This is a genomic window from Pseudomonas sp. TWP3-1 (assembly GCF_049896625.1).
GTDB lineage: Bacteria > Pseudomonadota > Gammaproteobacteria > Pseudomonadales > Pseudomonadaceae > Aquipseudomonas.
On sequence record NZ_JAFCUQ010000030.1, the window covers coordinates 1 to 48969 of the forward strand.

General features: G+C 58.1%; 56 protein-coding genes, 1 tRNA gene and 2 pseudogenes. 17 read left to right on the plus strand and 42 right to left on the minus strand.

The window, feature by feature from the left end:
* The 4 genes from ACP7BN_RS26525 to ACP7BN_RS26540 form a co-directional block, all read left to right on the plus strand.
* Nucleotides 1-182, plus strand: a 182-nt coding sequence (locus ACP7BN_RS26525) for a hypothetical protein (RefSeq protein ID WP_426206748.1), incomplete at its 5' end; no start/stop codon positions are given.
* Between the two features lie 595 nt (nt 183-777).
* Complete coding sequence (locus tag ACP7BN_RS26530; protein WP_426206749.1) at nt 778-1197, plus strand: hypothetical protein; 420 nt, start codon at nt 778-780, stop codon at nt 1195-1197.
* Nucleotides 1198-1512: 315 nt separating this feature from the next.
* Nucleotides 1513-2718 (plus strand): S-type pyocin domain-containing protein, encoded by a 1206-nt coding sequence (locus ACP7BN_RS26535; protein ID WP_426206750.1) that lies wholly within the window; start codon nt 1513-1515, stop codon nt 2716-2718.
* Between the two features lie 10 nt (nt 2719-2728).
* Nucleotides 2729-3085, plus strand: a complete 357-nt coding sequence (locus tag ACP7BN_RS26540) for a DUF6572 domain-containing protein (protein ID WP_426206751.1) — start codon at nt 2729-2731, stop codon at nt 3083-3085.
* Nucleotides 3086-3449: 364 nt separating this feature from the next.
* Here the strand turns inward: ACP7BN_RS26540 and ACP7BN_RS26545 are convergent, their stop codons facing one another.
* Complete coding sequence (locus ACP7BN_RS26545; protein WP_426206752.1) at nt 3450-4562, minus strand: acyltransferase family protein; 1113 nt, start codon at nt 4560-4562, stop codon at nt 3450-3452.
* 188 nt (nt 4563-4750) lie between these two features.
* Between ACP7BN_RS26545 and ACP7BN_RS26550 the strand changes: the two are divergent.
* Nucleotides 4751-5220, plus strand: a pseudogene (locus ACP7BN_RS26550) (SOS response-associated peptidase family protein); the annotation flags it as partial.
* Between the two features lie 679 nt (nt 5221-5899).
* Here the strand turns inward: ACP7BN_RS26550 and ACP7BN_RS26555 are convergent.
* The 34 genes and pseudogenes from ACP7BN_RS26555 to ACP7BN_RS26720 all read right to left on the minus strand — a co-directional run bounded on the left by ACP7BN_RS26555 (nt 5900) and on the right by ACP7BN_RS26720 (nt 33226).
* Complete coding sequence (locus ACP7BN_RS26555; RefSeq protein WP_426206754.1) at nt 5900-6694, minus strand: DNA adenine methylase; 795 nt, start codon at nt 6692-6694, stop codon at nt 5900-5902.
* A 150-nt stretch (nt 6695-6844) separates the two neighbouring features.
* Complete coding sequence (locus tag ACP7BN_RS26560; RefSeq protein ID WP_426206756.1) at nt 6845-7387, minus strand: lysis protein; 543 nt, start codon at nt 7385-7387, stop codon at nt 6845-6847.
* Complete coding sequence (locus ACP7BN_RS26565) at nt 7369-7932, minus strand: glycoside hydrolase family 19 protein (RefSeq protein WP_426206757.1); 564 nt, start codon at nt 7930-7932, stop codon at nt 7369-7371. The genes ACP7BN_RS26560 and ACP7BN_RS26565 overlap by 19 nt, the downstream gene beginning before the upstream one ends.
* Nucleotides 7933-7983: 51 nt before the next feature.
* The gene (locus ACP7BN_RS26570; protein WP_426206759.1) at nt 7984-9033 is read right to left on the minus strand and encodes a phage late control D family protein; all 1050 of its coding nucleotides are present in this window, start codon (nt 9031-9033) and stop codon (nt 7984-7986) included.
* Nucleotides 9034-9131: 98 nt separating this feature from the next.
* Nucleotides 9132-9338 (minus strand): tail protein X, encoded by a 207-nt coding sequence (locus ACP7BN_RS26575; protein WP_426206761.1) that lies wholly within the window; start codon nt 9336-9338, stop codon nt 9132-9134.
* Nucleotides 9313-10158: a phage tail protein gene (locus tag ACP7BN_RS26580; protein WP_426206762.1), complete on the minus strand. Its 846-nt coding sequence runs from the start codon at nt 10156-10158 to the stop codon at nt 9313-9315. The genes ACP7BN_RS26575 and ACP7BN_RS26580 overlap by 26 nt, the downstream gene beginning before the upstream one ends.
* A 9-nt stretch (nt 10159-10167) precedes the next feature.
* A complete protein-coding gene (locus ACP7BN_RS26585) occupies nt 10168-13011 on the minus strand; it encodes a phage tail tape measure protein (RefSeq protein ID WP_426206763.1) in 2844 nt (947 codons plus the stop codon).
* A gap of 150 nt (nt 13012-13161) precedes the next feature.
* On the minus strand, nt 13162-13446 hold the full coding sequence (locus ACP7BN_RS26590) for a phage tail assembly protein (RefSeq protein WP_426206810.1): 285 nt from the start codon (nt 13444-13446) through the stop codon (nt 13162-13164).
* Between the two features lie 24 nt (nt 13447-13470).
* Nucleotides 13471-13761: pseudogene (locus ACP7BN_RS26595) on the minus strand (phage tail assembly protein); the annotation flags it as partial.
* Between the two features lie 13 nt (nt 13762-13774).
* A complete protein-coding gene (locus tag ACP7BN_RS26600; protein WP_426206765.1) occupies nt 13775-14278 on the minus strand; it encodes a phage major tail tube protein in 504 nt (167 codons plus the stop codon).
* Nucleotides 14279-14291: 13 nt separating this feature from the next.
* Nucleotides 14292-15458, minus strand: coding sequence for a phage tail sheath subtilisin-like domain-containing protein (locus ACP7BN_RS26605; protein ID WP_426206766.1), 1167 nt, complete (start codon nt 15456-15458; stop codon nt 14292-14294).
* A 104-nt stretch (nt 15459-15562) separates the two neighbouring features.
* Entirely contained in the window at nt 15563-15997 is a 435-nt protein-coding gene (locus ACP7BN_RS26610) for a hypothetical protein (RefSeq protein WP_426206767.1), read from the minus strand.
* A gap of 7 nt (nt 15998-16004) precedes the next feature.
* Nucleotides 16005-17303 carry a phage tail protein gene (locus ACP7BN_RS26615; RefSeq protein ID WP_426206768.1) on the minus strand — a complete coding sequence of 433 codons (1299 nt, stop codon included), beginning with the start codon at nt 17301-17303 and terminating at the stop codon, nt 16005-16007.
* Complete coding sequence (locus ACP7BN_RS26620) at nt 17296-17907, minus strand: phage tail protein I (RefSeq protein ID WP_426206769.1); 612 nt, start codon at nt 17905-17907, stop codon at nt 17296-17298. Before ACP7BN_RS26620 ends, ACP7BN_RS26615 begins: the two co-directional genes overlap by 8 nt.
* A 1-nt stretch (nt 17908) precedes the next feature.
* Nucleotides 17909-18790 (minus strand): baseplate assembly protein, encoded by an 882-nt coding sequence (locus ACP7BN_RS26625; protein ID WP_426206770.1) that lies wholly within the window; start codon nt 18788-18790, stop codon nt 17909-17911.
* Nucleotides 18787-19113 carry a GPW/gp25 family protein gene (locus ACP7BN_RS26630; protein WP_426206771.1) on the minus strand — a complete coding sequence of 109 codons (327 nt, stop codon included), beginning with the start codon at nt 19111-19113 and terminating at the stop codon, nt 18787-18789. Before ACP7BN_RS26630 ends, ACP7BN_RS26625 begins: the two co-directional genes overlap by 4 nt.
* Nucleotides 19114-19118: 5 nt before the next feature.
* Entirely contained in the window at nt 19119-19370 is a 252-nt protein-coding gene (locus ACP7BN_RS26635; RefSeq protein ID WP_426206773.1) for a hypothetical protein, read from the minus strand.
* Between the two features lie 55 nt (nt 19371-19425).
* Nucleotides 19426-20010, minus strand: coding sequence for a phage baseplate assembly protein V (locus ACP7BN_RS26640; protein WP_426206774.1), 585 nt, complete (start codon nt 20008-20010; stop codon nt 19426-19428).
* Nucleotides 20007-20519: a hypothetical protein gene (locus tag ACP7BN_RS26645; protein ID WP_426206775.1), complete on the minus strand. Its 513-nt coding sequence runs from the start codon at nt 20517-20519 to the stop codon at nt 20007-20009. The genes ACP7BN_RS26640 and ACP7BN_RS26645 overlap by 4 nt, the downstream gene beginning before the upstream one ends.
* Nucleotides 20512-21177, minus strand: coding sequence for a hypothetical protein (locus ACP7BN_RS26650; protein ID WP_426206776.1), 666 nt, complete (start codon nt 21175-21177; stop codon nt 20512-20514). The genes ACP7BN_RS26645 and ACP7BN_RS26650 overlap by 8 nt, the downstream gene beginning before the upstream one ends.
* A complete protein-coding gene (locus ACP7BN_RS26655; protein ID WP_426206777.1) occupies nt 21174-21494 on the minus strand; it encodes a head-tail joining protein in 321 nt (106 codons plus the stop codon). Before ACP7BN_RS26655 ends, ACP7BN_RS26650 begins: the two co-directional genes overlap by 4 nt.
* A 2-nt stretch (nt 21495-21496) precedes the next feature.
* Complete coding sequence (locus ACP7BN_RS26660) at nt 21497-22492, minus strand: major capsid protein (RefSeq protein ID WP_426206778.1); 996 nt, start codon at nt 22490-22492, stop codon at nt 21497-21499.
* Between the two features lie 63 nt (nt 22493-22555).
* Nucleotides 22556-22900 (minus strand): head decoration protein, encoded by a 345-nt coding sequence (locus tag ACP7BN_RS26665; protein WP_426206779.1) that lies wholly within the window; start codon nt 22898-22900, stop codon nt 22556-22558.
* On the minus strand, nt 22897-24051 hold the full coding sequence (locus tag ACP7BN_RS26670) for a head maturation protease, ClpP-related (protein ID WP_426206780.1): 1155 nt from the start codon (nt 24049-24051) through the stop codon (nt 22897-22899). The genes ACP7BN_RS26665 and ACP7BN_RS26670 overlap by 4 nt, the downstream gene beginning before the upstream one ends.
* The gene (locus ACP7BN_RS26675) at nt 24048-25529 is read right to left on the minus strand and encodes a phage portal protein (RefSeq protein ID WP_426206781.1); all 1482 of its coding nucleotides are present in this window, start codon (nt 25527-25529) and stop codon (nt 24048-24050) included. Before ACP7BN_RS26675 ends, ACP7BN_RS26670 begins: the two co-directional genes overlap by 4 nt.
* Nucleotides 25529-25735, minus strand: coding sequence for a phage head-tail joining protein (locus ACP7BN_RS26680; RefSeq protein ID WP_426206782.1), 207 nt, complete (start codon nt 25733-25735; stop codon nt 25529-25531). Before ACP7BN_RS26680 ends, ACP7BN_RS26675 begins: the two co-directional genes overlap by 1 nt.
* A gap of 1 nt (nt 25736) precedes the next feature.
* Entirely contained in the window at nt 25737-27758 is a 2022-nt protein-coding gene (locus ACP7BN_RS26685) for a phage terminase large subunit family protein (RefSeq protein WP_426206783.1), read from the minus strand.
* A 4-nt stretch (nt 27759-27762) separates the two neighbouring features.
* Nucleotides 27763-28365, minus strand: coding sequence for a terminase small subunit (locus tag ACP7BN_RS26690; RefSeq protein ID WP_426206784.1), 603 nt, complete (start codon nt 28363-28365; stop codon nt 27763-27765).
* 144 nt (nt 28366-28509) lie between these two features.
* The gene (locus ACP7BN_RS26695) at nt 28510-28854 is read right to left on the minus strand and encodes a phage holin family protein (RefSeq protein ID WP_426206785.1); all 345 of its coding nucleotides are present in this window, start codon (nt 28852-28854) and stop codon (nt 28510-28512) included.
* 525 nt (nt 28855-29379) lie between these two features.
* Entirely contained in the window at nt 29380-29739 is a 360-nt protein-coding gene (locus ACP7BN_RS26700; RefSeq protein WP_426206787.1) for a hypothetical protein, read from the minus strand.
* Nucleotides 29732-31948 carry a VapE domain-containing protein gene (locus tag ACP7BN_RS26705; protein ID WP_426206789.1) on the minus strand — a complete coding sequence of 739 codons (2217 nt, stop codon included), beginning with the start codon at nt 31946-31948 and terminating at the stop codon, nt 29732-29734. Before ACP7BN_RS26705 ends, ACP7BN_RS26700 begins: the two co-directional genes overlap by 8 nt.
* Nucleotides 31938-32165 carry a TraR/DksA family transcriptional regulator gene (locus tag ACP7BN_RS26710; RefSeq protein WP_426206790.1) on the minus strand — a complete coding sequence of 76 codons (228 nt, stop codon included), beginning with the start codon at nt 32163-32165 and terminating at the stop codon, nt 31938-31940. The genes ACP7BN_RS26705 and ACP7BN_RS26710 overlap by 11 nt, the downstream gene beginning before the upstream one ends.
* Nucleotides 32158-32676 carry a phage regulatory CII family protein gene (locus tag ACP7BN_RS26715; RefSeq protein WP_426206791.1) on the minus strand — a complete coding sequence of 173 codons (519 nt, stop codon included), beginning with the start codon at nt 32674-32676 and terminating at the stop codon, nt 32158-32160. Before ACP7BN_RS26715 ends, ACP7BN_RS26710 begins: the two co-directional genes overlap by 8 nt.
* A gap of 325 nt (nt 32677-33001) precedes the next feature.
* The gene (locus ACP7BN_RS26720; protein WP_426206793.1) at nt 33002-33226 is read right to left on the minus strand and encodes a helix-turn-helix transcriptional regulator; all 225 of its coding nucleotides are present in this window, start codon (nt 33224-33226) and stop codon (nt 33002-33004) included.
* 103 nt (nt 33227-33329) lie between these two features.
* Here ACP7BN_RS26720 and ACP7BN_RS26725 point away from each other — a divergent pair, with 103 nt between their 5' ends.
* From ACP7BN_RS26725 to ACP7BN_RS26765, 9 genes are all read left to right on the plus strand, one after another.
* Nucleotides 33330-34064, plus strand: coding sequence for an XRE family transcriptional regulator (locus tag ACP7BN_RS26725; protein WP_426206795.1), 735 nt, complete (start codon nt 33330-33332; stop codon nt 34062-34064).
* A 250-nt stretch (nt 34065-34314) separates the two neighbouring features.
* The gene (locus tag ACP7BN_RS26730; protein WP_426206796.1) at nt 34315-34905 is read left to right on the plus strand and encodes a hypothetical protein; all 591 of its coding nucleotides are present in this window, start codon (nt 34315-34317) and stop codon (nt 34903-34905) included.
* A gap of 9 nt (nt 34906-34914) precedes the next feature.
* Complete coding sequence (locus tag ACP7BN_RS26735; RefSeq protein ID WP_426206797.1) at nt 34915-35196, plus strand: phage antirepressor KilAC domain-containing protein; 282 nt, start codon at nt 34915-34917, stop codon at nt 35194-35196.
* 158 nt (nt 35197-35354) lie between these two features.
* On the plus strand, nt 35355-35672 hold the full coding sequence (locus ACP7BN_RS26740) for a pyocin activator PrtN family protein (RefSeq protein WP_426206799.1): 318 nt from the start codon (nt 35355-35357) through the stop codon (nt 35670-35672).
* Between the two features lie 61 nt (nt 35673-35733).
* A complete protein-coding gene (locus tag ACP7BN_RS26745) occupies nt 35734-36213 on the plus strand; it encodes a hypothetical protein (protein WP_426206800.1) in 480 nt (159 codons plus the stop codon).
* Nucleotides 36210-36650 carry a hypothetical protein gene (locus ACP7BN_RS26750; RefSeq protein ID WP_426206801.1) on the plus strand — a complete coding sequence of 147 codons (441 nt, stop codon included), beginning with the start codon at nt 36210-36212 and terminating at the stop codon, nt 36648-36650. Before ACP7BN_RS26745 ends, ACP7BN_RS26750 begins: the two co-directional genes overlap by 4 nt.
* Complete coding sequence (locus ACP7BN_RS26755; RefSeq protein ID WP_426206803.1) at nt 36643-38445, plus strand: DNA cytosine methyltransferase; 1803 nt, start codon at nt 36643-36645, stop codon at nt 38443-38445. The genes ACP7BN_RS26750 and ACP7BN_RS26755 overlap by 8 nt, the downstream gene beginning before the upstream one ends.
* The gene (gene xisR / locus ACP7BN_RS26760; RefSeq protein ID WP_095049224.1) at nt 38442-38657 is read left to right on the plus strand and encodes an excisionase family protein; all 216 of its coding nucleotides are present in this window, start codon (nt 38442-38444) and stop codon (nt 38655-38657) included. The genes ACP7BN_RS26755 and xisR overlap by 4 nt, the downstream gene beginning before the upstream one ends.
* On the plus strand, nt 38654-39868 hold the full coding sequence (locus tag ACP7BN_RS26765; protein WP_426206804.1) for an Arm DNA-binding domain-containing protein: 1215 nt from the start codon (nt 38654-38656) through the stop codon (nt 39866-39868). The genes xisR and ACP7BN_RS26765 overlap by 4 nt, the downstream gene beginning before the upstream one ends.
* 92 nt (nt 39869-39960) lie before the next feature.
* Here the strand turns inward: ACP7BN_RS26765 and ACP7BN_RS26770 are convergent, their stop codons facing one another.
* From ACP7BN_RS26770 to dapA, 6 genes are all read right to left on the minus strand, one after another.
* Complete coding sequence (locus tag ACP7BN_RS26770; protein ID WP_426206805.1) at nt 39961-41721, minus strand: SIR2 family protein; 1761 nt, start codon at nt 41719-41721, stop codon at nt 39961-39963.
* A 239-nt stretch (nt 41722-41960) separates the two neighbouring features.
* A tRNA-Ser gene (locus ACP7BN_RS26775) sits at nt 41961-42050 on the minus strand.
* Nucleotides 42051-42134: 84 nt separating this feature from the next.
* Nucleotides 42135-42848 (minus strand): phosphoribosylaminoimidazolesuccinocarboxamide synthase, encoded by a 714-nt coding sequence (gene purC, locus ACP7BN_RS26780; protein WP_426206806.1) that lies wholly within the window; start codon nt 42846-42848, stop codon nt 42135-42137.
* A gap of 28 nt (nt 42849-42876) precedes the next feature.
* Nucleotides 42877-43635 carry an MBL fold metallo-hydrolase gene (locus ACP7BN_RS26785; RefSeq protein ID WP_420648102.1) on the minus strand — a complete coding sequence of 253 codons (759 nt, stop codon included), beginning with the start codon at nt 43633-43635 and terminating at the stop codon, nt 42877-42879.
* A gap of 4 nt (nt 43636-43639) precedes the next feature.
* Entirely contained in the window at nt 43640-44755 is a 1116-nt protein-coding gene (gene bamC, locus ACP7BN_RS26790; RefSeq protein WP_420648103.1) for an outer membrane protein assembly factor BamC, read from the minus strand.
* A gap of 17 nt (nt 44756-44772) precedes the next feature.
* Complete coding sequence (gene dapA, locus ACP7BN_RS26795) at nt 44773-45651, minus strand: 4-hydroxy-tetrahydrodipicolinate synthase (protein ID WP_420648104.1); 879 nt, start codon at nt 45649-45651, stop codon at nt 44773-44775.
* Nucleotides 45652-45989: 338 nt separating this feature from the next.
* On the opposite strand from dapA, the gene ACP7BN_RS26800 reads away from it, so the two are divergent.
* Both ACP7BN_RS26800 and ACP7BN_RS26805 read left to right on the plus strand, forming a co-directional pair.
* Nucleotides 45990-46550, plus strand: coding sequence for a glycine cleavage system protein R (locus tag ACP7BN_RS26800; RefSeq protein WP_420648105.1), 561 nt, complete (start codon nt 45990-45992; stop codon nt 46548-46550).
* Nucleotides 46551-46560: 10 nt separating this feature from the next.
* The gene (locus ACP7BN_RS26805; protein WP_420648106.1) at nt 46561-47034 is read left to right on the plus strand and encodes a peroxiredoxin; all 474 of its coding nucleotides are present in this window, start codon (nt 46561-46563) and stop codon (nt 47032-47034) included.
* A 37-nt stretch (nt 47035-47071) separates the two neighbouring features.
* On the opposite strand, the gene ACP7BN_RS26810 is transcribed toward ACP7BN_RS26805, so the two are convergent.
* Entirely contained in the window at nt 47072-47311 is a 240-nt protein-coding gene (locus ACP7BN_RS26810; RefSeq protein ID WP_426206808.1) for a sulfurtransferase TusA family protein, read from the minus strand.
* 96 nt (nt 47312-47407) lie between these two features.
* Between ACP7BN_RS26810 and ACP7BN_RS26815 the strand changes: the two genes are divergently transcribed.
* Nucleotides 47408-48841, plus strand: coding sequence for a M48 family metalloprotease (locus ACP7BN_RS26815; protein ID WP_420648108.1), 1434 nt, complete (start codon nt 47408-47410; stop codon nt 48839-48841).
* The last annotated feature ends 128 nt before the right edge of the window (nt 48842-48969 follow it).

Below are 48969 nucleotides of genomic sequence, written 5' to 3' on the forward strand. Positions count from 1 at the left end.
TGATTATTTTCAGAAGTTTTCGAAGAATTCTTCAACAACTTCAACCACTTGCGCTTCCGATCTCTCGTCAGCGGGAGGCGAATTCTACAGCGTTACACGCTGCTGTCAACACCTCTTTTCAGCTACTTCCCAACTTCGACGAACTGAAGCCCTGCACTGCCGAAACCTACGCAACTCATTGAATCTCAAGGAGTTTTCCGTTTCGACTGCGCCGGAAGTGGGGCGAATTATAGACTTCCAGAATCTGCCGTCAACCGCTATTTTCATATTTCTGTCACAAAGGTCAAAACCCCCTGAGTTGGCGCCCCACCTTCCCTTCTACTTATAAGAAAGGAGAAAAGCACTACGAAGCTTCGTGGCGCAAAAGTTGCGACCAGCGCCGAATGATCGCCCGATACTATATAGAAGCGTGCCCGCCCCAGCCTTCTGATACGCAGCCTCCAAACAAAACACCAAGAACGAAAAAGCCCCCGTAATCAGTAACGATTACGGGGGCTTAGTCTTATTCAATAATGGCGGAGAGATAGGGATTCGAACCCCTTCTTGCGTCCCTCCATACCGCTTAAGGCCGGATAATACGGCGCTTTCGCGCTTTGCTCATGGCACCTTGCGGTCTAAGGCGGCCTTGAATCTGCCCTAATTTTGCCCCAAACCTCTTCACCTCTTCCGCTCTTCCGCTGCTATGCTTGGTTTTTTTCGAAAGGAAGATGCGAGCCACGAAAGCCCTGGCGTGTACGCCATGGCCGAGGACCGTCAGGCCTTCGTTGGGAGTCCGTTATGCCGTGGAGTGTTTGGATACCTCTTTTGGTCGCTGTCTGTGCAGCAGTAATGGCGTTCAGCTTCGGCATTGTGAGTGAACGTAGCAAGCGAAGAAACACGCTTCGGACAGAGGCCTACGCGGAGTACCTTTCAGCAGTTGCCCGTTCAGTAACGCAGGAAGATCGGCGAAAAGTCCTAGCCGATGCTGCATTAGCAAAATGCAAAATTGTGATCCACGGCTCCGCTGAGGTCATCAATGCGTTGTGCGAGTTTGAGCAAGCAGGTGCAGTCGCAACAACAGATCGAGGGGGAGAATGCCTAATCAGTCTTGTACTCGCCATGCGTGGTGACTCAAAGGTAAGTCGTGAGGAAATAACCGCGCTTCTTTTGGGCCAGGCTCAGTCGAAGGTCCGAGAAGGAAAAGTGTCGCATGAATGATCCGATAGCATTAGCCGTCTCAGTTGTTGCCCTATCCATCTCGGTAGTCACCGCATGGCTTACACTTTTCCAGCGCGGTACGGTCCTAAGTCCAGCCCACGATACTAACTCTCCTAACGATGGCAGGGAATGCGCAAAAGGCCACCATTCAAACCCTCATGCTAGTGCGGTTACCATCCTTCCCCTGCAATGACATGGAAAAGGGAAATCAACACTGCTTACAGGAATTGCCCTACAGCCAGTGCGTGAGCTTCCCGGTAACGTCATTCCGCCCCTACCTCAGGGCGGGGATCCTCAAGGACGAAAGGAAGCGGCATGTCCGGTTATGTACCAAAACCAGCTTTGCGGAACGCGACTATTACCAACAGCGGTGGCGAGCCCGTTGATACCTACGCCCTGCGCTGGGCGGAATACAAAGATCTTCCATCAAAACCAGAAGCCAAGCCCGATACCATGGGCTGTGTATTCGCCAAGAGCTGTAACCTCCCTGACGGTGTAATCAATCATAAGAACCCTGCCGGGTTTGTACCCGTTGAGAAACTGGCCGACTACGGACTGTGGGCAGTGCTGGCCACCGGGGCCGCAATTACCACCCAAGGCACCCCACTGCAACTGGTAGGCGGGTCGGCTACTGGCAGTGCAATTGCTCAACGTCTTGGTGGATCGCTATCACTGGGCCTGCTGAAAGGATCAGGTGTTATTACTGCTGGCTTAGCAACGGGCATCGTTGGGATGCTGATACCGAACACCAGCATTTCGCCCGACAGTGCCTTCTACACCAACGATCAATACGCGACGCTTGAAGCGGGTCGCACACGTGTACGCGTCAACGTAAAGACATTGCCGGACGGCTCCGTCAACGCTTACGGCTTCTACACCGGTGGTAAGTCGGAATGGGAAAACGTTCCGGTCATCAGGGGCGAGAAAGTCGGCGAGACTTATGTTGCTGACATCGGCAACGGGATTGGCCTCACCTGGTCGCCAGCTGCAAGCGGTGACGGTGTACTGGGTATTCCTGCACTGGAAGGCGCCCCACAGTTGCCGCCCGTTTGGGTGTATCCGCCGACCGCACAATCTGACACGGTGCTGGCAAACCCTGCACATCCTCCCGAGTTCCAAGATGCAATCATCTGGTTCCCTGACTCGGGGATTGAGCCAATCTACATTGTGCTCAGCACACAGTTGGAGAACAACAAAAAACAGGGCAAGGCCTTCGAAGACACGTCTTACGATAAGTACAGCGAGACCAGACCCGAAGCCGTCCGCGAGGTTACGGTTAAAACCGACAGTGGTGTTAAGACTCGAATTGATATGATGGGCCGGGACACTGACGGAGAGATTTCATGCATTGAATGCAAGGCATCTGAAACCGCACCACTGACCAAGAATCAGAAAGCTGCCTTCCCTGAAATTGAGAAAACTGGTGCAACCATAGTCGGCAAAGGCAAGCCCGGCTTCCCAGGTGGCACCAAGATACCTCCTACCAGGATCGAAATCCTTCGACCTGATTCACCCCTCTGAGGGAGCAGACATGTCCATTGTAGAATCGAAAGTCGTCGATATTATTGCCGTACCAGAGTGGGAACCCAAAAACGTAATTCTGGTTATCAGCGACCACCTCATATGGGGCGACAAGGCCCAACAGGGCGAACACCTGTTGTTGCTGCAAGAGAAAATCAATACCTACATTGCCTTCATCGAAAGTGGCGAGATATTGGAGAGCTACCCACCATCCAAGGGCAAGCTTCCCATCATCCGCATTAACGGTCTGTACGAACTACCAGAACAAGCGGAGTTCTTCGTAGACCGCGTTGCACAGACACTAAAGGAAGTGGGTATTGGTTTTGAGTTCGTGCTTGATGCGAATGAAGACATTCGTAACATGTGATCAGTAATATAGCCAATTCCGAACCCCGCTCTCTGGATGCTGCTGAGTATGGGGCCGGTCGCTGTTACGACCTGGATATAGATAGGGATTCTAACCCCTTAGGATGAATAGAGACCGCTTCAGGCCATAAAATGAGCATCCAGGCCCGGTGATTTGGTGCTTTGCGGCCTACTGCGGCCTCTGATCTGCCCTGAATTTGCCCTAAAACACATTTAATGATCACCCTGCCCACTCTCCCCGCCCGGCCGTGCTGCCACGCGCGCGCTCAGATGACAAGCCTAATTTCTAACTTCACTACGGGGAAGCGTAGATCGTTACGACGCCGTTTTTAATTCAAAACGTATATGGTTCGACGACGATCTATTCAGACCGCAACACGAGCTTCTGCGCCAGCACGATGACCTGCATCGATATGATCAACGCCGTGCGGTATCACTGAGTGCAGTTCAACCGGGCGGCGGCGCATGAGTGGCTGTTCGATCAGTCGGTGCGCCGCTTCCGCTAACAATGCACAGCAGATAACGAAGACGTAAAGCGAGACAGCCTGCGTTCGCGCGAACACGTCATAATGCATCATCAATTTATATACCGCGCTATTGCACAGATACAGAGCATAGCTTCGCGTGCTGATCCACTGAACTAAGCCAATTCGCGGAAACGATTGATATGAAAACCACACTACTATTGCAGCAAATGATGCTGACATTAAGCTGTATTCAATTGTGCGCATGAAAAAATCGCCCGGGTATATTTCTCCGAGCATCATCAACATCGCCAGTGTGGCGCTCGCAAAACCGACCGCACCAATTGCACCGGAGTATTTCCGAAGATCAAATTTTTGAACGGCCCATGCCGCGAAAATTCCGTACGCTATAGCATCGAGACGCATCACGACGACGCGACGAACATTCGAGTCAAAATCGACTGACGGATCGTATGCGAAGATGCGCAGAGCGAGCGGTACGACTGTTAGAGCTATTGAGATCAGAAGTACTCGAGTGCGTGGACGTATCCCGGGAAGGGCGGCAAAGAGAATTGGAAACAACAGGTAAAACCACTCCTCGACAGCCAGCGACCAACTCTCTTGAAACCAGTCCGGCATCGGCCATGCGAGGTTTTGCAGAAATGCAAGATATGCGAGGCACTTTACAGAAAAATTGTGATCGAGCGTGAAGCCCCAGAAAGTCACGAACATCGATACCAGGAAAAACGTCCAGTAAAGCGGCACCGTACGCATCCAGCGCCGGACATAGAAATTGCGCGCCACCTTCCATGAAAATCCGTTTTCGAAGTCCCGGAGAATAATCCCGCCAATCAAAAAACCAGAAAGCGCAAAGAAAATTGTAACGCCGGAATCGCCGAGCACATAAAAAATCGGCGGCATTTTTTCAACAGCGAATGTCATGTAGTGATCAGCAAGAACGAACAAAATCGCGCACATTCGCACGAAGTCGAGGCCAAAATTTCTATTTTTCATGAGTGGCGCCGTCCTTCTCCGCCTTGATTTAGCGGCGCATCTTACACTGGTGCATCGAAGGTTTGCAGTTTCATCCATCCTCGAGGTCGACGTTGAAGCACGCCCCGAGGCGCTCAACCGTACCATCAATGACGTAGCACTATTGCGTAGTTCGAGGAGAACAGAACGATGCCGAACTGCTGGAGCTTGCAGCCCCAATCAATGCTCGTGTAGAGAAGGTCGCGCACGGCCCGTTCTTTCGCGCATCTGGCCGCATCGAGCTATCGTCGCGATCAACAACTGTTTCGAACGGGTGGATGAAGGCGGACCTAAAAAGCAGCCGTATTTGATCCGTCATCGGGACCGTGCGCCCATTCTGTGCGCTGCAATTGGACAATACCCAAGCGCCGGGCGAGAACCCACCGAGCATGACGGCTTCGTGATTATCACCGCGGACAGTGTTGGTGGGATGGTAGATATTCACGACCGACGTCCAGTGACGCTTTCGCCAGAATTGGCTCGGGAATGGTTAGACCCGGCTACGCCCAAGGACCGCGCCAAGCTGATGGTGTTACAACAAGGCGAACCCACAGAGGCCTTTGAATGGTTCAAGGTCGACCGATCCATCGGCAATGTACGCAATCAAGGGAGGGACCTGATAATGCCTAAAGAGGACTAGCACCCAAGAGAAGATTTTTACTTCTGGAGGCTTTAACAAAGTGCTTCGTTATTTCGTTAATTCGTTATTTCGTTAATTCGTTAATTCGTTAATTCGTTAACTCGTTAATTCGTTAATTCGTTAATTCGTTAACTCGTTAATTCGCTAATTCGCTAATTCGCTAATTCGCTAATTCGCCAATTCGCCAATTCGTTAATTCGTTAATTCGTTAATTCGTTAATTCGTTAATTCGCCAACCCACCATTAAATCAATATCATTTCGATATCCTTTAAATATTTAGAGTTGCAAAACAGTAGCATCAAGCGCTCAGATATCGCCCCCCATATACACCCATCACCCTAGTCCCCTGCCGCCATATACACCCTTAGCCCTAGGACAAAGTAGGTGATGCGGGCACATACACACTCAGCCCTACTATAATTTCCCCGAGGGGGATTGCGGCAGCAGACGCAATTAATTTCGATCAACCATTGACGAATACCGCAATAAACAACTAGTTTAAAAACAGATCGACCTACTTCCTTTCCGCTACCGCGCCAATAAGCGCGGCATGTTTCTTTGCGAGAATAAAAAATGAATGTGCTGATTCTTCTGATGGCGACTGTCGAGTTTCTTATCAAACTCACCGAGCTGTTGCAGCTGTGGGGCATCGGGTGTCCTGGGTATGCCCCTTGGTGATCAGAACAATCCGCCCAACGCTGCTGGCTCCCAATTCATGATTACCAGCTCGCCACTGACTTCAGCCCTCCCCTGCCGCTGGTTGGTGGTGGTGTAACGGATGTCCAAGGTTTCGAAGTGGAAGCCTTCAAACACGCGGCGGATATCCGGGTGATCGTTGATGCTTACCATCACCTTGCCTTTGCAGCGGCGCATGAAGTCGGCCATCAGCTCGTAGTTCTCGAACGGAAAGTCCACGCCATAGCCGGCGGTCTGCCAGTAAGGCGGGTCCATGTAGTGGAAGGTGTGGGCACGGTCGTAGCGTTCAGCGCATTCAAGCCAGGGGAGGTTTTCGACGTAGCTGCCGGACAGGCGCTGCCACGCGGCCGAGAGGTTTTCCTCGATGCGTAGCAGGTTGATGGCCGGTGTGGTGGTCGCCGTGCCGAACGTCTGACCGGAGACCTTGCCGGCAAAGGCGTGGTGCTGCAGGTAGAAGAATCGGGCGGCGCGCTGGATGTCTGTGAGGGTTTCGGGGCGGGTCATTTTCTGCCATTCGAACACCTGTCGCGAACTGAGCGCCCATTTGAACTGGCGCACGAATTCTTCGAGGTGGTTCTGCACGACGCGGTAAAGCGTGACCAGGTCGCCGTTGATGTCGTTGAGGACTTCGACCGGTGACGGTTGGGGCTTCATGAAGTAGAGCGCGGCACCGCCGGCAAAGACTTCAACATAGCATTCGTGTGGCGGAAAAAGCGGAATGAGGCGGTCGGCCAAGCGGCGTTTGCCGCCCATCCAAGGGATGATGGGTGTAGACATAAATAGCAAGACCTTTACTGTATGGATAAACAGGTGCTAGGCTCGCCGCGCTTTGTGCACGGAGCAAGAGCCTTGGCTGGACTTGCAGGGACATTCTGCAGGGACGGCGGCTGGTCCGGATGTTGACGCATCCGGACCAGCCGCTCTTTTTCACTTCGGGGTTGAGACTTCTTTGGCGTATGCCTGACAGGCAGCGAGGGCAATCAGCCCCCGGTCGCCGTCATCGGTGACGCCGATAATTCGTTGAGCATGCGCTGGGTCAAGTTCGGCTCTTGTGGGGCCATGAACCACGCCGCCGGTGGCGGTGGTGGCTGACACCGATCCGTAGCCGGCGCCGGTGGTGGCGTCGAGTAGGACTGACAGGCGCAGATCAGCAGTGGCAAGGCGGTCGCGCAGGCGACCTTGATCACGTTGGACATCGCTCAAGGCTCGGTAATGGGTTTGTTCGCTGGTGGCCAGGCGCTGCTCGAGCGCGAGGCGTTTGTCCTGATCGGCGCGCTGCTGCGCCGCCGATGCGAGGGATATCTGGTTGAGGGTTTCGGTGTGCAGGCGACCCTGTTCGGCGAGCTGACCGCCATAACGCCAGTCCTGCACTTGCCAGGTAATTGCTGCAGTGCCACCGGCCAACGTGGCCAGCAGCAAACCTTTGGTCAGCAACCGATAAGGCACCGGAATCAGTTCGCCGAGACACATAACACTGCCCTCGCCCGCTCCCACAGCTCCAGCCGATCCTGCAGGCCATTCAGACCGCCGTTGATCTTTCGGGTGATCGCGTTGAATTCGTTTTGATCTGCCAGCGCGTTCAGCCCATGCACCGACCAGAACCACGCGGCGGACTCGGCGGCCCACTGCGGCAGCTCCAGCAGCTCAGGGGTGCGCAGCAATCGCTCGTCACCAAACAGCGCCAAGCTGCAGCGCAGGTAATTGTCGTGGCCGGTAACCTGAATCAGGCCGCGACCGCGATAGCGTTGTCCATCGCCATCCGCTGCCGGGGTGTTGCCCAGTCTTGCGGCCAGATTGCCAGTGTCGTATTTGCTCAGGTACTGATCGCCGCCCAGTTCCCGCACGTACTGCAGTTGACCCGACTCGTGACCGACTTGCGCCAGGAACGCCGCTTGGCGTTTCGGGGTGTTGATCTTCCGATGGGCCATGGCCGCGTTCAGCGCGGATACAAAAACGCCCGCTTGGCGGCGGGCGTTGGGCATGATGCTTTGTAGCTGTTGTTCAGTGATGGACATATACAAACTCCAGACATAAAAAAGCCGCACTCAGGCGGCGATGGGATGCGGCTATTGCTTCTCGATGTTCACCACCTTGAGCGGTGGCTTAGCCTCTTTCTTTTTCTTGCCCTTGGATTTACCAGCTTTGCCGGCGTTGCATTCGACCGTGGTGGACCAGCCGGACTGGGTGAACACCTGCTCGACCGAGTCCGCCAGATACTCACCATCAAGCCCGACCTTGAAGCCCTGGGCGAGAATCGGCCGCTCGGCGAAGATGTCCGTCCGCCCGTCCATCTCAAACCGCACGTCGGCGGTCGAGCGGTTGAACGCTGACAGCCGCGCCTTGGCGGCCGCTTCGGCGGCGGTCTTGTTCGGGTAGATATGCCGGTCGGTATGCACCGCCGGCAGACCGTCCGGAGCGTCGTCGTTGTCGACGGTGACCACCGCCAGCTTGCCGTCCTTCTTGTTCTGATGCTTGGTCGAAACCGCCTTGTGTGAGTTGCGATCCCCGAGACTGAATTGCCAGCGACTGAGGTCGCGGCGGGTCAGCGTGATCGCGCCGAACGCCTTGCCGCTTGCGGTCTGGCCACCTTGGCGTGGCATCACCAACAGTTTGCCGTCGGCCACCTTGGCCGTGCAGTCGTACTGCTTGGCCAGCCGGGTGATGAAATTAAAATCGGACTCGTTGAGCTGGTCGACGCGGGCGACTTTGGTCGACACCGGACACACCGCCTCCCAACCATTGCGCGCGGCGATGTCGGCCACGATCTTTGACAGCGGCACGCCTTCCCAGCTTCCACTGCGGATGGTCTTGCCACTGCCGCGCATGTCGCTGGCCTTGCCCTTGATCACGATGCTATCCGGCGGGCCGGACACTTCGACCGTGTCCACCGTGTAACGGCCCATGCGCGTCAAAGACGTTTCGGCATATCCCAGATAGACCTCAATAGAGCTGCCACGCCGTGGCAATTGAACTTGGCCATCGCGGTCATCAATGCGTAACTCAAACTCGTCGGACTCCATGCCCGGCTTATCAGAGGTACGCAGCAACAACAGCCGATCATTGATCTTGGCCGTGACATCAGCCCCATCGGCGACGATTCGAAACATCGGGGTCATGGATTTTTTCCAATAAAAAACCCGCTCAAGGCGGGTCAGAAAGACGTTGTGTCGTTACGCGTAACGCAACGGCGCGCCGGCGAAGGCATCGCCCGGGGTCAATCCCACAAGCTGACGCCCTCACTGGTCGGGCTGGGCAGATCCGGCAGGATGATGATCACGCCCAACCGGAACGGCTGAGGTTCATCAGCCAACCCCTGATTGGCATCGAGCACGGCCTCGACGCTGCCGTTCAGATGGCCGTAAGCGTTGTTGCAAATGACATCGAGCATGTCGCCATCAGACGTCCTGCATGTCGTCGCCATAGCGCTCAAACTCCAAAGTGAAACCCTGTTTACGGGGAATCCCGCCGTGCAGCAGCGCGGACTGTTCCTCGTTGATGTTTTTCAGGCACCACGTTCCGATCACCTCGCCATACCCCGTGGTCAGGGTTAGCGGCTGCAGCCTGGCCCCGATGGAGCGCAGGGTGTCGAGCTGCTTCAAGCCGCCCTTGAAGTCCGGGTAGATCGTGCCCTTGAGCGTCAGTTTTTCATCACCCATGCCGATGGCTTGCTTCGCCGGCCGGCGCGTCAGCCGCTCTTGCGAAGCCCAGCGGAATTCGGTCGAGCGACTCAGCTCGTCGAAAGCCGCCGTGTCCAGGTTGAAGTAGTACGGCTCAATCTTCGGATCGCGCGGCTGAATGATCATCAGGTGCGGGAACGGTTTTACCGCCTCCGGCGCCGGCGTGGCATCCACGGCAAAGGAACTGGTGGGCACGATATTGGCCAGCGACGGACTGACCTTGCCGGCGACGTTGTTGATCGCCGTGGCTGCCTTGCCCGCCTGTTCCTTCAACGTGCCCAGTCGCTCCTGTACTTCGGCCGCCGCCCGGGTAGCGCGGCCGTACACCGCCACCACCTGACCGACCTTGGCCTGAGCCGCGTCGACGCCGCGCATTACCCGCTGAAGCTTGGCGCCAATGGCCGGCCCGACAAACGGGATGTTCTCCAGCTCGGACGCGGCGCCGGTCAGTTCGCGGATCGCGCCGTTGACCGGGGTCAACATGCCATCCGCATTACGACGCCCGGTTTCCGCCGCTTCTACCAGATACTTGAGGCTCGATTGCATGCTCTCCATGTAAGCCATATAGCCTCCTTACACATGGGGTTCGTCGTAGAGTTTCGAGGCGTTCTGTTTTGCCGCGTCTGCCATCATGCGCTGCATGTGCGGCATCATCTGTTGCGCCAAGACCTGCGGGTCTTTGACATCACCCTGCACCGTGACCGGCATATTCAGCGAGTACTGAAACTGCTGATCCACCTTGGCTGGCACCGGCTTTTCCGGCTCCTTTGGTTGAATGGCCAGCGCCGCCGACTTGAGCGGCGCCGCCACCGCCATCGAGCGCGCGACATCCCCCAGCACCGGGCCTTGCTGCGCCGCTGACGCCATCATGAGCGGCGTGGTCGGCACCGGCGCCTTTGCGATTTCCTCGGGCTTTTCATCCTCGCCACCGAACAGCGCTTTACCCAGGGAACCGCCAAGCACCGTGCCGCCCTGACTGCCGAGATAGGCACCAATCAAACCGCCGACAACCGTGCCGATCACCGGCACCACCGAACCGATGGCCGCGCCGGCCGCTGCACCCGCCATGGTTCCGGCCAGATTGCCGGCGGCCGCGCCGTAGCCTTCGGCCTTTTCGTCCTTGGTCTTGGCATTTTCGAAGGTGTCGAACGCCATGGCGCCGGCTTCCATCACCGAGGCGCCAGGGATCCCCTTGGCGACTTTGCCGACCTTGCCGACAACCTGCACCACCCCTGTCAGCTTGGACATCGCCCCGGCCGGAAGTGGTGGCACCGGAGGAATTGGCGGTCGCGGTACGGGAACGGGCGGACGTGGTACCGGAACAGGTGGACGTGGCACAGGAACCGGTGGTCGCGGCGACCCGGGCCGAGGCAAGGGCCGGCGCCGCGAAGCACTGCGCCGCGAGCCACGCCCACGTCGACGAGTCTCGCCCGGGGCATCTGCGCCACCCGCGCCACCCGCGCCGCCCATGGCGTTGGCGTTGACGACGAAAACCTTCTTGACCCCATCGTCATCGCCGCCCGCCTCACCCTCATCATCGCCGCCCGAGACTGCTTCCTTGGCCAGCGAAACGACTTTGAGGCCAGTGCTCACCAGATCGAATTTCCCGGGCGCCTTGTCGTCGCCCTCCTCGGCGTCAGCATCGCCATCCACCGGCGTGCCCTTGAACGCGGCGACAGCCTTGAGGCCGGTTTCAACCAGCGACAGCGCTTTACCCGCCTTGCCCTTGGGTTCGGCATCCTTGTCATCACCATCACCGTCGCCGTCTTTGGCATTGGTGACAAAGACCTTTTGCACCTCGCCAGCCTTGCCCTTACCCAAAGATCCGCGCGCCAGATTGAACAAGCCTTTGCCAATCTTGAACGAGCTGACAATCCCTTTGAGCGCGACCAGTCCGGCACCGACGCCGACGATACCCGTCACCACTCCGGGCGAGCTGTCAGACAGCGATGTGATGCCCTTGGTGAGTTTGGTCAGCGTCTCGGCCACGGTGTCCGTTACCGGACGCAGCGCATCCCCCACGCTGCGCATGGCGTCATCCATCGACTGGGCCATTTCAGCCCACTTTTGCGACGACGACTCGCGGCGCTCGGCGAGGTTTTTATCGAGGATCCCGGTTGCATCCCTCGAATCGTTTTTGAGTTGGCTGTACAGCGCCTTGTTCTGCATGTAGGCCGACAGCGCGGCCTTGACCTGCATGTCAGCGAAAAGGTCGCCGGTGCGCAGAGATTCCTGCAGAGAGGCCATCATGGCCTTGGCCTTTTCTGGATCGGCTTCCTTGCTGATTTTTGAGGTGGCTTCGGCCATGGCCGCCGCCCGCTTCGGATCGGTGGCTTTAATGTACTTCTGAGCCAGCTCCATGCTGGTTTCCAGGGTGGACATACCGTTCTGCAAACCAGTCTGCATTGAGCCTTCATAGTCAATGCCGGCTTTTCCGTAGGCCTTGACCGTGTCGGTCGAGCCGATTTTGCCCATCCAGTTTTTCAGGTTGTTGGCCGCTTCATCCGAACTGCCGGCCTGTTTCATTTGCACTTGCAGCATGGCGCCCAGTTGAGTCACCGCATCCATGCCGGTGATCCCATTCTTGCCCATTTCCGCCAGCAACTCGGGGAACCACTTGGCCATGTCGGCCGCTTCAAAACTGCCCGCCTGCCCTTGGTAGGCGATTGCCTCCAGTGCCTGCTGCATCTGTTTAGGGTCGGTGATCTTGGCGTTCTGCCCCAGGGCACCGATCATCTTCGCCGTGTCGACACCACTGGATCCCTGCCCCACGGCAAACTTGGCCGCGACCGGCGCGTACTCCAGCGCTTTGCTCAGCTCCATGCCACCGCCGACCAACTGGTTGACCACGTCGGCCACGTCGTTGCGCGCCATGCCCGTATCGCGCGAGGTGTCGATGATCTTGCGCGACATCTCCTGTTCTTGCGGCTTGTTGGCAATGCCGGCCTTGATCGCGATGTCGCGCACGATGGCGCCAAAATCCGCGCTGACCTTGGTCGGCACTGCCAGGGCACCGACACCCACCACCGCAGCGCCGACAGCGCCCTTCATGCCGGACTTGCCGGCCTCGATTTGCTGATGTCCCTTGGCCTTGAATTCGGCCTTGCTGGCCGTCTGCCCCATGGAGCGATAGGCCTTTTCCAGCCGACCGACTTCGATCCCCTGTTTTTTCAAGCTGTCGAGGTTCGAGTTCAATCGGCCGAGTAATTTCGACGCGCCGGCGGCGCCGGTGTCGTGCGCCTTCTTCCATTCTTCGCGCAGGCGGATCGTGTCGCCAATCGTGCGCTGCAGCACGCGCGCTTTGTTGCCTTCTGCCTCGAGGCGCTTGATGCGCCCGGTCACATCCTTGAACGCGGCGCCGACCGTCGAACTGACGGCGCCGCCGATCACCAGCCCGAGGGCGAGTTTGTTTGCCATGTGATGGCCCCCATGTGCCCAGCACTACCCAAAGCGGCTCAATCCGTGAGCCACCACACCATTTCCGCAAACGGCATCGACTGGATTTCAGCGGCGGAGAATCCGGTTTCCGCCGCCAGACGTTTCGCCGCCGCCTTGATCACGCTGGGGTTAAAGCCCGTCGTCGTTGTCCATGCGAAAATAGCCGGCCTGCAAGCGGTTAAAATCCACCAGCTTCAGCCCCTCCAGATCCGCCACCGACGCACCGGACAGCGCCGCAAACAACACCAGTTCGCGCTGTTCATCGTCGCCACTGACTTCACGGCTGGCCGCGCGCACGTCGCCCACGGTCGGCGAACGCAAGGTCAGCTTGTCGACCGTCACGCCGTTGATTTCGCTCGGACACGAGAACATCACCACCACCTGATCGGTCGTCAGCGATAACCATGCCGGCATCGAGTCCAAATAATCGGTTTTCGGCACCAGGTGCGTATACGCCGCCTGCACGCGGCGATAGTCGGTCATCTTGAGGCCTTCCAGATCCTTCAGCCCGACTTCGGCCAAGCCGGCGAACATCATCAGCTCGCGCTGTTCGTCGTCACCGTTGGCGGCGCGATCCGCCGCGCGCACCTCACGCACGGTCGGGGCACGCAGAGTCAACGTCTCAACGTCGACGCTGTTTGCTTGACTGGGACGGGTCAGGGTCACGACGGCATTGAGCGCGCTCAGCGACAGCCAGGCCGGAATGTTTTTAGCGATTGCTTGAGTCATCTGGATCTATTCCTTACAGGCCGAGTGCGTTGCGCACGTCGAGCAGTTGGTCCTTGCCGTCGATCACCTGAATGCCGGCGACCATGTCGATCTCGTACATCAGGCGCCCGTCGATTTCGAGCTTGTAGTAAGTGACCGCAACGGCGTGCTTGATCTCGGCTGCATCCCCGGCTTTCCAGTCACCGAGATCGACCTCTTTGAGGCGACCGCGCAGGGTGGCGACTACTGCGGTCACCGCCCCCTTGTGCCCCCTGAAAGCGCCACGGAACGTTGCGTTGAACGCCGTACCGTCGGCAAGACCGAAGTACTTCAGCGACTCGCGACGCACGCCTTTGGTGACAAAGGACGCTTCCATTTTTTCCAGCCCCTGATCCATCTCGATGGGGCCGGCCATGCCGCCGCCGCGATATTCGTCGGTCTTGGTGGTCAGCTTGGGCAGCGTCATGCTCGGCACGTCGCCGGTGAAATTCACGCCGTCGACGAACAGGTTGGTGTTGTACAAAGTCTGAGGAATCATTTGCTACGCCCCCTTAGGCTGCTTCAAGCACTTCGGTCATCCATTGTTCGGTGACTTCGAAAAGGAAATTCGGGTTTTCTGCCGGCGGCACATCGGTGAAACGGATACGCCAATACACTTTGCCTTGGGCGACCTGGCTGGCCGTGTTCAGCTCGGTGTCGGGGAACACTTCAAAGTTGATGATTGCGCCCTGGGCTTTCAGGTCGCGCATGAACGCATCGAGACCGTTGGTGACATCGGTCACGTAGGTCTTGGTGATCGAGCGGTCGACCGCCCATTTGTGCCCGGCCTGCACCGCGTCCATGAGGATGAACAGCGTGCGAACGCGAGTAACAAAGGCCCACTTCGGATCGCTCGACAGCGTGCGGTTGCCCCACAGGCGATAACCGTCATCGCGAATGATCGTGGTGATATTGGCGTTGTTGAGCAGGTTGGCCCGGCAAGTCTCGTCGCCGTCCAGGTACTCGACCGCGCGGCCGGTGCCGGTGATGCCGGTCAGCTCCTTGTTCGACGGCGAGGCCCAGAAACCATACTCAGCATCCGTCCACGCAAACAGGCCAGCCGCCCAAGCCGAGCCGGGCGCGTCGATCGTCGAGCTGGTGACGGTGTCCCAATACTTGACGCCCGGGTCGACCATGAACAGGTTGCGACTGCCGAAGTTCTCGGCGTAGGCCATGGCGGCCTCATCAGTCGTACCCGGGCCGTCGATGATGCCGATGGCGCGCAACTTCTGCGCCAGGCTATCGAGCGCGGTCGCCACCGCCTGAGTGGCCGTGTGGCCCGGCGCGATCAACAGCCGCGGCTGCGCGTTGAACAGGCTTTTGCCGTCAAGCAGTGCCTGCAAGCCGGTACGCTGACCCGAGGCCAGAACGCCGCCGATGATCGACGAGGTTTGCAGCGCCGCGTCTTCCAGCTTGGGCACGCCGATGGCAACGATCACCGCCTTGGCTTTGACGTAAATCGCCTGACAGGCCTTGGTGATCGCCGAGTCAGCGCCGAACGCGGCAATGGCTTCGCGCTCGGTGGTGATCAATTTCAGTTCGCCGGCCTTGGCCGTACCGCCACCAAGAGCGCCCGGGGTGAAGGTGTCGCACAGGCCGATGATCGACGACGACGGCAGCGAGATAGTGCGCGCGCCGGTGTCGACCGACGTGGTCGTGACGCCGTGAAAGAAAGCCATAGAGTCCAATCTCCAGAAACGAAAAAGCCCCGCATAAGCGAGGCTGTGAGGGGTGTTCGTGTTACGCGTAACGGAAAAGAAAACGCCCCGTCAGTGCGGGGCGTTTATTGAAGCTGGCCGGTCATCCATGGCGGCGCAACTGGTCGGTGATCCGCTAGGGGAAACTCTGCGCCTTGTGGCCAATCGCGCAACTCCTTGCGATACATCAGCACCTCGGAAAACTGCGCAGAGGTCAACGTCGGCGGAGTACCCAAATCCACCTCATCTCTATGTCGCGCCGTCAGCCATTGGCTATCCGATAACTGCCCGTCACGCCATAGCCGCTCATTAGCCGCCTGCTCGTCTGATGAGAGGCCCGCTGGAGGAGAAAACGCACCCGCATCAAAGCCCCAGCCAACTTGCGGGGTAGGTATCAGCGACGTGATGTCAACGACCTCGATGTCATTTTCATTGAACTCAGGCAGATCCACTTGGGTAAAAACCCAAGACACTCTCGAATTTTGTATATGGGCATACACATGCCCTTTCTGCGTCTTCATTGCTGGGTCACCACCTGATTAAAATAAAGCCATCCGAACCTGGGGCGCCGGGGTAGCCCGGTGCTCCTCCCGACCCTCCAGCGCCGGCACCGGTGCCGGGCACGCCAGAGGACAAGCGGGACTTTCCACCCACCCCGAACAAAGTAGAGCCTCCTGCCCCACCCAGCGCAAAGGCATCACCTCCCGGCTGAGCGCCCCACCCTCCAGCAGCCCCAAAACCCGATCCGTTTTTAGAGCCAGCACCACCGCCAGCAAGCGAAAACAGTGCACCTAGGCTGGTCACACCGCCGTTACTGCCATCACCATTTAAAGCACCACCCGCCCCCCCCTTGCCAATGATCGCGACATACACTTGGCCCGGACTCACAGCGTAATAAGCATTGCGAATACAGCCACCACCACCGCCACCTTGCCCAGCATTAGTCGTACCATTCGCACCCGAGCCACCAGCACCACCGGCACTAGCATCCACCAGGATCTCTATCACTCCAGGCGGGCACACCCAACTTCCATTAGCGCTGATCATGGCCATACGCTTGGTCTGTGCGGCCGCTTGAAAAACCCTTAATGGCGTCATGATCTTTGTGTCGTCAGTGCCTTGCTCAGCATCTCCTTTGGTCGCCTGAGCGGCCCGCAATTTCTTAGGCGTCAAGAAAACCGTGTCATCCGAGCCGGTGGCAACCTGTGCCTGTGTCGCCACTTTCGCCCAGCCAAGGACTGATTCCGTCGCTTGGCCCACTACTTTGGCAATCGCCTGGAACACACGCAACGGGGTCATGATCTTGCTGTTTTCGATGCCCGTTTGAGCCTCTTCTTGGCTGGCCCGCATCGTGAGGCGATCTACGTAATCCCGCGTGGCCAGGACAACACTGGGATCGATCTTTAATTGAATATTGGCCGTGCCACTCGTGATGATGTGCATCCGCACCACCTGATTACGCCCAGAGCCTTGCGTCAGCAAAGGCTTATAACTGGGAGCCGTGCTGGCCACCGCCGAAAAAACGCCGTCTTTATCTTCCAGCGCCAACTCTCGAATCCACCAGCCACCAATATCAGGCGGCAATACCAGTTCGGCGATTAATACCTTGTCATCCGCTGGTGACACGTAAAGCTGATTTAGCTGAGCCCGATAGACCTGATTGATCAGCTTTGTTTGCGAAGGGTCGGGAGCCGGCTCACCGCCACCGGCATCTCCGATCAACATAAATCGCGGCTCCCAGGCAATGCCTAGCGCGTCACAGTTGGTTTTCTTGGCGGCACCGAGCGCGGTTAGCATGCCGCCGAAAACCGTGTTTTTATCAACCATGGGGATACACATCCATTTCGTCGAGAATGTAATGGCTCACGCCGGTAATTTCCTGAACGAGCACTTCAATATCCGGGCTGCTCCAGGGGTAAACGTCTAACTCATCGCCGTCGTATACAGCGACACCCACATATGCGTCGACGCGGGTTTCAAGAACAATGTCCAAGCCCGTCAGATGTCGGGTGACAGGCTTGGCGTCGTCGATCAGGCGTTCAAGCTCCTGATACATTTCCTCGGTGATGCCGGTGTCGAGAACGCCGACCCTCAGCGCGAAGGTGCCCGGCACGCCCATTGGCATGGTGTTGAACCACTCGATAATCTCGATCAGGTAGCCCAGGGGCTCGACCACACGGCGCAGAGCGCCGATGGTTCCCTTGTGGGCATGAATGTAATACGACGCCTTGATTGCTGCGCGCTTCGTCGCCTCCGTCCACCGGTAATCCCAGCGATCTACTGACCACGCCCACGCCAGATGCGGCAGCAAATGCACCGGACAGGTATCGGCGTTGTACAGGTCGCGCAGCGGAACAATCGTCTTGTCGAAAAACGCGGCCTCCATGGCCCGTTCCAATTGCGTGCTATTGAGCGGCAGTAGACTTTTCATGTCAGCCCGCCAGCCTCACGTTGTAGCGTGTACAGAACGCCGCCTGAGCCTTGGTCGGGGCCAAGTCCTGCCACCTGACCAACTCAACCCGGGCAACACCGGCAACGTGCAACTGGGCGTCAACAGCGGAACGTGCGACCTCGACGCCGAGCCGCTTGCGTGGATTGATCCAGCCGGCCAATCGGCTTTTCGCTTCGGCCAAACTGGCGTCCGCTTCCGGGCCGGCACCGGCCATATGCAAGATGGCGTCAATCTCGTAGCGGATCACCTGCGCGCTCTGCACGGTCACCCGATCAGCGACCGGGCGAACGTCATCGTCATTCAACGCAGCGGCCACCGTCGCCAGCAGCTCCGGCGGCGCCACACCTTCGCCGTCCAGCCCCAGCACCGTTACCGTAACGTAACAAGGCGCCGGGCTTTCGGCCGTGGCATCCGCCACCAACCCCGAGGCGTTACGCGCGTGCAGGATGTAGCTGTTACGCGGGCCGGCCGTGGTCAAGCCTTCATAGGCCAACTGGATGCGCTCGCGAAACGGGTCGTCGTCTTCCATGACCTTGGGTACCGGTGGCACCGCCAGCAGATCCTCGGCTTGAATGACCAAGCGCTTCAGATTGACGTTGGCCCCTAAGTGATCGAGGTCACTGCCAATGGCGTGCGCCAGCAAGAGCGCCTTGCCGGCGTCATTAACCCGGGCGCGGTTGCCGACCTTGTTGTATGCCCCGACCTCCAGCAGTTTGGTCACTGGATCGCTTTCCAGCGCCGCCGTCCAGTTGCCGCCCATGTAGCCGCGAAACACGCTAAGCCCGTCCTGATAAACCTCTTCGAAGTCCAGAGGCTCCAACACGGTCGGCGCCGGTAACGACGACAGATCCACAATACTCATGCGGCCACCTCCAACGTGACGCCGTCGCCCATGTACCGCCCGACGATTTGCAGATTGATTTGCCCGCCAATGACGGAGATGACACGCACTTGATCCAGCTTTAAACGCGGTTCCCAGCGTCCCAGAGCGTGGGCAACCTCAGCCTGAACGGCGCTTTTCCAGCCCTCGTTAACGGGCAAATCGACAAACCGTCGCAGCTTGCTGCCGTACTCCATGCGGTGACGGCGACTGCCCAGCGGCGTGCTCAAGATGTCGGCAATGGATTGCCGCAGATGCTCGATGCCGGAGATAGGTAGGCCGGTATGGCGATCCATTCCGATCATCTAAATCACTCCAAGGCTTGAAGTTCGGGATGGGATTTAAGGAAGCTGACAGCCTGCTCATCGGACGCCGACACTCCGACGGTCGACTTGACCACCGCCAGCGTGCGCTCAGTGTTGGGGATACACAGGGTGCGCGACGTGTAGAGCTTGTCGCGAAACTTCATCAGCAGATCAGGCGTCCGCTGTTGGGCGGTAATGGGCTGGCGATTTTGCAACGGCAATTGCTCGTCGACAGGCAGGTCATTGATCTTGGCCATTGGTTTTCTCCGGACATAAATAAGCCCGCGCGCGGCGGGCCGGATGAATGATGGGTTAGTGCTTGTGGTGGTTGTCGCTGTTGCCAACGGCCATGATGTTCTTGGCACCGTCGATGTTGCCCGTTACGGATAACGCGCCGTCAATATTGACCGGCCCTTTGATATTCACGGTCGCTTCAAGATCGATTGTTCCCGACTTCACCGTGACCGCACTATCCGTCACGACCACGTCGGTACCGCCGACCTTGATCGCCACCGTTCCGCTCGGCAATGTGATGGTGTAGGAATTGGCCTGCCAGTCGTAGACCAGCGAGCCGCCATCATCGAAGCGCCAGACTTCGACATGGTCGCGGTTGTCCGGCGGCGGGCCGGCATTGCCGTACAGCCCCGGGACAAACGTACCTTGCGACACGTCACCACTGGGACTGATCAAGCTGCCCTGCTCCCCCATTGAAGGCGCCCGCCAGTGCCTGGCCTTGCCGGCGGCAATGCTGTGCCAACGCACCCAGGCGCTGACCCAGTCACTACCATCAGACACGCGACACACCGGCGGCGAAGCGCACAGATCCACCGCGACCACGTAGCAAGCCTTTACCGCCCCCGCGATCATGCGGTCATGCTGGGCGCTTGCGTAACTCATGGCAGATCCTCGGGCCGGAATGGACCGTCACCCGGGTCAACGTCAAACACCAACGTTCCCGGTGGTTCGTCAGGCCACGGCCATTCTTCGACACCGAGATAGACTTGCTGAATCCACTCCACCAGCCACACGGTGTATCCATCCAGTTGCGGCTGGGTCCAGTCCTGCAACGATTGCACAAACTCGGCGGGTTCAACTGCCAACCCCCACGTCTGCGCACGCAGCAGCACCGCCAACTGGGTCGCCAATTGCACGGCCTGTTGATGATGGTGCGGCTTGATCGGGTCAACAATGATCCGAGCCTCGAACTTGCAGACCAGCGAGGTTTCGCCGGTGCCGATATCGGTACCCGGCTCGATCTCGGCCACCTCCAGAAACACCGCTGGCAGCAACACGCGATCCTTGATGTCTGGCCAGGCTGTGACGGCCTGCACGCCAGGCAAGTGGGCACGCAGATGCTGTTCTACCGCCCGATAAAGCTGGTCCAGGCTGAACGGTTCTTCAGACATTGCCAATCCTCTTAAGGTATTTCTGCAGCTCAAAGTTGAGTTCTTGTTTGAGAATCTCCAGCAGACGCTCATCTGCCTTTTTGACCCAGCTGTCGAAATGCGGTCGGGCCTGTTCCAGCGACACCTTGGCTTTGGCCAGCGGGAAACGACTGCCGTGTTCGGCGACCCAGCCCGAACTCGCCCCGCGACCGGGGGACACCGTGCTGTCCGGGTAGTCGTCCCCGTTGAAATGCTTGCTGGCTGTGCGGATCCAGATGTCGGGCTTGTTGCCGTAGACCTTCTTGAGGAAAGCCCCTTGGTAACGACGCCCCGCCACCGACACACCGCTGCCGGTCTGCCGCCCCCGGCCGATCCGGCTGGATTCGATGGCGTTCAACCCGAACCACAGTTTGCCGCTCGCGGCACCGCCGGAAACCGGATAGCTGCGCAACCGCTGACGCACCGCTGCAACAGCAATGCGCTCTGACCGGCTGACGGCTCGGGCAATATGCGTGCGCAACCAGCCCAACGTCTTGTTGATTGCGCGCCGATGCGCCGCAGCAGCCGCTTTCGGCACCACCTTGGCAAAGTCCTGGAACGCCTGAAAATCTGCGGCCGAGGACTGGATAGAGATCATCCCGCCCCCGGCCGAGGGTTTGAAATAGCTGCCGACGCTCATGGGCGCAACCTCAGAATCAGGGCGACCAGTCCGTCGCCGCTCGGTTCGAGCTGCAGCAAGTCGTAGTCACCGCCGCCATCCAAGACAGGCAAGTCAACGCTGACCAGCAAGCCCTGCTCCAGGCCTTGCGAATCGCTGACGCGGATCTCGAAGCGCGGCTCGCGCAACCCGGTGTTGAGCTTGCCGAACTTGGGTTGCAGCCAAGGCGCGGCGAACATGCCGAACACTGGCTCCTCGCGACCCTCGATCCGTGCGGTGTCGCCCAGCGTTTCGAACACCACCGCGTCGACATCGGCAATCAGATCGCGAAAGCCCATGGTCAGAGTTCCAGCAGGATCTGGGCGCGCGGTCGAGTGCACAGGTGCAGTGGGTTGGACTGGGCTTCACCGGCCATGCCTTTGTTGAAGGGCAGCGGTTCAATCATGCTGTAGTACGGAATGCCCTGAGTGTTGACCGTTTCCATGTAGTCGGCAGGCGCGAACACCGACTTGTACAGATTGGGCACGCCTTCAGGAACCAGCAGCGCCTTATCGTCGTGGACGAAAGACACGCCGGCGACCTTGCCACGGTAGCGCTCCCAGATGATGCCGCCGAACTCGAAACTTTCGCGCGCATCACCACGCAGTGCCGCCGCCTGTTGACTGTTGAGGTAGGTCTCTTTGACCGACTTGTGAACGATCAGCTTGTTCCAGAAATTCTTGCCGCAGAAGGCGCGAGAACCGGTGCTGGTCACGCTGCCCAGCGCATCCTCCTGCATGTCCAGCGCTTCACCGCACTTGACCCGCAGCTCGGTACCGGAATCAGCCAGTCCCATGGACAACTTCTGACGCTGCACACCGAAGCGCTCATACAAATCCAGCAGCACCGTCGAACCGTCAGCGTCGAGGATCAGGCCGTTGAGTGCGCCCATGCGCTGGAATTCGTGCGTGGCGTCCAACTGACGGCGCGCTTTGGCTAGGCGGGTATTGACCACGTCCTGCACCGCTTGCAGTTCGGTGCGAGTGCCGAAGGCACGGATGCCTTGGATTTCATCGGCCTTGATGGTGAAGCGCTCCGGCAGGTGCACGGTGTTGAACGGGATCAGATTGCGCTTGCTGGCCGCGACCACCAGGCCCGAACCACCGCGTTCACCGGCAGGTACCAGTGCCAGGGTGTCACCGTCCTTTTCAATCTGCACGGTCAGGGTGGTAATGCCTTCCTCGCGGAACAAGCCCAAGGCACTGATGCGCCCTGGCAGATACGGTTGATCATTGAGTGCAGCGGTCAGCGAGGTAACGGTAAATGCTTCGTCGTCAAAAATGGCGATATCGGCCATGGGTACTCTCCAGAAACGAAAAATCCCGCACGCGGCGGGATGCATATAAAAGAAGGAAACGTCTTAGCGGACGATCAAAAAGTGCGTGGCCAAGGCTTTCTCGGCAGCCGGATCGAGGCCGGTCAAATGCGCTTCACTGACCTCCGCCAACCGCACCACGGCGCGACCGCGACGCACCACGTCGGATTCGCCGAGCGGGCCGTAGAGAATGGCGACCGCGTTTTCCGTGCCGTTTTCAGCAGTCGGTTCGTACGGTGCGAATTCGCCGGTGGCGGTCACCAGCCCGAGGATTTGTCCCGGCCACAATGCTGGACCCGCCGCGACATTGATCGCTTCGCGCGAGATCGTGCCAGCGCCTTCGGACAGCAGGAATTCACCTGCGTGCATCGGTTCCTGTTTGATGGTCATGCTCGTGCTCCTTTCGCGCCGCGCGCGGTTCCAGTTTGAGCCGCTTGGCGAGCAGCCCAAATCGAGTTGGGATCAGGTTGTTTGGCCAGCACCTTGGGTGCCGGGTCGTCCGCCAGCGGCAGACTGTTGTCGATTTCAAAGCCCTTGCCGCTGGTGACAATCTTGTCGAACAGACGCGCCCGCACCGCCGCCGCATCCAGACCTGCCGCGACATATTCGGCGCTGAATTCTGGCAGTCGCGCAGCCACGCAAAGGTCGTTCACCGCCTTGGCGCTTGCCAGACCCGCCAGAACAATTTCTTCGCTTTCGAGCTGGGTCGATTTGAGCAGCGGCTCGATCAGGTTGCTGATGCCCGCCGCCGTGCAGCGCTGAGTAATCATCAATGCCAACTTGGCCGAGTCGACTACAGGCGGCACCAGCGGCGGATCGACAGGTTCCAGTTCGGGATCCGGTTCAGGTAGCTCGTCGAGCTGGGCCAGCAATTCAGCCGGTGCGTTCTGGAATCGTTGCAGCACCGCGCCTTGACCGAGACAGGCCTTGACCTTGAGGCCGTCACCGACTTCATCGGCCAGCCCCAGTGCCACCGCTTCGTTGGCGGTCAGCCAGGTTTCAGCCGCTACCAAACGCCGCAGCTCGACCTCGTCGATGTTCGGTGCCTTGGCCTTGTAGGCCGCGATGATCGCTTCCATGGTCTGGTCGAGGACGTCGGCTATCTTGCGGAAGCCTTCCGCATCACCGGCGGCGTAGGTCCACGGGTTGTGGATCATCAACATCGCGTTGGAAGCGATCACCACGCGGTGCGCACCGCACACGGCGACACTGGCGGCGCTCGCTGCGAGCGCATCGATCCGGCCGGTGCAGCGCTCGCCCAACCGCGACAGCGCGTTGTGCATGGCCAGCCCGTCGAACAGATCGCCGCCGATGCTGTTGAACGCGGCCACCACCGGTGACACACCATCATCCATGGCGCGCAGATCCTGCACGAACTGATTGGCGGTGATGCCCCACGCGCCGATCTCGCCGTAGACGAACACTTCGATCACTCGCTCGGTGGACTCGCCGCTGGCATGAACGGCGTACCAGGTCTTGTCCTGTACCTCGACGCGTTTGCCGGCACGGTTGTAAATACGCGGTTTCGCGGTTTTGCTCATGGTTGCTCCTTGTCGTCGTTGTCTTCGACGGCATCAAGGGTGTTGTAGTTGAGGCCCAATGCTGTGGCGCGCGCCAGATCGGCGGCGTTCTCCAGATCGACCGTTTCAGCGTCATAGCCGGTGCGCAGGACCATCTCGCTACGCGAGGCAAAGCCGGCTTGCACTTCCATCCGCCGTGCTTGCACGTCCTGAACCGGCTGGATGTAGGCCCAGCCTTGTGGCACCCAACGGGTACGCAGGTACTGGCGGCGCTTCTGCGCGTAATCGTCCAGCACCAGGACACCCGACAGCACCGCCATGTCCATCCACGCGGCCCGCACTGGGCGGCAAAGTTGATGCACGTACACGCTGAATTGCAGTTGCTCCAGGCGGCGCCGAAACTCGTTGAGCACCACCCGCAGCGCTCGGTCGTTGATACCGCGCATGTCGCCGGTGAGGATCTCGTAAGGCGTACCACTACCGGCCGCTGCAGCCATCAATTGCTGCCGCATGAAGTCTGGGTAGTTGTTGCCCGCATCCGGCGGCTTAGAGAATTCAACCTCCTCGCCAGCCCCAAGCTCCTGCATGGTGCCGGGTTCGAGCGCGACCATCGGGGTGAAGCCGTCGCGGTCCAGATCCAGCAAGGCGCCGGTGACTGGATCGCGTGGCGTCTGCCCCGACTCCGGCGCCGGCCGCTTGATGAAACCGGCAAACAGGTTGGCTACCTCTTGGCGGAACAGCACCGCGTCGTCGTAGTTGTCGAGACTGCGCAGGCGCTTCAGCACCGGCGACAATCGCGGGACACCGCGCAACTGACCCGGCTCAACCGGTTCAAAGATGTGCAGCACCTGTGCGGCTGGCACGCGCACCAGTTGGTTGTAGCCGGCGTTCAGCGACGCCGCATCGCGCGGATGCGACAGGTACATGTGGTACGCCACCCGCTTGCCGCCGGGGGTGAACTCGATGCCGGCACGGATGACATTGCCGTTTTTGGCGCTCTCGAATTTGTCGTGCGGCACGAACTCCGGTGCGAGGATCTGTAGCTGCAGCGGAACCGCCAATCCTTCATCCAGACTGCGAGGACGCAACCGAACGAAGCATTCGCCCGAGGTTTCCACTGTGCGCGCCACAAGCGCCTGCTGGCCGTAGAAGTCGGTACGGTCATCCGCATCTGACTCATCGACCCAATCTCCCCACAGCTCCTGCAGCAGTTTGCGCAAGGCATCATCGTCGGTCGTTGGCCTCGGAGTGATGCCCGTGCCGATCAGGTTGCTGACGCGCTTGTCGATGACGTTGAAGGCATACGGGTCATTGCGAACCGCTGCGCGGGAGCGCGACCGCAGGTTGCGCAGTGCCGGGGTATTGATGCTGTTGATCCCGTTGTCGGGAGCATCCCAGCCAGTGGAGCGGCGTCCCTCTCCGGCGCCTTCGTAACTGGCCTTGATGTTGGACGGCAGGACAAATCCGTTACGGGTCAGCGTTGGAAACTGTCGGGCCATCAGACCCCCTTCCCTGCGTGGTACAGCCGGACCACGCGCGAACGTGGCCCGGCGGCGCTGGCCAGCGACGAGCGAATTTCCTCGCGCGCCCTGAGCAGCTCATCGACCGTGCGATATTCCACGGTACGGTCGGTGTAGCGCACAGTTTTCTCACCGCGAGCAATGGCCGCCTCAACCGCGTCGAGGTGCTTCTGGGTAAATGACATATCAGCGTCTCTTCAGGTAGCCGCTGGTGGAGCTGCGGCGTTGAGGTGGTGTTGCTGCTGGACGCGGTGGCACGACCGAAACAGCGGGTGGTGAAGCCGGGGACCGAACAGGTGTAGCTGGGCCAATACTATCGACCCGTTCACCTTGAACGGGCTTGATGCCCAGCGCTTCGTCAAATAGTCCGGACTGTGCCAAGGACTGACGTACGCGCTCCCAGTCGTGTTCCTTGTATCGGTGGAGGCCCAGGTAATGCGCCATGGCGAGGCAATACACCATCAGATCGAGCGCTTCGTTGCGCTCGGCCTTGCCCTTAACCCATTCGATGCGCTTGTGGCCACGCACATAACGGGCGACCTTGCGTTCTGCGACGCACTGTTCAAAGAAGTCGTCTGGCAGGTCATTCGCGAAATGCAACGCGCCCGGCCCGGACTCAAATGGGTAGCGGTTGTAGATCCAGTCCTTCGCCGTATCTGTACCGACGAACCAAAGCTCAGCACCGTTGCGTTCGGTCTGGCCTTTCCACGTCACGTCGACCATGGACGGGCGTTGAGCAATGACCGGTTTGCCGGGTTTGCTCGCCCCCTTGATGGCGAAGACGTTCCGCCAGCGACGAACGCGGCAGAATTGGTAGACCTCATCGGTGTGGTGACCACCGGAGTCAACGGCCACCGCAAGAATGCCCAGACCGACACCGCACGGATGGCGATATTTGGGCTTGAGTAATTCGTCCAGCGCCGCCCAGGTGCGCTCGTCTGCGGGATCGCCGGAGACCACTTGGTAGTCGACGACCCAACGCTCCATGCCGACGCCCCAACCCATCGCCATGAATTCCAGCCGGTTGGCTTGAACGTCAACGGCGCCGGTGATCATCATCACCGCCGCCGGCAGAGAGCCAAGGGTGTAGCCTTCCAACCGCGCGCGCTGCCTCAGAACGTCGGCTTTGGTCTGCTCTTGAGCCGCGTCCCACACCTTCGCCAGACGGGTGTTGTAGAACACCTGCATGGGCTCAAGATCGCCTTTGGCCTGGGCCTTTTTTGCCTTCTCGAATTGCTTAGCCAGCGACTTCCAGTCCATCCAACCGAGCGGTGAATACAGCGCGTTAAGGTGGAAACCCACCGTCTCGCCGTCCCCCTCGGCATGAGCGCGCCACTCGCCCTTGGCGAGCATTTCACCCTTGTGGTACTCATCGATCAGTACGTCACAGTCCATCCCGGACGCCGCGCATTTGTAATGCACTATGCTGAAGTCGGCCGAGTAGAGAAGGTTCTCCCACTCAAGCACCTGCATGTGCCCACAGTACGGGCACGGCACGTAGTAATGACGCTGGTCACTGCCGTCGAATAGGTCGGAGATTCGCGAGGCGCCCTTGATCGTCGGCGAGCTGGAGAAGTAGAACTTGGCGTTACGGCCAAAGGTACTACCCCGAGTTTCCGCCAGTTCAATGGGGTCGCCCTCCTCGCCGATGTCGACCTCCCAGCGGTCGATTTCGTCACCGTAAACGTAGCGCGCCGACAGCTCCGACAGGTTGGCGGCCGAGCCGGCGGTGGTGACGTACAACGTGCCACCCTCGAACTCTTTGGTGTCCATCGTGTTGCGCGAATCCCGCGAGCGGTTAGCCGCGACACGCTCGCGCAGTACCGGCGTCGCCTTGATCGTTTTGCCGATCCGCGAGGACACCCGTTTGGCCAGGCCGAGGCTCGGCAGTAATGCCAGGATATTCGACGGTGCCATGTGCATCAGTCCGCCAATCCAATTCAGGCCGATCTGAGTTTTCATTAGCTGCGACGCGACCATGGTGATCACGCGCTTGCAGGGATGAGCCGGCGATAGGCACCGCATGGGCTCGCGGGCATACGGTGTACGCGAGGTGCGGTACTGGCCCGGCTCAGCGGCGCCGGTGTCACGCGGGATCCGCATGTACTCATCGGCCCACTGATCGATCCAGACGTCCGGGTCGGGCCGTAGCCCACGGAAATACGCCTCGCGGTACACCTCTGCACCGTCGGGAATTTCCGTGGGCATGGGCTTAACTCGTGGTCAGTGCGTGTTCAAGATCCGCTGAAGACATGCGTTCTGCGTCTTCCAGCGAGCGGCGAATCGCCGCCGTGAGGTGCTTTTCGATTTCCCAAGGGTCGGTCATCGACGCCAGTTCTGGAGCCAGTTGCGGCGGCATGCCCAGCAGTTGATCGCGCAGCATGCGACCGGCGTTGTAGGCGCCGGACTGCACCGCCGACAGGGCAACCAGCGAACCCTTGGCCTTGTGCAACTCGATCTCGGCGAGCTGTGCCAGGTTGTGCTCGCGCAGTGCCCGGGCCTTCTGAAAGTCGGGGAGCTGCCCCGCAGGGGTAATCGTGAGCGGCGGCGCAGCCGTTGAAGTCGGCTCGGCCTGGCTGGATAGCTGGCTGTAAACGTCACGCTGAAGCCGGTCCTGATGGTGCCGGTCAGCGACGGCTGTCTTGCTGGGGTCAGCGGTGTCGCGAATCAACGCTTCGCTGGCCGTGACATCGACCTGTTTACCGTCGGCAGTCAGCACCAGACGGTTGTTGTTTTTCAACCAAGTGATGTAGCTGGGCGCCCTGCCGATCCGAGCCGCAAAGGCGCTCTTTGACAGGTACATTGGTTCTGTCATAAGCCCTCCTTTTCAACGGCTTTTCAATGGAACCTTTCGATTTCAATGGATTGAATTTCAGTAAGCTGGCAACCCTGCCGCTAACAGTTTCCCGCGGGTTTCCGACCCCGTACCCTCCGAATAACCCCAGGGTCCCCGGCGGTTTCAGGCTGGCCCGCCACCATTCGGTGGGACTTCACACACCCCCAACCGCTTGGCAGCCCATCGTTCGTACAAGCCGATGGCGACATCGGCGCCGGCCATCGCGGTGAGGCAACCCAAGGCGCCCGCTGTCCAGATCGACATGCCCGCCGCGATCATCAACATCATCGCCGACACCCCGCAGACAATGCAGGCACCGGAGCGAAGCGCAAGCCGGCGTAACAACGCCCAGCCCCGCGCCCCATCCTTGTCTGCGCGCCACATCTCTCCCGATACGCCACCGACCAAGGCCAGGACGATCACTAACCAAATCGGCATCTCTGCCAGTGCTTGTTGCTCGCTTGTCATCGCCTACCCCATAAACGCAAAAACCCGGCGCAATGGCCGGGTTTGGTGGTGTGGTGCGTGCCGCTCTCTGCGGTCGCACGTATCGAAGATGGGTACTTTTTACAGGTGGATTCCGGTGGCAGCAAGCGAGTTTTAATGCCATGGAGCAATACGGGTGCAACGTGGGTGTGACGCAGGTGCAACAGGGGTGCAACGCATTCAATCGGCTATCGCTTCTGGTGCCCCGTCCTACCTGTCCCACTATTTAAAGTCGAAGTAGGACAGCTACAGGCGCCTAAATTCGGGACTCTGCCCTACTGTCCTACCTTATTTATTTTTACTTGTGTATAGAGAGAAAACTTAAAACACGCATGCGCGCCATGGGCGCGCCTATAGGCCCGCTATGCTTACGTGTGCATGTGGCGGGCAAAGGTTGGACAGTAGGACAGGCCAACAACAGCGCAGCCTGCACTTGTCCGACTGCTGTAAATGGCAGTCGGACAAGGCCGGACAGTAGGACAGTGGCACGTGGTGTGATTCCAGGGGTCACGCAGCTCTCCCCATCATTACGCCGAAGATCTGCAGATGTGCGTCATGCAAGCGCTGGTAATACGTGTCGCGACCACAACTGCAATGGGCGTAGCGCAAGCGCATATCTACATCAAGCGTGCAGTAATGCTCCCGCACTACCGTCACCAGCTCGGGCGCGAGGTGCTTGGTCACGATCAGTTCGATGTCCAACGAACTCTCCAGCGGCGCACGGAAGGCACGCCGCCCCCTGATCAGTTGCCCGTTGCTCTCCATCATCATGGCAACCATATTTCCCCCGGCCAGCCCCCCTTTCGAATGTTCTGAATGCAGCTCCTGAGCCCACAACCGAAGTAGCGAATCGATCTCCTTAATCAAAACAAGGCTCCTCTACAAGGGGCGCTTTCAATGCAGATCCACGCCCCCAGGTCGCTGGCTTCTGATAGGCCCACTGCCGGATGCCGCTCTTTGCCAACGCGGGCATGCGCTTCTTCCGCCAGCCCAAGCGATGCATGATCGCACCAACCCGCATCTGCTCAGGCTTGCCCCAATGGCCGTAGTCCAACTTGAGAGCCTGAGTCAGGATCTCGTTACCAGTAGCGGTTTCGCCGATCTGCGACTCCTCTAACCATGTCAGGATCGGACCTTCCCACTCGTCCACAACAAAGCGCTCGTCCTGGGCTTCGGCGAACATCCAAGACTCGTCCTTGGTCACCCACCAGATATCGCCGGCCTCGAAGCAGAACACCGCTTCAGCCCACAGTTGATCGCGAATCTCACGCAACGCTTCAAGGTCGACCTTGTTGCAGAACACCGGCCAGTAACGCCGGTTGCCGGTAGCGTCCTTGAGGTATTCCTCCTGGTTGGTGGTACCCACGAACACACACTGGCGTGGCACGTCGTTCGTTCTGCGGCCGTAACTTTCGCGGTAGGTATCAGTTGATGCAGAGAAGAACTGCTTGGCTTTGGTGCTTTCAGCCTTGTTGAAGCTATCCAGCTCCCCTAGTTCGACGATCCACTTGCCGCGAATCGCCTGAAAGCTGTCCTTGTCGCCGAGGGCAAAAGGGGTGTCCATGAACCACTCACCACCTAAGATGCCCATGGCCGTGGACTTACCTTCCCCCTGCCCCCCTTCAAGGATCATAACCGAGTCGGCCTTGCAGCCGGGGCGCATCACACGAGCCACCGCCGAGATCGGCCAACGCTTACCGACTTTGGCTGAGTACTCGTTGGCATGGACCCCAAGCACGTCCGTGAGCCAGGTTTCCAGCCGAGGGACGCGATCCCACTCAAGTTTCTCCAGATACTCACGTACCGGGTGAAAAGAATGGTCGTGGGCAACCACACTGACCGCCTCGATCACATGGGACGCTTTGACCCGCAGGTTGTACTGCTGCGCGAGCCACTTCATCACCCGCATGTCATCGATGTCGGCCCAATCGCCAGCACCTCCGCCAAAGGGAGCAGACCGCAGCTTGACGATTTTGGAGCTGAATACGCTGTAGCCAATGACACCAGCCCAGCGTTCGTCATTGCCGAGGATCAGCTCGACGTTTTGCATGTGCGCGATCAGGGAGCCGTTTTCGGTGCGTGCTAGCTGATCCTTCCAACCACCAGCTGCAGGAGGCTTGACTACCGCCAATACCTGGCGGCGGACAGCCTCCAAACCTTCAGCAATGTGCAGATCGTTGAAGTCAGTCCACTTGATTTCGCGCTCGCCCGAAAACACCGGCGCGACTACCTGGCCACCGACGATCAATGCAGCATTGTTGGCTTTTTCCTCACCCGGGTTCCACGGCTCGCCATTCGGACGCTTTGTCTTCCAGTCATCATCCCGGCAAAGGATCAATGGGCAACCGGGAAAACGCTCCCTCATGGCCTTGGAGACCGGCAGTAAGTTGCCCGCATCGAAGGCAATTGCGACCGTCAGAGAGGTTGCCATGTGCAGACTGGCGCCTGTTGCGTAGCCCTCGCACACGAGTACTGGCTCCCCCGGCTCGGGGTGCGGGCCGATCAAATGGAAGGCACCCTCTTTCGACATGCCGTAGGGCCAGTAAGCTTTGTCGCGACCGGTGTCTTCTTGCTTCGCCGGGAAGATCACCTGCAGGCCGACGATCTGATCCCGCACGTTGCACATAGGCACTAAAAATGCGCCGGTCCGTGGCGCATAGCGAACCTTGAACCCAACGATCTGCTTTCGATCCAAGTAGGCGCTCTTGCCCTTTTCCGGCATGCGCTTGAACAAGCCGGATGCACGGTTGGCTGCTCGCCTTGCCGCGTTGGCAGATATCTCTGCCGCTTTACGCTTGGCTTCTTCCTGCCGAGCACGCATGACTTCACGTTCTTCCGGACTCAAGCGCCCGGCCTTCACCTTGATCTTTTGCGACTCGCCCGAGCGCCAATCACCGAAGCTACCGAAGATCAGCGTTTCGTTCTTCTCAGTGTGATGCTCATGGACAACGTACCAGCCATTTTTCTCTTTGCCCTTGTCCTGGGCGGTCTTGCAGCGGGTGAGCTTACCAAAGATCAGCGGCTGCTCAGGCTCGAGGCCGTAGTCCGCGAATTGGTTCAATACCTCATCGAGCATGACGAGCCTCCCGCGCTTCAGTGATGTACTGACAGCTAAAACATTGGGTGCAGCCCTGTTGAGCCACTCGACGCTTTTCTGGAATAGGCTCTTCGCAGTCCTCACAAAATAGAAACGAATGCGCCGCCAATGCAGGTTTGGCGGCGTTTCGTGCAGCCAGCGCTTGATCAATACGCTCCTGCACGAGGTCATTAGCAAAATCTGCGATGTCAGCCATGGTCGGCACCCCGCGTTGTTTGATTAACGTAGGTGGCGCGGTTGAACATCCCAAGCAGCCCTTGAATGCCGCGAAACACCTGTAGGCGAATTGCGGCCAGTTCGTGGTCAGACACCACTCCGTCGCCGATGCTCTTGGCCCAGGTATCAGCCAGGTCAGCGACCTGCCGAAAATACTCAGCAATGCCGGTAGTCAAGGTTTCAGGCATGTCGTTGGTGTATGCCTCGGCCAACTCCTGCCAAGTCGTGTCACCGACCAACGCGTGCACCGCATCCAGAATTCGGCGGTCTTTGGTCAACTCCAGGATCTCGCCGAACTCCTGAATGTTCACGGAGTGGCTTGGGTGCGTGGGAGATAGCTTGTGCTGCAGCGTGGTGGCGTTTCTGCCGGTAGTGGCGGCAATTGCAGCGGCGCCACCGGGATAATCCCGAGCAGCATGGTATAGCGCTAGATCGAGCGGCAGGATTTCCCGCTGCGCCCGTTCTACACAACTCAGAGCGATTCGGCTCATGGCATTAATCCTTGAAAGTTGCCAGTGCCGCACGACATGCAGTGGTGATACATTTGTCGTGTGGCTTGAAGAGGCCCAAACGCCGGCGAGATCTCTGGATCGACACCGGCACCGTGCCGAGGCGAACGATCCATCGCTCACCTCTGGCGCAACAGCTGCTCAATCTGTGGTGGAAAGAGCAGCAACCCAAGGCATCCGTGTCTTGGAAACGCGGCGAAGTTCAGCGGTTCGCATGTGGTGTGCCCGCTTTACCTTCAACGCGACCCGACATCACTGTGGTGGTGTGTGTCGGGAGGAACTAGGCGACCTTTGGGTCGCCTTTTTTCTAAGCAGCTTTTAGTTCGTCCAGCTCTGGTGGAAAAACATCATCCAGTGAGCAAGCAGCCCCTAATTGATTCAGTGCTGCGGTGATCGCCCGGCACTCGGCCAGACCAGCTGTACGGCGACCAGCCTCATAATTACTAATGCGCGTCTGAGTCCAGCCCAGCGCCGCTACTAATTGACGTTGCTTAATTCCGGCTTTCTCTCGATGTTCAGCTATCCGATTCATAGTCGTTGTCTCCGATGACTCGCAGCCATAATAAGCACGTTACGTGAACTTTTCAACACGTAAAGTGCGATAAAAAGATTTCATTGCGTGGTAAAAAAAGCACATGAACACACTCGGCGCACGCATAAAAAAATTTAGGAAAGCTACCGGCATGAGCCAGCAGGAGCTGGCTCATGCCTGTGGCTGGGAATCACAGTCTCGGATTGGTAATTATGAAAGAGGCACTCGACAACCTAATCTGCAAGACCTCAAAAAGCTCTCAGATGCTTTGAAGGTTCCCTTCACTGAGCTGGTGGCAGGGGCGGAAAGCCTCATCACCAGTACAGCCCCTCAGGGCGCATCTCTTTACACACGGGATCGACCTGCATTGAAAGTAGTTGGCAAGGACCAGGACGTTTCTAGCAAAGCGGGCCGGGCGAAAGAAGGAAGAGTTCCAGTGGTAGGGAATGCACAACTCGGCAATGAAGGCTTTTTTGAGGCCTTAGATTTCCCGCCCGGTCACGGCGATGGCTACTTGAACATCCATAGTGACGACCCCGATGCGTACGGCTTAAAGGTCACGGGAGATAGCATGCTTCCACGGATCAAGAACGGCGAATTCGTGCTTATTGAACCGAATAAAAACTACTACAGCGGCGACGAGGTGATGGTGCGCACTGCAGCGGGTAGGACGATGATCAAAGAGTTCATTTATCTGCGCGATGGCATGTACAGACTCGACAGCGTAAACGCTGAACACTCGCCGATTCACATTGCTGAATCGGACGTCATGGAAATCCATTTGGTGGGCGGTATTCTTAAATCATCACGCTTTCTGCACAGCACGGCAGAATTTTAATCACGGTATGTATTGACACGCAGCAGCACGCTGCGTGATATTTGCCTCACTCTTCCACCACAGAGCGAGGCAATATCATGCACACCACTGCAACCCTGCACGTCCATCCGACTGCTGATGAACCATTCCGCATCCTCCAAGTTCGCCGCATTGCACGCAACTGCGGCTGCACGTTCATACCCAGCAAACCCAAGCCGCAAGCCCGTAGCGCACCAGCTCCGTTCGATCCAAACGACGGAGGACGGGCAGCATGAGCAAGTTCAAACTGGACAACCGAACGTTGCAGCTACTCAACGCCCAGGTCAATTTGAGCGGTACCTTCAATCATGTACTCAGGTCGGCCCCAAAGCGCGAGGCCGTAGCATTTCGTCTCAAGGTTGAACGCAGCGCATCAGACACCCTCTTCGTCATCGAGCCGGGCAGCGAGCGCCACACGCTGACCCTGCAGAACGAAAAGAAGATGCACCTCAAGCTGGCCGACTTCATTGAAGAGATCGTCAACGGCCCGTTCGACACCACTGACACGGCCGATCTGCAGAACATTCCACACTCCAGCCGCGAATACGCCCGGTTCGATATCGAGCATAAACAACGAGTATTTGAGCTAATTCGCACGGGTGGTTCCGTGAGCCTAGACATGGGTTTCGAACTACCCATCCATGTCGCGATCCATCGAACCCAAACACGCACCGGTATCACCGCCATCATGAGCATCGGCGTGCGGCGCCCGCGCACCAAATGCTTCAGCGTGTGCGGCACAGATGCTGAGATTTACGAAAAAGTTGCCGAATCCATCAACCACCTAGCTGCAGTAGCGACTCCCGCTGCGCATGCAGCTTAAGGAGGACGCATGGAACGCACACTCGCCCAAGCCGCAACTCAACTCGGCCTAACCCGGCCCAAGCTTATCGCTCTCATGCGGGAAAAAGACCTACTCAAAGGGAACCTCCCGGCCTACCCCAAGCGCGACCGCGACTATCTGCGGATCAAGGATGGCCAGTGGTATCACGAGATTTCCGGCATGCAGTACAGCCAGTCAACCCGGGTGAAGCAAGCCGGCATTCGTTGGCTTGCAGAGCAACTGGGGCTGAACCTACCTGACATTCCGGCAGACAACCGTGACGTGGCCTAGGGAGTACGCCCGCCAGATCGTCGCCATGCACACACGAGAGGAGCGCAATGCCGCGCTCCTTGAGGTGCCTGAGCATCTGCGGGAGCTGACAAAACGACATTGCCTGAACGCATGGAATCACCCATCAAGACTCAAACGCAAGGAGGCCGAGCAGCCACATGAATGACGCCAATCAAACACCGCTGCGACTACTTCCCGCGCCGGATAGCTCTACCGTCGAGATGTTGCACCGCCTATTCGGCGACGTACTCATCCCACTCGAAAAGCTGCGCGTGCACTACTTCAAGAACCTCAACGAAAAGACTTTCACTGAGGCGATCAACAGCGGACGAATTCAATTACCGGTGACAACTATCGACCACAGCGTCAAGGCGCTGAGGTATGCCCATATCAGGCACGTTGCCGCATTGATCGACATCCGGGCCTACAAAGCAGACGAAGACATGCCGCGTCCTAATACCGATTCAACTGAGTAAGTCCACTAACCGAGAAACGGCTGTCACCACCAGCCAGGTTGAACCATCAGGAGCACACCACATGACCACAATTCAAATCTACGCGCTGCTAGCAATCGCCCTCATGGTCGCAGGCGTTTACTGGCTTGCCTACCGCAACGGCTTCAGCAACGGCCGCGCCGAGGGATACTCAGAAGGCCACAGCGAAGGCTATGACGTCGGCGGCTGCGTTGGATTTCGAGACGGGATGGATGAAGGCAAAACCATTCAGCGATCTGAAAATTGGGAAGATATCCGTAACTTGGAACTCTCCCTCAATCAGGCAACTGACCAGCGCGAGAAACTGTACATCCACTACGAGCGCGCCTTGGCAGCTTCAAAACTTGGCGAAAAAGAACGACAGACCCTACTGGAAATCGCCGAGAAACTCCGGATCGCATCCGAAACGTTCAGCGCCTTTCGCACCGGCAAAAAGCTGGAACGCGACACCCGCACCCTCCGCGACCAGGCGCTCGCCATGGCTGCCCTGCTGGAGCCGTTCGATCAGGAGAGCGCCGCATGAGCGAGTTCCGTCCCCAATCTTGCAACCACCGCAATCCGGCTAACGCCCCATCAGCGGCTGATGCACCAACGCGCACTCAAATCTCGGAGGAAAGCGGCATGCAAATGGACCAGCACGACACCCAATGCACGACCGCTTTGCTCTGTAGAGAAACCAGCGTCGACACACTAGAAACAAACAGTCTCTGCTGCGCAGCAGTAGGCATTATTGACCCTCTCAGCGCCACTGCCGAGGCACTTATACCCCACGAAAAGCTGCGCGGGGCAGCGCTTGCTGATGCAACGCTAAACGCTCAGGAACGCCCGCTCGCGCAGCCTGTCGTGGGGTATAAGCCCCCTACAACACAGTCGAAGGCTCTAGACGCTCTGCGTAGCCACATAGAAGCCAGTGAGAGCCAAGCGCAAGCGGCCATCGTCGAGGAGAACGCCAATGCTTAAGCGCGTTCTCAAACACTTCCATATGTGCTGCGGCCTGGGCGGCGGCGCCAAGGGTTTCAACCGGGCCAAGCCTGTCGTTGGACACATACAAGCCGTATGGCAGTGCATAGGCGGCGTCGACGTGGACCCAGCCGGCCTGCGCGACTTCCAGCGTCTTTCTGGTGTGCCTGGCACGCTGATGGATCTGTTCACCCGCGACCAGTACACCCGCTTCCACGGTAAAGAGCCGCCAGCCGGCTGGACTGAGGCGAGCGCCGCCGACCTGCACCGCGCTGCCAGCCACGAGCGTCCGGACGCTGTGTTTATTTCCAGTCCGTGCAAAGGGGCGTCAGGCTTGCTGTCCGAAACAATGAGCCTGACACCGAAGTATCAAGCCCTGAATGAACTGACGCTGCGCTGCATCTGGCTGATGTGTGAGGCGTGGAAGGACGACCCGGTGTCGCTGATCGTCTTCGAGAACGTGCCGCGCCTCGCCACCCGTGGCCGCCACCTGCTGGACCAGATCAACAAGCTGCTGAACCACTACGGATACGCGGTCGCCGAAACCACTCACGACTGCGGCGTCATCGGCGGGCTTGCCCAGAGCCGCAAACGCTTCCTGCTGGTGGCCCGCCATATCGAGAAAGTGCCGCCGTTCCTGTACGAACCGGAAAAGAAGACGCTCAAGTCTGTCGGATCGATCCTAGGCCGCATGCCACTAGCTGGCGACATCCAAGCTGCTGGCCCAATGCACCGTGTTCCAGCTCTACAGTGGAAAACGTGGGTTCGCCTCGCCTTGGTTACCGCCGGCAAAGACTGGCGCAGCCTGAACGACTTGGCGATCGAAGACGGTTACCTGCGTGACTTCGTGATTGTGCCCGAGGCATACGGCGGGTATCTGGGCGTGAACAAGTGGGATGACTCAATGGGCGTTGTCGCCGGCCGGAGCCGACCTACCAATGGCGCATTCTCGGTGGCAGACCCACGCAGCAAAGATGGTGCCCTGCAATACCAACAGTACGGTGTACGTCGCTGGGAAGAAACGAGCGGCGCGGTGATTGGTGTCAAATCGCCCGGGCAAGGGACGTTCAGCGTTGCTGATCCTCGCCGGCCGGGTGATGGCTTCGGAAAGTATCTGGTAACGCCGTTCGACAACTCCGCAGGGACAGTAATCGCTGGCAGCACCACAGGCCAAGGCGCCTTTGCAGTTCAAGATCCTCGATATCACAACTGGCACCCAGGAGCGAGCAGCCGAAAGCTGGGCGTTTGCCCATGGGGTAAAACTGCTGGGACTGTTACCGGATCACAGCAGGTAGCCAGCGGTGCGTTATCGATCGCAGATCCCCGCCCAGGCATGAAGCGCACGAAAGGCGACGCGTACCTGACTGGCGGCCACTACGGCGTCGTCGGCTGGAACGAACAATGCGGCGCCGTGTCGGCCAGTGCCAAGCAAGACAACGGTCGGTGGTCAGTGGCGGATCCCCGCATGCCGGAAGCCAATGACCGGTTGACTTGCGTGATTGAAAGTCTCGACGGCACTTGGCACCGACCATTCACCACGCTGGAGCTGGCTGCACTGCAAAGTCTGGTCGAACCAGAAGAACAGTTCGAGCTGGATGGGCTGAGCGATCAGGCATGGCGTGAGCGGATTGGCAACGCGGTACCGCCGGCAGCCGCCGAAGCAATCGCCCATGTGATGGGCACCACCCTACTGCTGGCTGAAGCCGGCGAAACATTCATGCTGAGCAACATGCCGGTGTGGGTACGCCCTGTTGCAGTTGGATTGAGCGTGAGTCAGATGGAGGAGGCAGCATGAGCGCTGCGGAAAAAATTGATTTTCAAATAACACCAGGCGCTTGGTTCCGCCAAGACCTGCTTTATCCAGTGTTCGGGCTCAGCACCGAAGCTGTTCGAAAGTATCGTTCTCGCGGGCTGTGGCTGGAGGGCAAGCACTACCGAACCGACCCCGCCAATGTGCTGGTTTACAACAAGCAAGCAATTGAAAAGTGGATGGCAGGTCAACCATGAGTGACAAGATGCCCACAGGTGTCGAGATGAACGGCAAACAGCTGCGCATCTGGTTCATCTTCAATGGCCAGCGATGCCGGGAACCACTGGATGGGATCTCGAAGGTAAACAAAGCTGCAATTGCCTATGCAGACAACAAACGCCGCACAATCCTTGCAGAGATCAAAGAGGGCCGCTTCGACTATGCGGCTCACTTCCCCAACTCTCCCAGGGCAGCAATGTTCACGGGAACTGGCGGGCCATCTCTGAAGCGCACCGTGAAGGAAGGTATCGATCGATGGCTGGAGGTTCAGCGCGCACTTAAAGCATCAAGCACCGTCGTTAACTATGTCAGCAAGGCCAAGCACGTCGAAAACAAATTTGGCAAACGCCGAATCGTTGACATCAGCAAGAGCGATATAGAGCTGTTTCAAGCACAACTGCTGAAGCAACGCCTTTCCCCAAAGACAGTAAACGATATCTTCACCGTCGTCCGAGGCGTCTGGGCAGACGCCTTCGGCGACGGCATCTTGAAAGCCAACCCATTGGATCGAATCAGCAACGTCGGCTCGGACGTCGACCTCGAGCACGCCGATCCCTTCAGTCGCACCGAGATTGAGTTGATCGGCAAAGCAGATCCGGACCGACGACCCGATACCAGGATGATTGAGTTCAACTGCTGGGCCGGACTGTCTCTATCCGAACTCATCGCACTCGCTGTTGAGGACATTGATCTTGACGCCGGCCTGGTGCATGTCCGGCGCGCGTTAGTCGTGGGCGAGTTCAAAGTTCCGAAAGAACGCTCCAGGGTGAGAGTCGTCGAGCTGATAGATCCCGCACTGGAACTGATGCGAGAGATCGTTGCTGCGGCCAGGGAAGCCCCCTCAGAAGAGATCACCGTAATCCAGCGTGACAACATCACCTCCAAAAAAATGAAGGTCAGGTTCTTATTCCGCAGTTCTACCAGCGGCCTGATGTGGAGCGGTAAGACGCTGAGCAACTGGTTCACCGCCCACTTGAAAAAGGCAGACGTGCGTCATCGCGGGGCAAACCAGTGTCGCCACACCTTTGCTAGTCAGATGCTATCGAGCTACGTTCCGGTCGAATGGGTGGCCAGGCAGTTAGGGCACGCTGATACAACGATGGTGCGAAAGCATTATGGAAGATGGATACCGAAGGACACAAAGAGCATGGCAGGAGTTGTATCTCAGATGCTCGGATTCAGAAGTTAAATAAACCAATAAGGGCTAGAAGAATGCTAGCCCTCACTAATAGCTTACCTCTACCCCACTTCATATAGCGCCAAGATTGATTAGCTCGACGTTCAATACCGAGCCAAACGTTTGAGACCTTCCATAAAGGTATCCAGATATTGACCGCTTGAGTATGCAAAGCCTGCCTCAAGAAGCGGTCTTTTATTTTCGGGATGGGATAACTCTTCAGCAAAACGATAAATTGTTTCAGAGTTCCAAGATATGCGTCCGTAAGCGATTGTCCGAAAAGTTCCACGCTGAATTATGTCTTCCAGCGATTCTTGAGTGACTCCTCTTTCTTTGGAAAAATTCAGCAAGCATAGGAACTCGAACCATTCACAAAGGAGTCGGACTTCGCACACACCAGCGAAGCTTGGCGCCCAGCGTTGAGACAGATTCATGGCTAACCGATTACTCAGAGGTGTTTTGGAGTTTTCCTCACCGTCGAAACTTTTCCATTGTTGCTTGCAATGTTCTTCTAGATAAAACGGTGACAATTCGACGCCAATCACTGTTGACATGTCACGCCAGTTGATCAAAGTGGTATTAAGTACCTGCATCAAGGTTTTAAAACGACCGGCCCTTGCCAAGCCCAAACCATATCCATAAAACACAAGTGCTGCCGGGTAGATCTTCAGGGTTATCCAAGGCGTATATCCAGATTGGACCTTTTGTGCCTCCCCATACAGACCTTTAATGGCATCTAGTACAAGAGGTAACTCACGACCTTCTCCCCAACGACCGAGTACCGTAGCAAGTCTGACTAAAGGTTCAACTGCCGACTCATGGGCCTGCACCCAATCGGTGAATAACTGACTACCCCGCCCCTCATTAGAAGCAAAAATAGGTGCAAAATGAGAGATCGCCTTTTGAGTCTCAGCGGTAACCAATTCTTCGAGTTGAATTCGATGCTCTTCCTTAACCAAGAAGCGTTTCGCCATAGCAATGGTCAAGTCGATCCCGATTGGATTAAGCAATCGAGACTGCTGGATAGTGTCCAGCTTTAGATTCAGCCCTCCAAAAAAAGTATCCGCATCAAATCCACTGGCAATGATTGCCTGACGCTGTATTGCGATCTCTTGGCCGCGCTCTGAAAGCTCGCCATGAGCCAGCCAAAACGTTGGGTACCGACGACTTGGTGCTCTCAATAGAACAGCCCGCAATGCATGATCCCATTCTCCTGACCAACCAGCGATGATCAGCCCGAATTCATCAACGATGCGATCAAGCAGCGCATTAAATTCTGAAGGGTATTCCCCCAGTTCGACATCAGTATTGAGAATTCTTGCGTCTTTATAATCGCCGTGAATTTTCAGAATGTAGCATTGCGTATGCGTGATCGGCTCAGCGCCAGCCAGGGTATCCACCGAGCTGACCACCGTCGGCGTGATGCCAAGATCACGCAGAGCATTCTCCATGAGCTGATCAAAGTTGGTGGTGACAATCACTCGTATGTGACCGGACTGCACCATGGCGGCGATAGCGCGATGAGCTTGAGTGGGCACTTTCAAGCCATCCTCTAGCTCTTGAGCTGAAGGCTCGAGAAAATTTTGGATGATGGCCCGGCGTTCTGTTTGAGTAGTCGCCAACTGCTCTAAAAGTGTTGAGTAGTTTGGCTGCTGTCCAGTACGAGCAACGTACCATCCGAGCCAATCCTCTTGCTCCCCCGCGCCGGCCGCAATACCTGCTCGCTTAACCAGCTCCATGGTGATTTCCCAGCCTGTTGGGATTCCAGCTGACCTTGATACACCCGACCCCATGAGGACCGCGTAGACCCCTTTGTTTTCGTACATCGAAAATGCCAATCGTGTAGTCGGATCGCTGGAGATCATCGATTCATCCCAAAGGAAAGGAGCAGTGCCTGTAAAAAACCTTGGGGGATAGCCTAATGCCGCTAGTGGTAACAAACAATGGACTAGAGATTCATTCTGGTTAGAAGTTCTGGCACTGAGCAGTCTAGAGCGGCCCTGTCACCGGTTTAAATGCCCTAAAAATGCCCTAAATAAAATCACAGAAACGAAAAAGCCCCCGTAATCAGTAACGATTACGGGGGCTTAGTCTTATTCAATAATGGCGGAGAGATAGGGATTCGAACCCTAGGTACCGGTGAAGGTACAACGGATTTCGAATCCGTCCCATTCGGCCACTCTGGCATCTCTCCAACGGCGCGCATCATAACAACACTTTTACCGAATGGGAAACCCCTATTCGAAATTTTTTCCGTGCTATCAGATGCTTGCGTCGATTACAGCGGTACACCCAGACGTTTGGCGACTTCTTCGTAGGCTTCGATAACGTCACCGAGGCCTTGGCGGAAGCGGTCTTTGTCCATCTTCTTCTTGGTGTCCTTGTCCCACAGACGGCAGCCGTCCGGACTGAACTCGTCACCCAGCACGATGGTGCCGTCGCTGAACACGCCGAATTCCAGCTTGAAGTCGACCAGCAGCAGACCAGCGTCGTCGAACAGTTTACTCAACACTTCGTTGACCTTGAGCGACAGTTCTTTCATGCGAACCAGTTGCTCGGCGGTACCCCAGCCGAATGCCACAACGTGGGATTCGTTAATGAACGGGTCGCCCTTGGCGTCGTCCTTGAGGAACAGCTCAAAAGTGTACGGGTTGAGCTTCAAGCCCTCCTCGACACCGAGACGCTTCACCAGGCTGCCGGCAGCGTAGTTACGCACGACGCACTCGACCGGGATCATGTCGAGCTTCTTCACCAGGCATTCGTTATCGCCCAGCAGTTTGTCGAATTGGGTCGGAACCCCGGCCGCTTCGAGTTTCTGCATTATGAAGGCGTTGAACTTGTTGTTCACCATGCCTTTGCGGTCGAGCTGCTCGATGCGCTTGCCGTCGAACGCCGAAGTGTCGTTACGGAACAGCAGGATCAAGCGGTCAGCGTCATCGGTCTTGTAAACCGACTTGGCTTTGCCGCGGTAGAGTTCTTCACGTTTTTCCATGATGGGCTCCGCTTGCTAAGTAGATGGGCTAGGCGATGTGGCGCCAGTCGAGCCCTGAATCTTGATCGGCCAGTTGCAGCCAGTCCGGGTCGCACCCGAGAGTGTCGACAAAACATTGCCGGGCCAGCTGCGGCAGGTTGTTCTTGCTGCTCAGATGGGCCAGGACCAAATGTTGCAGGCCTTGCCAGCCCAACTCGGCCACCAGGAATGCCGCCTGATGGTTGTTCAAATGTCCCAGCTCGCCGCCGACCCGCTGCTTGAGAAAGTACGGGTAATGACCACGCGCCAACATGTCACGACAATGGTTGGATTCGATCATTAACGCATCGAGATCCCGATAGCCGTCCAGCACCCGCTCGCAATAAGAACCGAGGTCAGTCAGCAGGCCGAAACGCCGCTCGCCGTCACTGAATACATATTGGGTCGGTTCCTGCGCATCATGGGCCACGGCAATGACCCCGATGTTCAGTGCACCGATCTGCAGTTGCTCGCCACCGGCAAGAAACCCGGCAGCTTCAATCGGTTTGCGCATCCCGCGCAGTGTGCCGCGACTGAGGTAGACCGGCAGATTGTAGCGCCGAGACAGCAAACCCACGCCATGCACGTGATCGGCATGTTCGTGGGTCACAAGTATCGCGCTCAATTGCGCCGGGTTCACACCCAGGCGCAAAAGGCGTTTTTCGGTTTCCCGCAGGGAAAAACCACAATCCACCAGCACATAGGTATCAGCGCTGGCGATCAGCGTGCCGTTCCCTTGGCTACCGCTGCCGAGAACGGCAAAACGCATGTTATCAGCCCAGGTTGTCCTGAATCAGACTCAACACCTTGCGAGCCACATCGGCCGGAGCCACGGTATTGATGTTCTTCTCGACGGTAACTTGCACGTTCTCGCCGACCTTGCTCAGACGCACCTGATAACGCTCGGCACGGGCTTCAACTTCTTCCTTGCTCGGCGCACTGCCGAACAGGCTGCTGAAGAAACCAGGCTTGTCGTCTTTCTTCTCGGCCTTTTCGGACAAGTTGATGTAGTACAGGCCCAGGCTGCGGTTGATGTCTTCAACGCGCCACTCACCTTGCTCCAGCGCACGACCGACGCTCGACCAGGCACGATCCAGGTCATTGCCGACGTTCAGCACCGGGTTGCCGCTGCCGTCTTCGCTCAGGCTGACACGGCTTGGCGTATCGAAATCGCGCGAAGCCAGCATGGACACCGAACCGCCCTTCTCCGCGATACGGCTCATGCTTGCAAGCATGTCGTCGACCAGCGCGGCGTCGAGACCGGTATTGACCGAACGATTGGTGAACGCCACATCGGCCGTGCTGCCGGCAGGACGCTCGGCGCTGACCACGTAGACTTCACTGGTATTGCGCTGCACGCCTGGCTCGATGCGTACCCGCACGCGAGTTTCGCTGTCGGTGCTGATACCGGCCGCGCTCAGGCGCTTGGCCATTGCAGCCGACAGTTCATCCGAGTGCTGCCAGGTCGTGGTGAACTCGCCGGTTTGCGGGCGCTGTTCATCCAGACGGAAACCGTTGTCCTGGAAGAACTGCACCGCCACTGGCCAGACTTCAGCCGGTGGATGCTGGGCCATGACCCAACGCGAGTCACCGCTCTTCTGCAGCGAGTAGTCGCTGGCATCGGCAACAGCCGACAGCGGCTGAGGACGCGGAACGATGTATTCGCCCTTGGCGGTGTCGTCGGCTACGTTGCGCGGAATCGGCAACAACGGATCGAGACGCTTGGCGGTGGCTACGTCGGGTGGCAGTTGCATCGGTGCAGTCTGTTGCGCTTCCAGGTAATCGCTACCACGGTCACGGAAATAACCTTCCGGGCCCCAGACCCATCCGCAGCCACTGGTGCTGGAGATAATCAAGGCAAGTGCGGAAAGTCCGGCCATTCGCTTCATGCGTTGTACTTCCTCAATTAAACCAGGACGCTGCATTGGCGCAGGGCCGAACGCAACGTTTCATGACAAGGGGTGCTCAGCCAGGTCAGCGGCAGGCGGATGCCTTCGTGCATCAGACCCATTTCCACCAAAGCCCACTTCACCGGAATCGGGTTGGCTTCGATGAACAGGTCCTTGTGCAGCGGCATCAGTTTTTCGTTGATCGCTCGTGCTTTGTCGGCGTTGCCCTCGAGCGCAGCCTCGCACAGATCAGCCATTTCGCGCGGAGCGACGTTGGCGGTGACGGAGATGTTGCCTTTACCACCCAGCAGGATCAGTTCGACGGCGGTCGGATCATCGCCGGACAGCACGATGAAATCCTTGCTCACGCCGTCGATGATCGCTTTGGCACGCTTCAGGTCGCCAGTGGCTTCCTTGATGCCGATGATGTTCGGCACGGTGGACAGGCGAATCACGGTCTCGGCCTGCATGTCGCAGGAAGTGCGGCCAGGAACGTTGTACAGAATCTGCGGAATGTCGACCGACTCGGCGATGTGCTTGAAGTGCTGGTACAAACCTTCCTGAGTCGGTTTGTTGTAGTACGGAACGACCAGCAGGCAGGCATCGGCCCCGGCTTCTTTGGCGTTGCGGGTCAGTTCGACGGCTTCGCGGGTCGAATTGGCGCCGGTACCGGCAATGACCGGTATACGGCCGTTGACCTGCTTGACCACGGCCTTGATGACGGCAATGTGCTCATCGACATCCAGGGTTGCCGACTCGCCGGTAGTACCGACCGCGACAATGGCGTGGGTGCCGTTCTTCAGGTGAAAGTCCACGAGTTTGCTGAGGCTGTCCCAGTCAAGACGCCCTTGTGCATCCATGGGTGTGACCAGTGCCACCATACTGCCCGCAATCATGAAACCGCTCCTGCCGGAAAAAGAGAGCGGTAATGGTACTGGCGCCAAGATGCTTGCACAAGCGAAGTACTGCGCCGCTGCCATTCCCCTTGGCCGCGCTTTTCGCTACCCTTCAGACTTTGATCGGTAATGATCAGCTTGTACGCCGGGTTCCAGCCTCCCTTTTCGGCCTCCCAGGCCCCGTTCCAGCGTCGCCTCGACGCGCTTCCGCCAAAGTGGAGCGAGTTGCGAGTGCTGCCGGGGATTTCTGACGGACAGACTGAATTGGCTCATGCAGGCAACTTCCGGTAATCAATGCCCCTCACCCTACCGACCGCTCATCGCTTTAGGAATGCTGCATGTCCACCCCCACAGTTCGCGAACAATTCCTTGTCATCAGTGCCCTCGGCGCCAACCCCATGGAGCTGACTAACGTCCTGTGCCGCGCCAGCCATGAAAACCGCTGCGCCGTGGTCACTTCCCGCCTGACTCGCCATGGTGAGTGCAGTGCGCTGATCCTTGAGATCTCCGGCACTTGGGACGCCCTCGCGCGTCTTGAAGGCAGCCTGTCGGGCCTGGCCAAGAAGCACGCTTTCACCGTCAACGTGGTGCGCAGCGCGCCGCTGGAAAATCGCCCGCAGGCGCTGCCGTATGTGGCATACGTCAGCTCGGCCTATCGCCCGGACATCATCAACGAACTCTGCCAGTTCTTCATGGATCACAACGTCGAACTGGAAAACCTGACCTGCGATACCTATCAGGCTCCGCAGACCGGCGGCACCATGCTCAACGCCACGTTCACCGTGACTTTGCCCGCGGGCACGCAGATCAGTTGGCTGCGCGATCAGTTCCTGGATTTCTCCGACGCGATGAACCTCGACGCTCTGATCGAACCGTGGCGCCCACAGAACCCAATGTAAGGATGCTTTCATGGCTGTCACCATCGACCAACCGGTAGCTGATTTCGAAGCGCCTGCGACCAGCGGGCAGACCTTCAGCCTCGCCGCCCTCAAGGGCAAGCAAGTAGTGATCTACTTCTATCCGAAAGACAGCACGCCGGGCTGCACGACTCAGGGTCAGGGCTTTCGCGATCAGTACGCGGCGTTTCAGGCTGCCGGCACTGAGGTGTTCGGTATTTCTCGCGACAGCTTGAAATCGCACGAGAACTTCAAGGGCAAGCAGGAGTTCCCGTTCGAGCTGATCAGCGATAAAGATGAAGCGGTCTGTCAGTTGTTCGACGTGATCAAGCTGAAAAAGCTCTACGGCAAGGAATATCTTGGCGTGGATCGCAGCACTTTTCTGATCGACAAGAATGGCGTGTTGCGCCAGGAATGGCGCGGTGTGAAGGTGCCAGGACATGTTGATGCGGTGCTGGCTGCTGCTCAAGACCTGAACAAGGCCTGACACTTCGGCGTCCTGGCGGACGCCGACATTGCTTGTTTCACGCTTTTTTCAGCCAGTAACGATAGACACCCGCTTCATCTTCTTCACGCAACAGCGTGTGACCGGCCAATTTGGCAAAGGTACGGAAGTCGCGCTGTGAGCCCGCATCGGTGGCGATCACCTTGAGTACCGCGCCGCTGGCCAACTTGTTCAATTCCATCTTGGCCTTGAGCAACGGCAGTGGACAATTCAAGCCACTGGCATCCAGTTCACAATCAAAGGCTACAGCGTCGGTCATGCATCACTCCAGATCGAAGGTCGGGCTGCCTAGAATATCTGGTCGCAAGCGCGGTGTCCGGCTACAGTAAGGTCTTTGTCGACTAAGGCTTTGTGCATGACTTTTTTGCGCCCTACCCTGCTGACGCTCGCTTGCCTGCTCGCCTCACCGGGCTTCGCCGACGACCTGCCGTCACTCGGTGACGCCAGTTCTGCCATCGTCTCGCCACAACAGGAGTACCAGTTGGGTCGCGCTTGGCTCGCCATGCTGCGCAGTCAGGTTTCACAGCTCAACGATCCGCAGCTCAAGGATTACGTGGAGTCCAGCGTCTATAAGCTGGTGGAAACCAGCCAGGTTAACGACCGGCGCCTCGAATTCATCCTGATCAACAGCCCGCAACTCAACGCCTTCGCGGCGCCGGGCGGGATCGTCGGGGTCAACGGCGGTCTGTTCCTCAACGCGCAGACTGAAGGCGAATATGCCTCGGTGCTGGCTCACGAACTGGCTCACTTGTCGCAACGTCACTTTGCCCGAGGCGTGGAAGCTTCGCAGCGTATGCAAGTGCCGATGATGGCCGCGTTACTCGCAGGTATCGTGATTGCCGCGGCGGGTGCCGGTGACGCCGGCATTGCCGCGATTGCCGGCACTCAAGCCGCCGCAATCCAGGAACAACGCCGTTTCTCGCGCCAGAACGAACAAGAGGCCGACCGCATCGGCATCCTCAATCTGGAAAAGGCCGGCTACGATCCGCGCTCGATGCCGACCATGTTCGAACGCCTGATGCGCCAATATCGCTTCGATGCCAAACCACCGGAATTCCTCCTGACTCACCCGGTCACCGAGTCGCGGATCGCCGACACCCGTAACCGTGCAGAACAGGCCAAACCGGGCGGTATAGAGGACAGCATGCGTTATCAGCTGATCCGCGCACGGGTGCAGTTGATCTACGAAGAAACCCCGGGACTGGGCGCCAAACGCTTCCGCGCACAGCTGGATGAAAATCCGAAAAACGACGTGGCGCGTTATGGTCTGGCCATCGCGCAGATCAAGGGCGGCCAGTTGAATGAGGCGCGGGAGAATCTCCAGCAACTGCTGACCAGATTCCCGAACGAGATCGTCTACAACCTGGCTCAAGTTGATCTGGATATCACCAACAATCGCCTGCCGGATGCGCAGTCGCGGGTTGACCGGATGCTCACGCAGTATCCGGGCAACTACCCGCTGAATCAGGTACGCGTCGATCTGCTGCTCAAACAGAATCGCACGGCGGATGCCGAGAAAGCGCTCGAGGGTTTGCTCAAGTCGCGCCCGGAAGATCCGGACGTCTGGTATCAGGTAGCTGAAACGCGTGGACTTTCGGGCAATATCATCGGGCTGCATCAGGCGCGGGCCGAGTACTTCGCTTTGGTCGGCGACTATCGCCAGGCTATTCAGCAACTAGATTTCGCCAAGCGCAAGGCGGGCAGCAACTTCCCGCTGTCATCGCGCATCGATGCTCGTCAGCGCGAGCTGATGGAACAGGAGCGCATGGTCAAGGACATGATGGGCTGAGCCTTTTCTCCAGATCGAGTAGGAGGCGGATTTACATCCGCCGTCCTCTCACACCACCGTACGTACGGATCCGTATACGGCGGTTCAAGCTATGCGGCTAAGCCGGTTTATCGTATCCAGTACCGAGA

Coding starts and splice junctions, on each gene's coding strand:
- ACP7BN_RS26530 (WP_426206749.1), top strand. CDS start 778: ATGCCGTGGAGTGTTTGGATACCTCTTTTGGTCGCTGTCTGTGCAGCA.
- ACP7BN_RS26535 (WP_426206750.1), top strand. CDS start 1,513: ATGTCCGGTTATGTACCAAAACCAGCTTTGCGGAACGCGACTATTACC.
- ACP7BN_RS26540 (WP_426206751.1), top strand. CDS start 2,729: ATGTCCATTGTAGAATCGAAAGTCGTCGATATTATTGCCGTACCAGAG.
- ACP7BN_RS26545 (WP_426206752.1), bottom strand. CDS start 4,562: ATGAAAAATAGAAATTTTGGCCTCGACTTCGTGCGAATGTGCGCGATT.
- ACP7BN_RS26555 (WP_426206754.1), bottom strand. CDS start 6,694: ATGTCTACACCCATCATCCCTTGGATGGGCGGCAAACGCCGCTTGGCC.
- ACP7BN_RS26560 (WP_426206756.1), bottom strand. CDS start 7,387: ATGTGTCTCGGCGAACTGATTCCGGTGCCTTATCGGTTGCTGACCAAA.
- ACP7BN_RS26565 (WP_426206757.1), bottom strand. CDS start 7,932: ATGTCCATCACTGAACAACAGCTACAAAGCATCATGCCCAACGCCCGC.
- ACP7BN_RS26570 (WP_426206759.1), bottom strand. CDS start 9,033: ATGACCCCGATGTTTCGAATCGTCGCCGATGGGGCTGATGTCACGGCC.
- ACP7BN_RS26575 (WP_426206761.1), bottom strand. CDS start 9,338: ATGGCGACGACATGCAGGACGTCTGATGGCGACATGCTCGATGTCATT.
- ACP7BN_RS26580 (WP_426206762.1), bottom strand. CDS start 10,158: ATGGCTTACATGGAGAGCATGCAATCGAGCCTCAAGTATCTGGTAGAA.
- ACP7BN_RS26585 (WP_426206763.1), bottom strand. CDS start 13,011: ATGGCAAACAAACTCGCCCTCGGGCTGGTGATCGGCGGCGCCGTCAGT.
- ACP7BN_RS26590 (WP_426206810.1), bottom strand. CDS start 13,446: ATGCCGGCATGGTTATCGCTGACGACCGATCAGGTGGTGGTGATGTTC.
- ACP7BN_RS26600 (WP_426206765.1), bottom strand. CDS start 14,278: ATGATTCCTCAGACTTTGTACAACACCAACCTGTTCGTCGACGGCGTG.
- ACP7BN_RS26605 (WP_426206766.1), bottom strand. CDS start 15,458: ATGGCTTTCTTTCACGGCGTCACGACCACGTCGGTCGACACCGGCGCG.
- ACP7BN_RS26610 (WP_426206767.1), bottom strand. CDS start 15,997: ATGAAGACGCAGAAAGGGCATGTGTATGCCCATATACAAAATTCGAGA.
- ACP7BN_RS26615 (WP_426206768.1), bottom strand. CDS start 17,303: ATGGTTGATAAAAACACGGTTTTCGGCGGCATGCTAACCGCGCTCGGT.
- ACP7BN_RS26620 (WP_426206769.1), bottom strand. CDS start 17,907: ATGAAAAGTCTACTGCCGCTCAATAGCACGCAATTGGAACGGGCCATG.
- ACP7BN_RS26625 (WP_426206770.1), bottom strand. CDS start 18,790: ATGAGTATTGTGGATCTGTCGTCGTTACCGGCGCCGACCGTGTTGGAG.
- ACP7BN_RS26630 (WP_426206771.1), bottom strand. CDS start 19,113: ATGATCGGAATGGATCGCCATACCGGCCTACCTATCTCCGGCATCGAG.
- ACP7BN_RS26635 (WP_426206773.1), bottom strand. CDS start 19,370: ATGGCCAAGATCAATGACCTGCCTGTCGACGAGCAATTGCCGTTGCAA.
- ACP7BN_RS26640 (WP_426206774.1), bottom strand. CDS start 20,010: ATGAGTTACGCAAGCGCCCAGCATGACCGCATGATCGCGGGGGCGGTA.
- ACP7BN_RS26645 (WP_426206775.1), bottom strand. CDS start 20,519: ATGTCTGAAGAACCGTTCAGCCTGGACCAGCTTTATCGGGCGGTAGAA.
- ACP7BN_RS26650 (WP_426206776.1), bottom strand. CDS start 21,177: ATGAGCGTCGGCAGCTATTTCAAACCCTCGGCCGGGGGCGGGATGATC.
- ACP7BN_RS26655 (WP_426206777.1), bottom strand. CDS start 21,494: ATGGGCTTTCGCGATCTGATTGCCGATGTCGACGCGGTGGTGTTCGAA.
- ACP7BN_RS26660 (WP_426206778.1), bottom strand. CDS start 22,492: ATGGCCGATATCGCCATTTTTGACGACGAAGCATTTACCGTTACCTCG.
- ACP7BN_RS26665 (WP_426206779.1), bottom strand. CDS start 22,900: ATGACCATCAAACAGGAACCGATGCACGCAGGTGAATTCCTGCTGTCC.
- ACP7BN_RS26670 (WP_426206780.1), bottom strand. CDS start 24,051: ATGAGCAAAACCGCGAAACCGCGTATTTACAACCGTGCCGGCAAACGC.
- ACP7BN_RS26675 (WP_426206781.1), bottom strand. CDS start 25,529: ATGGCCCGACAGTTTCCAACGCTGACCCGTAACGGATTTGTCCTGCCG.
- ACP7BN_RS26680 (WP_426206782.1), bottom strand. CDS start 25,735: ATGTCATTTACCCAGAAGCACCTCGACGCGGTTGAGGCGGCCATTGCT.
- ACP7BN_RS26685 (WP_426206783.1), bottom strand. CDS start 27,758: ATGCCCACGGAAATTCCCGACGGTGCAGAGGTGTACCGCGAGGCGTAT.
- ACP7BN_RS26690 (WP_426206784.1), bottom strand. CDS start 28,365: ATGACAGAACCAATGTACCTGTCAAAGAGCGCCTTTGCGGCTCGGATC.
- ACP7BN_RS26695 (WP_426206785.1), bottom strand. CDS start 28,854: ATGACAAGCGAGCAACAAGCACTGGCAGAGATGCCGATTTGGTTAGTG.
- ACP7BN_RS26705 (WP_426206789.1), bottom strand. CDS start 31,948: ATGCTCGATGAGGTATTGAACCAATTCGCGGACTACGGCCTCGAGCCT.
- ACP7BN_RS26710 (WP_426206790.1), bottom strand. CDS start 32,165: ATGGCTGACATCGCAGATTTTGCTAATGACCTCGTGCAGGAGCGTATT.
- ACP7BN_RS26715 (WP_426206791.1), bottom strand. CDS start 32,676: ATGAGCCGAATCGCTCTGAGTTGTGTAGAACGGGCGCAGCGGGAAATC.
- ACP7BN_RS26720 (WP_426206793.1), bottom strand. CDS start 33,226: ATGAATCGGATAGCTGAACATCGAGAGAAAGCCGGAATTAAGCAACGT.
- ACP7BN_RS26725 (WP_426206795.1), top strand. CDS start 33,330: ATGAACACACTCGGCGCACGCATAAAAAAATTTAGGAAAGCTACCGGC.
- ACP7BN_RS26730 (WP_426206796.1), top strand. CDS start 34,315: ATGAGCAAGTTCAAACTGGACAACCGAACGTTGCAGCTACTCAACGCC.
- ACP7BN_RS26735 (WP_426206797.1), top strand. CDS start 34,915: ATGGAACGCACACTCGCCCAAGCCGCAACTCAACTCGGCCTAACCCGG.
- ACP7BN_RS26740 (WP_426206799.1), top strand. CDS start 35,355: ATGAATGACGCCAATCAAACACCGCTGCGACTACTTCCCGCGCCGGAT.
- ACP7BN_RS26745 (WP_426206800.1), top strand. CDS start 35,734: ATGACCACAATTCAAATCTACGCGCTGCTAGCAATCGCCCTCATGGTC.
- ACP7BN_RS26750 (WP_426206801.1), top strand. CDS start 36,210: ATGAGCGAGTTCCGTCCCCAATCTTGCAACCACCGCAATCCGGCTAAC.
- ACP7BN_RS26755 (WP_426206803.1), top strand. CDS start 36,643: ATGCTTAAGCGCGTTCTCAAACACTTCCATATGTGCTGCGGCCTGGGC.
- xisR (WP_095049224.1), top strand. CDS start 38,442: ATGAGCGCTGCGGAAAAAATTGATTTTCAAATAACACCAGGCGCTTGG.
- ACP7BN_RS26765 (WP_426206804.1), top strand. CDS start 38,654: ATGAGTGACAAGATGCCCACAGGTGTCGAGATGAACGGCAAACAGCTG.
- ACP7BN_RS26770 (WP_426206805.1), bottom strand. CDS start 41,721: ATGATCTCCAGCGATCCGACTACACGATTGGCATTTTCGATGTACGAA.
- purC (WP_426206806.1), bottom strand. CDS start 42,848: ATGGAAAAACGTGAAGAACTCTACCGCGGCAAAGCCAAGTCGGTTTAC.
- ACP7BN_RS26785 (WP_420648102.1), bottom strand. CDS start 43,635: ATGCGTTTTGCCGTTCTCGGCAGCGGTAGCCAAGGGAACGGCACGCTG.
- bamC (WP_420648103.1), bottom strand. CDS start 44,755: ATGAAGCGAATGGCCGGACTTTCCGCACTTGCCTTGATTATCTCCAGC.
- dapA (WP_420648104.1), bottom strand. CDS start 45,651: ATGATTGCGGGCAGTATGGTGGCACTGGTCACACCCATGGATGCACAA.
- ACP7BN_RS26800 (WP_420648105.1), top strand. CDS start 45,990: ATGTCCACCCCCACAGTTCGCGAACAATTCCTTGTCATCAGTGCCCTC.
- ACP7BN_RS26805 (WP_420648106.1), top strand. CDS start 46,561: ATGGCTGTCACCATCGACCAACCGGTAGCTGATTTCGAAGCGCCTGCG.
- ACP7BN_RS26810 (WP_426206808.1), bottom strand. CDS start 47,311: ATGACCGACGCTGTAGCCTTTGATTGTGAACTGGATGCCAGTGGCTTG.
- ACP7BN_RS26815 (WP_420648108.1), top strand. CDS start 47,408: ATGACTTTTTTGCGCCCTACCCTGCTGACGCTCGCTTGCCTGCTCGCC.